Origin of the sequence: Sphingosinicella sp. CPCC 101087 (assembly GCF_004151485.1) — a bacterium.
Taxonomy (GTDB): Bacteria; Pseudomonadota; Alphaproteobacteria; order Sphingomonadales; family Sphingomonadaceae; genus Allosphingosinicella.
In genome coordinates, this window is the sequence record NZ_SBFF01000011.1 from 123,379 (window position 1) to 181,049 (window position 57,671).

Here is a 57,671-nt window from a genome sequence, read left to right on the forward strand (position 1 = left end):
CCGCTGCCGCTCGACCGGCTCGAGCTGGTCGCCGATGTAGAGGGCACGCAGATATTCATCGCGGGCGAAGGCGCGCGATTCGTCCAGGAGCTGTTCGAGGGTGCGGCCCGCCCGGTCCACCTTTCCATGGTGCCAGGCGAGTGCCGAAAGGGTCGGCATCGACACGGCGAAGCTGACGATGTTTCCCGGCCGCTGGGAGAATTCGATGATGTTGAGCGCCTGGCCGAAAAGCACCATGCCTTCCAGCTCGACGGGGTCCGGGCCTTCGAGAAGCGTCCGCGCAACCTGCGCCGCGCGCATCGTCCCGTAGCTCTCTCCGAACAGATATTGGGGCGATTCCAGCCGGCCATTGTCGCGCAGCCACCGCCTGATGAAGGCCGCGACCTGCTGCCCGTCACCGACCACGGAACGATAGATATGCGGGTCGACGCCCGGCATCACGCGGCTGAAGCCGGTGCCCGCAGGGTCGACGAAGACCAGGTCGGCGACATCGAGGATCGTGTGCGGATTGTCGACGACCGGGAGTTGCGTCGTGTCGGCGTCGAGATCGTCCGGAAAGGCGATGCGCTTCGGGCCGAACGCGCCCATGTGGAGATAGACCGAGGCGGAGATCGGGCCGCCGTTCCAGATGAACATGACCGGTCGCTCGGCGGGATTGCCGGCATCCTGCGCCAGATAAGCCGTCGAGACGATGCGCGCGCCAGGCCGCCCGTCCGGGTCGGGAACGACCGTCTCGGCGACGACGGAGCGGTAGCGCACCTGCTTGCCATTGAAGGTGCCGACCTGCTCGACGATCACCGGCGCCCGGACTTCCGGAGCCGCCGCCTGCGCGAGGGCCGCAGGTGCGAGGAGAAGAATGAGCATGGCTGCGACGCCGAGCAGGCCCGGCGAGACGGCCCCCTGCCCGAATAATGGCCTTCTCGATTGCACCTTGCGCTCCCTCTCCCCGCTTCGAGACTCAAAGCCCCAGGCTCCCGAGCCTAGAGCCATCACCGCGAAACTTTCTTGCGTATTGCGGGGCTCATCTGGTTCGAACGACATGATCGTTCCGGCCGCGGGGGCCGTCGCCGCATTCGCAATGCGTCAGCGGCCGAGGAAGCCGCGAAGCGGCAGCGCGGTAGTATTCTTCAGTTCCGACAAGGTCACCGACGACTGGATGTCGAGCACGCCCGGCAGCTTCAGGATCGTGTTGAAGATGAACTTCTGATACCATTCGAGGGACGGCGCGAGCACCTTGATCAATATGTCCATCTCGCCGAACATCGTATGACATTCCAGGATCTCGGGCGTATCCTCGACCCGACGCATGAACTCGGCCCGCTTCTCGTCGCTGAGCGTGCCCATCTTGAGGGTAGCGAAGATCAGGAGGGTCGAACCGAGCTTGGACCGTTCGACCAGGGCAACTTCGCTCTTGATATAGCCTTCATCCTTGAGCCGCTGCAGCCGCCGCCAGCAAGGGGATTGGGAAAGCCCCACGCGGTCGGCGAGTTCGCTCGTCGAAAGCGATGCATCCTTCTGGATCTGTTCGAGGATGCGAATATCTACCGGAGAGAGTTCTTCGCGCACGCCTTGCCCGCTATCGTTTGATTCTAGCCCAGTCCTATTCAATCTTCCAGGCAGGGCAACATAATTATCACTGCCGATCGACCGCAGTCACGAACGCCCGCACGGCTTCGGCGAAACGGGCGCGGTTGGGGGGCTCCTCGAACGGGGAATGTCCGGCCGGCAGGACGAGGAAGCGCACGCGCTCCGGCGGGATGCCCGAATGACGGATGGCATGATGGGCGGCAGCGACCGGAGTCGCCAGATCGTAGAGCCCGCCCGCAACCATCAACCTTAGCGCGGGTCGCTCGGCCATGGCCGCAGCGATATTTCGAAGCGGATTGTGGTAAAGAGTGCGGTCGTCCGTCGCCTCGAACCAGTTCCAGCGGAAATTCACATCGAGCGTCAGCGACACATAGTCGCGGTCGACCGGGACGCCGAGTTCCTCGCGCATGTAGCGGGTGATGGCCGCCGAGTGGATGACATTGGTCGCACCCAGCCCGAGCGAAGGGTCGTTCGCCGCCGCCGGCCGGCCGTCGCGCGCCGGCGGCCGCACCGGAGCGGCAACCCTCGTGTCGAGCCGCCCGACCAGCTGGTTGCGGTCGGCCAGCAGCGCTTCGACGAACAGATCGTTGCTCACGCGAAGGTCGGCACCGGCGATCGTCTCGGCAGGAAGGCCGATCAAGGCGGCCATGCGCGCGGCGATCCGCCCTTTCTCCTCCGGCGGCAGCGCCGAACCCTGGTGGAGCGCCGCCAGATAGTCGCGCTCGGCAAAGGCGCGCGCCTCGGCGACGAACTGATCGACCGTGAGGCCGCGCCGGTCGACCCTTTCATGATGCCAGGCCGCCGCGGCCATGGTGGGCAGGCTGAAGATGCGGTCCTCGTCCGACCTGCCCGCGCCCGCCATTCCGGCCGTATCGGTCGCTGGAGAGATGAGCAAAAGACCATGCACGTTCAGGTCGCCGGCATCGCCCATCATCGTCGCGAGCCGATAGGCGCCGTAGCTTTCGCCGGCGATGAAGATGGGCGATCTCTCGCGGCCATGATCCCGGACCCAGGTGCGGATGAGCTGCAGCACTGCGCCCGCATCCCCCTTCGGGGCCCAGAAATGCGATCCGTCCCCGCCCGGAAGCACGCGGCTGAACCCGGTGCCGACGGGATCGACGAACACAAGATCGGCGACGTCGAGAAGGCTGTCGGCATTGTCGGTGAACGGCGCGACCGCGTCGCGTCCGGGGGGACGAAGTCGAGGGCCGAAGGCAGAGAAATGGAGCGGCGAGGAGGAGGCGCCCGGCCCGCCGTTGAACAGGAAGAAGACGGGCCGTTCGACCTCCACATCCCGGCGCAGATAGGTTGTCGCCGAAATGGTCGCGCTCGGCCGCCCGCTTTGGTCGTTCAGAGCATATTCGCGAAAGACCGCGCGATAGCGCAGCGGGGCCCCGGCGATCATCGCCTCATGGTCGGTCTCCACCGGCCCCACGATGAGTCCGGCGACGGTGGGCACCGGATCCATGCGCTGCACGCCGGCCGCAGGCACCGCCGCCAGGATCAAGGCTGCTGCCGCTGTCCGGAGCGCTTTGCTCATCCCCGCTCTCCCTTCGCTTTCCCGGTCGAGTCTAGCAGTCGGACAAGGAGAATCCTGCCCGACTTCCCGCGCGATGGGGCTGGCGGCGCATGAATAATGCGATCCCCCGTAAGCTCGCGCATCATCCATGCGCCGGAACACGGCACAGCCCGCGGGGTTCGCCCCCTCGAACGGGCATAATCATTCCACTCGGCGGGCCTGCACCACGGCGAGCAGGCGCCGCGGTGCGCAGGCGATCCTGATCGGAATAAATTTGCCGCGCCGCGCACGCTAGTATCGGCCGCAACGAAAGGAGCCGAGATGCATCTGACCCGTCGTGCCTGCCTGGCCGGATTGGGCGCCCTCCCGATCGCGACTCCGGTGGCCGCGACGGCGGTCCCGGCGCAGCCGCTCGCCCTGCCCGACCGGTCCTCGTTCCGGATCGGCTCGCAGGCCTATCTGGACTCCGGGTCCATCCACCCGGTGAGCCAAAGCGCGAAGGCGGCCGTGGAAGCCTACGTCGCCGCGCGCGCAACTCCGGGCTCCGGCAGCAGCTCGGTGGACCAGGAGCGTATCCTCTCCCGCTTTGCACGCCTCATCAATGCCGATCCGGCCGATGTCGCGTTCGTGAAGAGCACGACGACCGCCGAACATATGATCGTCGACGGCCTCGGCCTGTTCGACTCGAACGCCCATATCGTGACGGACACGCTGCATTTCTTCGGCTCCTTTCCCCTTTATGAGGGGCTGGCCCGGCGCGGCGCACAGGTGACGTGGGTCCGCCCCCGCGACGGCCGGATCCTGATCGAGGACATGGAGCGCGCGATCACGGCGCAGACGAAGCTGGTCGCTCTGTCGCTGGTCTCGACCTATAACGGCTTTCAGCACGACCTCGCCCGCATATGCGAGATCGCGCACGCCAAGGGCGCGCTCGTCTATGCCGACGTGGTTCATGCCGCCGGCTGCGTTCCGTTCGACGCGCGGGCCAGCGGCGTCGATTCCGCCGCCTGCGCCAGCTACAAATGGCTGATGGGCGATTTCGGACTGGGCTTCGTCTATGCCCGGCGAGAGGCCTGCGAGCGCCTGCGACGGGAGCGCTACGGCTATTATGGGGTGGCGAGCTTCCAGACCCACGTCTATCCGTTCGATCCGCCGGGCGAGACGGTCGCCGACTTCGAGATGCAGGACAATGCCAGCGGCTGGTTCGCGACCGGAACCTATCCGCACGCGACCGCCGTCCACCTCGACCATTCGCTGCAATATATCCTGGATCTCGGGGTCGACCGCATCAACGCACATGCGCGCACGCTGACCGACCGACTGAAGCGCGAGTTGCCGGCCCTCGGCTATGATGTCGTCACGCCGCTCGAATCGCCTGCGCCGATCGTCACCTGCGTGTTCGAAAATGCGCGGGAGCTGGCGCCGCGGCTCGAGGCGGCGGGCGTGCGGATCACCGTCAGCCGCCACCGCTTCCGGGTGACTCCCTCCGTGTTCAACGGCATGGAAGACGTGGACCGCCTGCTGGCAGCGCTGGGTCCTCGCCGCACATAATGAGCGGCGGGAACGTTTATCTTAGGTCGCTGCCGCGTCCTGCATAAACGTTCCGCACCGGCCTACCGGCACGCCCCGCTTCGACAAGAAAAACCTTCAGGCCGTCGTAAGATGTTTCGGAATCGGGAGTGCCGGACGTCGCTCGCGTGACGATTCGACGAGGCGGGGAGAGAAAGAATGAAGACGAGCATCAGCATCAGGCCCTCCATGCTGCTGTCGACCGCGATGGCCGCCGCCCTGGCCTCCCCCCTTGCGCCCGTTCATGCCCAAAATGCGATCCAGGCGGAGCAGGAGCCGGCCATCGGTCCGCTCGAGGCCACTGCCGAAGAGCCGGTCGAGGAGACCGTCGTCATTACCGGGTCGCGCATTCGCCGGACGGACACCGAGACGGTCGCACCGGTCACCGTCGTCGATACCCAGTCGTTGACCGACCGCGGCTTCGTCAGCGCTTCGGATGCACTGAACCAGGTCACCTCGATCGCCCCCGCACTGGCCATCTCGCCCGCCAACGGCGCATCGAGCGGGACCGGACAGCAATTTCCCAACCTGTTCGGACTTGGGCCGGGGCGCACTCTCACGCTGGTCAACGGCCGCCGGATGGTGACCTCTTCGAGCGGCCTCGGTGATGCGCAGGTCGATGCGAACATCATCCCCACCGGGCTGATCGAGCGGGTCGAGGTCGTCCAGGCCGGCGGGGCGGTCGTCTACGGCTCGGACGCCATTGCGGGCGTCGTCAATTATATCCTGCGCGACGATTTCGACGGAATCGAGCTGGACGGCCAGGCCGGTATCTCGTCGCGCGGCGACTATCCGCTCTTCAGTCTGCGGGGCACGGCCGGCACCAATTTCGCGGGCGGCCGCGGCAACATCGCGGCCAATGTGGAGTGGGCGCGCAGCGACGAACTCTTCTTCTCGGCCCGGCCACTCAGCAACCTGTCCCGCATCACCGCGTCCAACCCGCTCGATACGGGGCCGGATGACGGCATACCCTCGGTCCGCGAGGTACTCGACGCCCGCTTCACCAGCTTCAACACCAGCGGCGTGGTCTTCGCCATACCGGCGCCCGTGCCGCTGCCCCCCTGCGGCAATCAGATCTGCTTCGCTCGCGACGCGCTCGGACGGCCGCTGCAATTCTCCTCGTCGGGCGGGCTCATTCCCTATGACCCCGGAACGCCCAACGGCGTTCCCTTCTCCTCGGGCGGCGAAGGGTTCCGCTTCGCGGACCTCGCCAGCCTGCGTACGGGGATCGAGCGGCTGTCGGCGAACATGCTGGCGCATTACGACCTGACCGATTCGATCACCGTCCGCACCGAATTGCTCTACGCCCGCACCGAGGGCACGCAGACGCCGCAATATCCCTCCCGCACCGTTCTCAACTCGCAGGAATCCAATGCCGGCTATATCGCCTTCACGCGCAGCAACGGCTTCCTGACCCCGGAGGCGATCGCACAGCTTTCGGCAGCGAGCCCGGGTTTTGCCTTCGGCGCCCCCCTCTTCCTGTCGAAGACGTTCCAGGACCTGCGCCTCAGCAATGAGCAGACCAACCTGACCCAGACCTATCGCGGCCTCATCGCGGTCGAGGGTGAGTTTCAGCTGGCCGATCGCGACTTCTACTGGTCGGTGTCGGGCAGCTACGGCCGCGTCGAGGGCGAGGAGCGGCTGTGGGGAATCCACAACGAACGCTTCAACAACGCCATCAACGCGGTTCGCGACGGCTCGGGCAATGTCGTGTGCGCCATCAACGCCGATGCCGACCCGACCAACGACGATGCCGCCTGCGCGCCCATCAATCCCTTCGGCATAGGCAATGTCAGCCAGGCCGGCCGCGACTATGTGAACGTCCAAACCGGCGAGGATTTCACCAACGAGCAGGTCGACCTGCTCGCGACCCTGGGCGGCACCCTGTTCACGCTCCCCGGCGGAGACGTCGGCTTCAATTTCGCGTACGAACATCGCGACGAGAGCGCGAACTTCGTGCCGCTCGAGGCCAACCAGCTGGGCCTGGTCGGCAGCGGATCGCAGGAGATCCCGCAGTCCGGAAGCTATGATACGGACGAGCTCTCCGCCGAGATCCTGGTGCCGCTCGTCGGGGGCGACTTCACCCTGCCGCTCGTTCGGTCGCTCGAGTTCACCGGCGCCTTCCGCTACGTGGACAACTCGCTCGCCGGGTCGGAGAATCTCTGGGCAGTCGGTGGCCGCTGGGGCGTGACGGAAGGGGTGACTCTGCGCTCCTCGTTCAGCCGGAACTTCCGTGCGCCGACCCTCACCCAGCTCGTGGCGCCCCAGTCCACCGAGTTGAGCAACAGTGGCTTCGATCCGTGCGACGCCGACCGGATCAACAGCGGTCCCAATCCGAACGTGCGCCGCGCCAACTGCCTTGCCCTGTTCGAAGCCAATGCCGGCTATGGCGTGCTTGCCGATGGCAGCAATGCCGGCGCCAGCGCGGCGGAGCGCCTTGCTGGCTTCCAGAACCCGTCCGAGAATTTCAACCGCACCCTCGTCACCACGGGCGGCAATCCGAACCTTCGCAACGAGGTCTCGGAGACTTTCACCTACGGCATCGTGCTGCAGCCGCGCTTCCTCCCCGGCCTCACCTTCGTGGCCGACCGGATCGAGGTGGACCTGGAAGATGGCCTGTCCGCCTTCACGACCGAGGACTTCGCCGCAGCCTGCTTCGACAATGTGGAAGCCCCCCCCGGCGTTTGCGAGGCCTTCACCCGCCTCGCCGCGCCCGACGGCGTCAGCCCGGGCGGAACGATCGTCACCGGAACGACCACGACATTCAATGCCGGCGTCGTTCGGTTCCGCGGCGAAGTCTACAACCTCAACTACAATTTCGCTCTTTCGTCGCTTTTCGGCGGGGACGAGAATCTCGGGCGGATGGAGCTCGGGCTGGAGGCGACCCATACGTCGCTGCTCACGACGTCGGTCACCGGCGCCACCTTCGTGCGGTCCGACAATACCGTCGCGACGCCGGATTGGGTCGGCCGTTTCGACATGCGCTACGTGCGCGGGCCCCTCCGCGCAACCTGGCAGATCGTGTATCGCGACAAGGTCAAGGCCGACCCGGACGCGACGATCGAAACCACGTCTCACCCGTTCATCGACAGCAACACGGTGCACAATGCCTCGGTGCAATATGATTTCGGCCAGCTCGTGCTGCGCGCCGGCGTGCTGAACCTGTTCGACAAGGACCCGTCCTATCCCAGCATCGCCCATGGAGACATTCTCGGCCGGCAATTCTATGTCGGTGCCCGCGTCCGCTTCTGATCTCCCGGCGGGGGGCTCTCGCCGCCGCGGGTCGGGCGCATTGCGCCCGATCCGCGGACGCCTGCTCGGCGCGATGCTTGCCGGCGCCGGGACCGCCACCGCGGCCTTCGCCCAATCCGGCGAGGCACCGCGCCTCGCCGTCGAGCTCAAGCCGCTGCCCGAAACGGGCTCCCGCGAGATCGGCCAGCTCGACGTCACCCTCACCTTCGACGCGCCGGTCGACGAGGTGCGCCTTCCGCTCGTCGTCAACAACGTCGAAACGGTGGCGACGCGCCTCACCGGCCTGGACGCCACCGACGCCGACGGGGCGCTGCCACTGAACGCGCACCGCGACGGGTCGGCGGACGACGAGATCCTGCGCTGGACACCGGGCCGGCCAATTCGGGGGCCGCTGACGATCCGTTATCGAATCCCGATCGAGAATAGGCCTGCCACGCGCGGCGCCGCGCCACCGATCGACCTGCGACGGGACGACGGAGCCGTTTCGGGCAGCGGCGCGACCTTCCTGCTCCTGCCGGAGAACGAGACCCCTTATCGTCTCTTGGTCCGCTGGGACCTCTCCGCCTTCCCGTCCGGTGCAGTCGGGGTCAGCAGTTTCGGCGTCGGCGATGCCGCAACGCAGGCGGCGCAGCCGGCAGGCCGGCTGCAGCGCAGCTTCTTCATGGCCGGCAATCTCGGCCATTATCCGGCCGAGGGACGCGACGGCGCCTTCCTCGGCGCCTGGCAGGGCCGCCCGCCCTTTGACACCCGGGCGCTGATGGCCTGGACGTCACGTCTTCACGGTCATTTCGTCCGCTTCTTCCGCGAGACGGACCCGGCACCCTATACGGTCTTCCTGCGACCCAATCCCGTCAATCCGGGCGGGGGCGTCGGCCTCGCAGACTCCTTCGTCGCCACCTTCGACGAGAAGACCGATCCAGACGATCTCCGCCTCACCCTGTCGCACGAGATGTTCCACACCTTCTCGCCGCGGCTGAGCCAGGCCGCGGGACTGGAATCCTCCTGGTTCAGCGAGGGGCTCGCAGTCTTCTACCAGCGCGAGCTTCCGTTCCGCTTCGGCGAGATCGATGCCGACCAATTCCTAGCCGACCTCAACAGCACTGCCGCCCGTTACTATACGAGCATCATGGCGGAGGTGCCGAACTCCGAGGTGGCCGCGCGCTTCTGGGAAGACACCCGAATCCGCACCCTCCCCTACGATCGCGGCGCCCTCTATTTCGCCGACCTGGACCACCGTGTCCGGCAGGCTTCCGGCGGCCGCCGCTCGCTCGACGATCTCATGCTCGCCATGATCGAGCGCCAGCGCCAGGGCCGCGCGCTCGCCAATGCCGATTGGGAGGAACTGCTGGAGCGCGAGCTCGGCGAAGCCGGCGTGGAGCATTTCCGCGCCTTCCTCGCCGGGACGGTGCCGCTGCCCGCGTCGGACGCCTTCGGCCCCTGCTTCCGCCGCACGACCCGGCCGCTGCGCCGCTACGAGCTGGGCTTCGAGCCGCGCGTGCTGGTCGAGCCGCGGCGGATCGTGCGCGGTCTGGTCCCGGGTTCTGCCGCCGAACAAGCGGGGCTGCGCAATGGCGACGAGATCCTCCAGCCGGTCGGGCAGGATAGCCTGCAGGGCGACCAGGCCGGGCTGCTCACCCTCCAGATCCGCCGTGGCGAGACGACGCTCGCGCTGACCTACCTTCCGCGCGGCGAGACCGTCGACGCCCATCAATGGGAGCGGGTCGAAGGCGTCCCCGATTCGGCTTGCGCGTCCTACCGTCAGGGCTCACGATGAATCCGTTGCGCCGCCTCGCCATCTTATTCCTCCTCCTCGTCGCGGCGCCCGCCGCGGCACAACCCGCGCTCCCCGCGCTCGACGTGGAGCTGGCGCCGGTCGTCACCGGAGGCGCGGTGACGAGGGTCGACGTGCAGATGCGGATCGAGGCGCCGGCGCTGGCAGCCGGGGGCGCATTGCTGCGCCTGCCGCTGACCATCGTCTCGATCCCGACCTCCGCCTATGAAGCGAGCGCGATCAGCGCCCGCGACGATGCCGGGCCGCTGGCGCTGACCCAGGAAGAGGAGGCGCCCCGGCCGGAGGGCGTGTACCGGCGCTTTCTCGTCTCACGCGCGACCCGAGGCGATGTCGTCGTCGAATATTCGGCGGCGCCCCGGCAGGTTTCGGAGACGACAAACAATGGCCCCCTGTTCGACATGCGGGCCGAGAATGGCGGTTTCACCAGCGCCGGCATCAGCTTCCTCGCCTTGCCCGTGCGCGAGGCGCCCTTCCGGGTCTCGCTGAAATGGAACCTTTCCCGGATGGCGCCCGGGTCGATCGGGGTCTGGTCGTTGGGAGAAGGCGACGTCGAGACGGTCGCGCCGGCCCAGCAGCTCGCCTTCACCTTCTACGCCGCCGGGCCGATGCGCCGCTACCGGCCCGAGGGTGGCGGGCGCCTGACCCTCTACGCGCTGAGTGAAGCGCCGTTCGACCTCCAGGCGCTCGCGAACCGTATCGGCGGGCTCTACGAGCATATGGCCGGCTTCTTCGGAGAAGGCGCCGACGCCTATCGAGTCTTCGCCCGTCAGCATCCCTATCGCGGCCGCGGCGGCACCGCTTTGCCCCGCTCCTTCACCTTCGGCTATCACGCCCCGAGCAATCCGACGATCGACGAGCTCCAGGGAATGCTCTCGCACGAAATCGCCCATGGCTGGCCGAGCATGCAGGGCGAGCATGGGGAGACGGCCTGGTACAGCGAAGGCACGGCCGAATATTATTCGATCCTGCTCGCTCGGCGGGCCGGCCTGCTCGACGATGGCCGGTTCCTCGAGGAGATCAACGAGCGCGCCGGGGGATATTATGCCCACAGCTTCCGCAGCCTCTCGAACGCCGAGGCGGCGCAGCGCTTCTGGAGCGACCCCTTCGTGCAGCAGGTGCCCTATGGGCGCGGCTTCCTTTATCTCGCCCGCACCGACGGCGCGATCCGGACCGCTTCGGACGGGCGGCGCAGCCTCGACGATGTCGTGCTCGCCTTGCGCGAACGACAGGCGGCCGGTCAGTCCTATGGGATCGCCGACTGGCTCGATCTGGTCGGCCGCGAAATCGGCCGCGATCGCGCCGAGCAGGACTATCGGAGCATGGCGGCGGGCGAGGTCGTCCGGCCCGGGTCGGCCTTCGCCGACTGCTTCCTCGCCGTGCCGGCGCCCGCCCGGCGGCTGGAGCTCGGCTTCGCCCGCCGCTCGTTCAACGACGGCGCGGTCGTGCAGGGGCTGATCGAGGGCTCCTATGCCGAGCGCGCGGGGGTACGCGACGGCGACGCGATCCTCGACTATACGGACCTCGACGAGATCTCGGCGGACGCCGCGAAGGAAATGCGCCTGACGATCCGGCGCGATGGGCGGGAGCAGGTGATCAGCTACCTGCCGCGCGCCCAGGAAGTCGAAGCCTGGCGCTGGGTGCCAAACCCACAGGCTGCAGAAAAGGCCTGCAACTTCTGAGTTTTACGGGCCACCGTGGCCTCCGCTTCACCCCAGCCGAGGCCGGGTCCAGCTCAGAGGTTGCAGGCGGACTCAGGCACATCGGTGCGTACCCATTGCAACCCCGGTACCGGCGAGCTCCAGGGCGAGTAGCCGATCGTAAGCCTTTCCCCGCCGCGGTCGATATCGAGCCGAAGCATTGTACCCTGGCCGGCCTCTTCCGCGACCTCGAGCGCATCCGGGTTGAGGATCGCGTCGCCTTCACGCAGGCCGGCTGCCGCGGCGGCCGAATCGGCGGCCAGGCGCGTGGCCCGCATCACGCCGCCGGCATCGCGGTGGGGCCGGAAACCGGACATGAAGCGCGACAGCAGGCGCCTCTCGCTCCGGAAGCACGGACCGAGCAGATCCGACGGCAGGTCGAGCGGCCTTCCCGCCATCATCGCGTCGAACTCCGCCATGCCGGCCTCGCCCAACGCTTCCCCGACGAGGCTGCGCCAATGGCCGACCAAGTCGGCATCGGCGGGCCGGGCGATGAAGCGCCGGATCAGATCGTCGAGGCGCCGCTGCCCGCCGGAGGCGGCGCGAAGTCGGGCATCGACCAAGGCGAAGTAAAGGGGGCCTCGCTGGTAGGGCACGACCTGGGCGTCCGAATCGGAGAAGAAGAGCCGCGTGACCTCGTCGTTGGGAAGGTGGCTGCGCGGATTGGTGTAATAAGCTCGCGCGAGGTCATTGAACTCCTCCTCCACGCTGTCGAGAGAAGCGAGTCCTGCGCGATGGGGCAGGATGGCGGTATAATAAGTGTTCGCTCCTTCCGAATACCATTGCGATCCGGTGCCTGAGCCGCCGACGAAGCTGTGCAGCGCCTCGTGCGCCAGCAGCCCGCGCAGCCCCTCGGGATCCCGCGCCTCGCCCGCGACGGTGCCGAACATGAAGCTGTGATGGCCTCCCGATCCGCCGCCCTGGAACCGCTCGGTCGTGCGCATGAAGATCCGGAACGGCGCCTCTCGGCCGAAGAAGCGGGCGCCATAGAGATAGGCCTGCTCGGTCCAGGCCAGCGCAGCGGCGAGATCGAAGGGGGGCGGCGTGATCCAGTAAGCGACGAAATTGCCCGATCCGTCGGCCGGCAGGCTGTGCAGCGGCCCGGCCATGAAGAAGGTGCTGCCGAGCTCGCGCTGGTCGAGCAGGGCCTCGACCCTACCCTCGCCCAGACTCGTCGCCGCGCGCGAGCCCGTGGGCATCTCCGACAGGTCCCAATCGATCCGCACGGGCCGGGGCCATCCGTCGACCGGCAAAGCGAGCATCACGCGCCCCGAGCCGTGGAAGCCGGCGCCTTCGGTACGCATGTCGTAGAGCGGGCCGGGCCGGGTTTCGGGCGTGACGGCGCGCGGCGTGGCGGCGTAGCGCACGACGACCTCGCCGACGGTGGCGCGCCGCGGCAGCCAGCGGCGGTTCTGCTCGAACTGGCTCGGATCGATCGGATCCTCCTCGGTCTCCATCGGCAGCGGCCCCGCTTCGTCGGCAGCGACGAGACCGGCCGGATCGAGCAATGCGCCCGGCGCCATCACCGCGACGATGGGCAAGGTCAGGAGCGGCTCGCCCGCACGGGCCTCGGGCGCCGGGATGGTGAGCCTGACGTCGACGCGCCGCACCACGCCGTTGCTCATGCGCGGCGTCAGCGTGACGACAAGCGGCGTTCCCGACGGCGCCGCACGCGCGGGGGCAAGGAGGCTCGCCAAGGCGAGCAAGCCGAGGGTGAAGACGGAGATCGGGCGGCGCGGCACGTTCCCACCGTAACCTGCCCTGCGGGGATTTCTTCTCTTTCCCAACAAGTGCGGGTCTTATGCGGTCAAAATCTATGCTTCACGCGCTTCCCAGCCGCAGTCCCTATGCGTCGCTGCTCTCCGCAAGAGGGAAGATTGCCGGGCTCCGCGCCTCCCGGTCGGGAGCGGTCGCGCCGGCTGCCGCCTGGATCTTGACGAGCAGCCGCTTGAGCTCGGCCACCTCGTCAGCCGTAAAGGAAGCGAGCAATTCGTCCTGGAGCTCAAGAGCGAGCGGCGCAACTTCTTCGTACAGACTCCAGCCGGAGTCGGTGAGCTGGAGGAAATGCGATCGTCGGTCGGTCGGATGGGCGAGCGCCCGGACCAGGCCGCGCGCGATCAGGCCCTTGGCCGCACGGCTGACGCTGATCTTGTCCATCTCGGCAAGGCGGGCCACGACGAGCGGAGTCGCCCTCTCCGCTTCGGCGAGTATCGCGACCAGCCGCCATTCGGGAACCGAAAGGCGGAAGCGCTCTTCATAGATTCCGGCGATGCGCCGACTGACCGAATTCGAGGCGACGGACAGCCTGTAGGGGAGGAAATCGGCCAGCCGGATCATGGGTGAGCGCGCCATGGACTGCCTCTAAGGCAATTGACGCGCCGTGGCCAATGGATGTAGTTGCAAGTGAAACTATCTCGGGAGATGCACATGCCGCACGACAATCCGCTCGGCCTCGACGGCTTCGAGTTCGTCGAGTTCACCAGCCCCGATCCCGAGGCCATGGCCGACTTGTTGACGCGGATGGGCTTCACCCATCTCGGCAACCATGTGTCGAAGAATGTGCGCCATTACGCCCAGGGCGACATCAATTTCATCCTCAACATGGAGCCGGCCGGTCAGGCCGCCGATTTCCGGAAGGCGCATGGCCCTTCGGCGAACGGCATGGCGTTCCGGGTTGCCGATGCGAAGAAGGCGTTCGCGGTGGCGGTCGAGCGCGGTGCCAAGGCCGTCGAGACGCCGCGCGGGCCGGGCGAGATCGACATCCCGGCGATCGAAGGGATTGGCGGTTCCTACCTCTACCTGGTCGATCGTTATGGCGCGGAGCAGATCTACGACGTGGACTTCAGGCCGGTACCGGGCGCGAAGCGTGACGCCAATTCGGTGGGCCTGCACACGCTCGACCACCTCACCCACAACGTGAACCGCGGCCGGATGGACCATTGGGCCCAGTTCTACGAGCGCCTCTTCAACTTCCGCGAGATTCGCTATTTCGACATCGAAGGAAAGCAGACCGCGCTGGTTTCGCGCGCCATGACCGCGCCCGACGACAAGATCCGCATCCCGCTCAACGAGAGCCAGGACGAGCACAGCCAGATCGAGGAGTTCCTCAAGGAATATGGTGGCGAAGGCATCCAGCACCTGGCGCTGGCCACCGACGACATCTTCGCGACCGTAGACGCGCTTCGCGCCAACGGCATTCGCTTCCAGGATACGCCGGACACCTATTACGACCTCATCGACCAGCGCCTTCCCGGCCATGACCACGACATCCAGGCGATGCGCGAGCGGAAGATCCTGATCGATGGATCGCCCGAGACCGGCGAAGGGCTGCTCCTGCAGATCTTTACCGAGAACATGATCGGGCCGATCTTCTTCGAGATCATCCAGCGCAAGGGCAACGAAGGCTTCGGCGAGGGCAATTTCAAGGCCCTTTTCGAATCGATCGAACTCGATCAGATTCGCCGCGGCGTCATCCCGGCCAAAGCGGATGCCTGAGCCGGACTACCTCTCCGGTTTCGGCAGCCATTTCGCCACGGAAGCGGTCGAGGGCGCCCTGCCGCACGGCCGCAACTCACCGCAGCGGCCGCCCTTCGGGCTCTATGCCGAGCAATTGTCCGGCACGGCGTTCACAGCCCCGCGCGCCGACAACCGGCGATCCTGGCTCTACCGGATGCGGCCCAGTGCCGAGCATCCGGCCTACCGTCCCTATCGAGGTGCGAACTTGTTCGCACCCGGCACATCGGACGCTCCGCTGCCCCCCAACCGGCTGCGCTGGAACCCGTTGGCAATGCCGGAAACACCCGCCGACTTCGTCGATGGGCTGGTCACGATGGTCGCCAACCGGGATCCAGCAAGCCTCGAAGGGGTCGCCGTCCACGTCTATCGCGCCAACAAGGATATGGCGGATCGCTATTTCTTCGACGCCGACGGCGAGCTCCTGATCATCCCTCAACAGGGCCGGCTGGACATCGCGACGGAGATGGGCCGGATGGCGCTCGGGCCCGGCGAAGTCGCGCTGGTCCCCCGGGGCGTGCGCTTTCGCGTCCTCCTGCCCGATGGCGAAGCGCGGGGCTATGTCGCCGAAAATCACGGCGCCTTGTTCCGGCTGCCGGAGCTGGGACCGATCGGATCGAACGGCCTTGCCAATCCACGCGACTTCCTTTCGCCGAAAGCCGCCTATGAGGATCGCGACGGTTCCTGCGAGCTCATCCAGAAGCATCTGGGGTCGCTCTGGATCACCGAACTCGACCATTCGCCGCTCGACGTCGTCGCCTGGCACGGCAATCTGGCGCCCTTCAAATACGATCTTCGCCTTTTCAACGCGATCGGCACGATCAGCTTCGACCACCCCGATCCGAGCATCTTCACCGTCCTCACCAGCCCGTCCGAGACGCCTGGCCGCGCCAATGCGGACTTCGTCATCTTCCCGCCGCGCTGGATGGTCGCGGAGGACACCTTTCGCCCACCCTGGTTCCACCGCAACGTGATGAGCGAGTGCATGGGCCTCATCTACGGCGACTATGACGCCAAGGCCGAAGGCTTCGCGCCCGGCGGCATGAGCCTGCACAACCTGATGGCGGGGCACGGGCCGGACGTGGCGAGCTGGAAGGCGGCGAGCGAGGCCGATCTCGAGCCGCGCAAGATCGAGGGCACGATGGCCTTCATGGTCGAAAGCTGCTGGCCCTACCGGCCGACCCGCTTCGCGCTCGACCATGCCCAGCTCGATTATGACACGGCCTGGGAAGGTTTTCCGAAGGCGAAGCTGCCGGAATAGGGCGGCGGCATAGCCTATTCCGGATTGCCGCCGGCGCAGCATAATGGGCGCCCTTCTCCGTTCTCACGCTTCAGGAAAGGCACGAATTCGCCCGAGCGCCCGGGTTAGGCTGGCCTAAGCGCCGAAACTGGAGCGAGGCCCGACATGATCCGATTGGCTGCGATGCTCTGCAGTCTCGTCCTGCTGGCGCTTGTCCCTGCCGCGCCCGTAGCCGCCGCCGTGCCACCGCCCTTGCTCATCCCCGGGGACGAGCCGACCGTGGTCACCGAGCATGAGATCCGCACGGCGGACGGCCGGCTGCGCTACCAGGCGCGCGCGGGTCGGTTGCCGATCCGGCACGACGAGACTGGCGAGGTGCGCGGGCGCATCTACTTCACCGCTTACGTCGTCCCTTCGGCCGACGGTCGGCCGCGCCCGCTCACCTTCCTCTGGAACGGCGGACCCACCGTCGCGTCGCTGCTGCTCCACACCGAAATGTTCGGGCCGCGCCGACTGGAGGGCGACCGGTTCGTCGACAATGCCGAGACGTTGCTGACGGTCAGCGATCTCGTCTTCTACGATCCGGTGGGGACCGGCTTCAGCCGGCCGGAGCAAGCCGAGACGGCCGCGGAATTTTACGGCACGCTCGGCGACTTCGCCGCGACCGCCGAGTTCATCCGCGCCTATCGTGCGAGGTTCGGCGCCGAAGCGCAACCTTTGTTCATCGGCGGTGAAAGCTACGGCACCTGGCGCGTCGGCGGAGTCGCCGAGCTGCTGGCGGGGGCCGGGATCGACCTCGAAGGCGCCTTGCTCATTTCCGGCGGGATTCCCGGATCGCAGATGCCGGACGCCTTCTCCGATGCCCTCTACGTGCCGGCGCGGACGGCGGCCGCCTTCCACCACGGCAAGCTCGTGCCGGAGTTGATGCGCGATCGCGACGCGACCCTCCGGCAAGCCGTCAAATGGGTACGCGACGTCTATCGGCCGGCCCTGGAGCGGCTCGAGGGCCTCGACGCCCAGGAGCGCGAGGCGATCGCGCAGGACCTGGCCCGCTTCACCGGCGTGCGCCCGGAGCTGATCGACCGATCGACCCTGGTCATGCCGAACCGAACCTATCTGCGGACCCTGTTCGAGGGCGACGAGACCCGGGTCCTCAACACGTTCGACATGCGCCTGTTCGGTGCAGAGCCGAACCCTCCGGGCCGCGCGCGGGCAATCGCCGCTTATCTGCGGGGCGACCTCGGCTACGCCACCGACCTGGCCTATACCGGCCTGGAAGATGGTTACATGCCGCGTCCCGGGCCGGACCGGCGCAGCACCGGAAGCCGCTGGGACTACAACCATGTCGAAATCACGCCGGAGATGATGGCGCGCGCGATGGGTGGCGGCGGGCCGCCGGGCTCGCAGCCCTGGCTCCAGCGCGCGATGCGGGCGGATGGCGACCTGCGGGTTTTCGTCGCCGCCGGCCGCTACGATTCGCTCAACATGTGCGAGGGCAATCACGACATGGTCGCGCGGCTGGAGCCGGAACTGGCCGGCCGCTTCACCAACCGCTGCTACGAAGGGGGGCATATGATGTATCGCGACGAGGCCGAACGGCACCGGCTCGCGGCGGACGTCCGCCAATTCATCACCGCCGCCGCGGAGGAGGCGCGATGATGCAATCGCTGGCGACTGCGCTCGCCGCAGCCTGCCTCGCTTTCGGCACCGCCGCCCGGGCATCGGAAACGGCCTCGCAGACCGAGTCCCCACCCGCGTCAGGCCCGCCGATCGTGGCTCCGGAAGTGTTCACCCGCGTCTCCGAGGATCCGGCGAGCTTCGCCGACCTGCCGGCGCCGCGCCGGTTCGTCACGCGCCACGAGACCGTCATCCGCGGACAGAAACTGAGCTACACCGCCACCGCCGGCGAGACCTACATCACCAATCTTGCCGGCGAGCCGATAGCGCGTTTCTTCGCTTTCTCTTACGTCAAGGACGGTCGGACCGACCCGTCGCGCCCGGTGATGTTCGTCTTCAACGGCGGCCCTGGATCTGCCTCGCTTTGGCTGCACATGGGCGTAGTCGGTCCGCGCCGCCTCCTCCTCGACCAGGAGGTCAATCCGAGCAGCACGCCCCCTTTCGGCCTCGTCGACAATCCCCATAGCCCGCTCGACGTCGCGGACCTGGTGTTCATCGATCCGGTCGGCACCGGCTTCAGCCAGGCGGTGGGCAATGCGCGCAACGCGGACTTCTTCTCCGTCGACGCGGACGCCGAATCCGTCGCCCGTTTCATCGAGCTGTGGCTGTCCGAGAACGGCCGCTGGAACTCGCCCAAATATCTGGTCGGTGAAAGCTATGGCAGCGCCCGTGCCGCCGTCCTCACCCGCACCCTCATGGGCGGGCCTCTCTATACCGGAGTGATGCGCGGCATCACCGTCGACGGCGTCGTCCTTCTCGGCGTCGTGCTGGGCCGGCCGGGCGGGGAGCAATCCGGTTCCGACGCGAGCGCGCCCGATCCCCGCGCCGGGCTCGACCTGCCCGGCCTGGCGGCGACCGCCTGGTATCACGGGCGGATCGACCGCGCCGGCCGGACCGTCGACCAGCTCCACGAGGAGGTGAGCCGCTTCGCCGCAACCGACTATGCCGAAGCGCTGTTCCGGCAGCGCCAGGAAGGCCTGAGCGAAGAGGAGAAAGCGGGGATCGCCGCCCGTCTGGCAGCTTATACCGGAATCCCCGCCGCGACCTGGATCGAGAACGACCTCCGTATCTCGACCCAGACTTTCCTCAAGACCCTCCTGGCCGACCAGGGGATGGAAGCCGGCGCCTATGACAGCCGCTACACGCTTCCACTCGCCGGTAGTGGCGGAGATCCGGTCGCCGACGATCCGGCAATGGGTCGCTATGTTCCAGGCTTCGTCGCCGCCTTCCACGAAATGCTGCGCAACGATCTCGAGGTCAGCATGCCGGTTCCCTATAATGCGATCACATGGGCGGACCTCAACTTCGCGTGGCGCTGGGATCGCGTCGGCGTGCCGCAAGTCGGCAGTTTCGGCGAGGAGCTCGCCATCGCGATGCGGCGCAATCCCAGCCTGCGCGTGCTCGTCGCCTCGGGCTATTACGACATGGTGACGACCGCCGCTTCCGCCGAGGAGGCGGTCCGTCGCTTCCGCTTGCCAGCCGACCGGGTAACCGTCCGAAACTATGAATCGGGGCACATGCTCTACCTGGGGGACACCGCCGAGGGCTTCGCCGACGACATTCGCGCGCTGATCGAAGGAGGCCGCTAATTCCTCGCATCGAGGATCACCGTCAGGCGATCCCCGTCGATGCCTCCACCTGCCGGCCCTGCGTTCGGCCTGCCAATATCGACCCGATCTCCGGTTCCGCATAGCCGAGCCAGCGCAATATCTCCTCACTATGTTCGGCGAGCCCCGGCGGCGATTCGGAGGTGCCGGTCTGCGCATCGGTCAGGCTGAAGCCGACGTTGAGGATTTCGCAGGATGCTCGGTCCGGAAGCCCCGCCACCTCGATCGGAAGCTTCATGCCGCGGTCCCGCAAATGCGCAAGCTCGGCCGCCTCGTCGACCTGGCGTACCATTCCGCAGGGGATCCCCGCCCCGCTCATCTCGGCTTCCCATTCCGCAGCGCTCTTGCGCTTGAGCTCCCGCGACAGTTCGACCCGCATGGCTTCGGCATTCGCGCGGCGAACCTCCGGGTCGGCAAAGCGGGAATCGGCCAGCCAATCCTCTCGGTCGAGGGCTCGGGCCAACGCCGCGAACTGCCCCTGCTGCACCACGCCAAGCGATACGAGGCGGCCGTCGCCGGCCTCGAACATCGCCGACGTGGGCTGCCCGCTATAACCGACATTGCCGGTGCGCTGAGGCGCCGTCCCGGTGACGAGATAGGGAACGATCGCCGACGTCATGAAGGCCAGGCTGGCGTCGAGCATCGCCACGTCGATATATTCGCCGCCGCGCTGCCGCTCGCGGCGAAGCAGCGCGGCGAGAATGGCGAAGGCCGCGGTCTGGCCGGTCAGCGTGTCGACGACCGGAAATCCGACCCGCATCGGCGGATCGCCGGGATTCCCGCCCAGGCTCATCATGCCGCTGGTCGCCTGGACGATGTTGTCGATCGCCGGCCAATCGCGCAGCGGTCCGGACTGGCCGTAACCAGAGATCGAGCAATAGACGATGTCGGGATTGATCTGCCGAACCTCGTCATAGCCGAGGCCAAGCCGTTCCATGACTCCTGGACGAAAGTTCTCGAGCAGTACGTCGGATCGCTCGACGATCCGGCGCGCCACGTCCCGTTGCTCGGCCGACTTGAGATCGAGGACGATCGACTTCTTGCCCGCATTCACGGCGATGAAGGCGGGCGCCATCCCGTCATAGCGGCGGTCTGTCCCGTAATAGCGCATTGCGTCACCGCCTCCCGGTGACTCGACCTTGATCACCTCGGCGCCGAGAAGGCGAAGCAGGTGCGACGCATAAGGCCCCGCCATTACGTGACTGAAATCGGCAACGCGGATGCCGTCAAGCGGCTGGGGCATTCGGAACACTCCTGCAATTGATCTGACCATCTTCGGCGACACTCGCCCGGGCTGCGCGAAAGACGCCGGTGCCATCGATGCCGTAGCGGGCTAGCGCCGCCGCATTGGCCGCGGCGTCACGAAGATAGAGGGCGTCGAAGCGACTTTGCTCCGTCTGGGGAAGGTCGTGGGTCGCGACGCCCCCGGCGGCGGCCGCCTCCAGCCCCTGATCGGTCGCTGCACGGATCTCGCGCGCGAGCGCCGCTTCCCATATGGCGATGCCTTCCTCGAGCACGCGCTGATGCTCGGGCGAGAGCCGGTCCCAGCGCTCGAGGCTCATGGCCCGGGCCGGATAGGCGCCGCGCGGGACCTTCAGGCTCGTAAAATGCTTCGCCACCTCGGCGAAGTGCAGCGCCTGGAACGTGTCGGGCGGCGCGACCACCCCGTCGAGGACGCCCTTGGCGAGCTGCGAGTAGACCTCGCCCATCGGCATGTTGACGGGATCGGCACCGAGGTGGCGGAACACGCTCGTCAGCTCGGTCGGCACCCGGATCCGCATGCCGCGCAAATCGGCAAGCCGCCTCACCGGCCGATCGCGAGTGATGATTCCCGGCAGGCCGCCGCCCTGCACCGCGAGCACCTTCAGGCCATGAAGCTCCTGGCGGATCTGCGGGCTGCCGGCGGCCAGGCAGCGGTAGAGCGCCACCTGATGCTCGATCTCCTCGACCCCGCTGTAGAAGCCGGATTGGACGCGGACCAGATGGGCGCCGCCGCGGACGTAGATGGGCGTGATCAACCCGACGTCGGCAACGCCGTGGCGAAGCTCGATCATCGACTGGTCCGCCGACAGCAACGCCCCCGACCAGACCGGCCGCACGTCGAGCGAACCGCCCGAGCGCTGGCGGACGAAATCCATCCAGGCCTGGTCGGCGCGACTGAACGGATGGCCTGGGCCGTAAGGAGTCGCATAGACCAATTGCGTGGTGCCGGGCGGAATCGGGCGGACGCAAGCGGCGCAGAACAGAAGCAACAGGAGCGCTATCGGCCTCATGCCAGTCCAGCACCCTTCAGGAACTGCTCCATCGTCGCGACCATTGTGTCGCGGTTCCAGTCGGCCGCATTGACCATGTCGGCATCGAGCGAGAGTACCGGCACGCCCGCCTGCTCCAGGGCGAGCCGGGTCAGGTTCGTCCCCGACTGCGAAAGGCGGTTGTTGGGCGGCGTCAGCATGACCGCGGCGTCGATCCCGCATCGTTCCGCCTCGCTGACCATCCAGCCGTTCATCCACGGCGGCAGGTGCAGGACCTCGTTCATCGAGCAGATCCGGCTCGCCAGCGCCTCCATGGGCCGTCCCTTGATCTCGCGAATATATTGAGGTCCGGCAAACGGCATGTACATCGACCAGACGAAGACGGCCCCCAGACGTGCCTCGAGCGCCTGGTAGAAGCTGGGATCGTGCCACAGGCCGGCACCGATCCACATCAGCCGAAGCCGCTCGTTCGCGGCTACGCCCAGGCCCGCGGCCACGCGCTCGGCCACTTCGTCACGGAAGCGGCGTGCATGCGCGACCGCCCAGTCGGAACCCCGATGCCATTGCGGGATCATCGTGTTCGGCATCTGGTCGGTGATCGCCACCGGGCAGGGGCGCGCGTCACCGATCATCCGGGCCGCCTCGTCGATATAGGATTCCTGCTCGTTGATCCGCTCCATCAGCGTCTGGAGTCGGTCCTCTTCGAAACGGCGGCCGGTCCGCTCCTCGAGCAAGGCGATGAGGTCGCGCATCTCCCGGACCAGCAAATCGATCCGCTCAGGCTGGTAGACCTGCTCCCAGCATTGGCGCGACTTGTCGAACCAGGCGGGATCCTTGTCGGTCCAGGCCGGCGCTTCCATCGGGAAGAAGACGGTGCCGAGCGCGTCCGCCCATTGCGCGAAGACGTGCTGGATACAGTCGCATGTCAGGCGGGCGACCAGCACCGTCGGACGAGGAAGCCCGCCCCAAGGTGCGCTGGCGGGGTCGTCGGCAAGTGTGCAGGCCAGGCCGAGGGAGCAATAGCGGCAGCTGTTCGAGGGATAGCCTCGCTCCGTCATCGCGTCGAAATAGCGGGTCGAGAGCTGTTTGGCGGAGATGTAGGCCGACCACCACTGGTTGGTCACCAGCGGGATGTCCATCGCGTGGAAGATCTCGTGCGGCGTATCCGCCTGGGCGATCGCGAACGGCTCGCCTTCGTCAACGACGCGGCGCTTCAGCTCCGCGCCGAAAGCCTTCTGAAAAGCGGTGGCATCGGTCGTGCAGGCGAGGTCCTTGCGGGTTCGGCTCGCATCGCTCATCGGAATACTCCCAAAGTGGAGAGCTCCGCGAAACGCTCGGACGACAGGCCGGCAATCGCAGTCGCAACCTCCTCGTCATGTTCGCCGATCGCGGGCGCCCTGAAAGGTGCCGGCCGCTCCGCGGAGAAACTGATCGGCGTGCGGACGTGACCGAACCGGCCGAGATGCGGATGGTCGAGTTCGACGAGTGCGCCGCGCGCGGCCAGCCCGGGGTCGCCTTCCATCAGATCCTCGATGTCCTGTACGGCGCCGGCGGCGATGCCCGCCTCCTGGAGGATGGCGGCAGCCTCGCGATCGGTACGGCGCGAGGTCCACCCGGCAATTTCGTCGCCGCCGACGATTGCGCGAAGGCGCTCATACTCACCCTCGTCGGCGGCGCTGATCGCCACCCACCGATCCTCGCCGGTGCAGGGATAGACGCCTTGGTGGAAGACTTCGGGATCGGCATTGCCGGCGCGCCGCGGCGCCGGGCCCGTCTGGGCCTCGGCCAGCGCCCGCCGCATCTGCTGAACGCACAATTCGTACATCGAGGCATCGATATGCGCGCCCCGGCCAGTGCGCCGGCGCTGCTCGAGCGCCGCCGCGGCCATGGCCGCCATGGCAAAGGGCACGATCACGTCCCCATAGGGCACCGACCCCGGGATAACCGGATCGCGGTCCGGCCAGCCGGTGAGAAACGTACGGCCCGAAAGCGCGCCGCCGGTACCGTCCACACCCCATTCCTGCGCGAGCGGCCCGGTCTGGCCGAAGACGCTGCCCGAGACCATGACGATGCCCGGATTGCGGGCCGCGAGCGAATCATAGTCGAGGCCGAGCTTCGCCATCGTGCCCGGGGAGAAATTCTCGACCACCACGTCCGCCCATTCGATCAGCGGCTTCAGCACGTCCCACGCCTCCGGCTTCTTCATGTCCAGGGCGAGACTTTTCTTGGAACTGTTGAGATGGGCGAACCAGGGCTTGTCGTCGAAATTTCCGGCTTGCGAGGCGGACACCTGGACGTCGAGCCGCGACAGGCAGGGCCGGGTACGACTCTCCACCTTGATCACCTCCGCGCCGAGGTCTCCGAGCGCCTTGGTGGTGATCGATCCGACCAGCGCCCAGGAGAAATCGAGCACCCGTACCCCGCCAAGCGGCCCGGGTCGCGTACGCTCTCGGTCGACGGGCGGCGCCGTCTCCGGCCCCGGCCGCCATGAAGCGAAGCGGGACGGCGAGCGAATCCCGTCGGCCTCTTGCCAGAAGCCGCGCGCCTCGAGATGGGGGTCGGCGAGGACGTCGGCAGGGTCCGCGACCACGCACGCATTGATGCCGCGTCGGCGCCCTTCCCTGCCCATCTCGGCCCGGCTGCGCGTCGCAAAGAAGGCGGCGATCGCGGCTTCCCACTCGGCGCGAACCGCCGGATCGAGCGTGGACCGGTTGTAGCTCAGCCAATCGACTCCGCGCAGCGGGTTTGGGACGCCGGCCTCGTCCATCCAGTCCGACAGGGCCTGATTGGCCGGGGCGCCGAAGCGGCCGGTCATCAGCGAGTGGAAGCACCAGCCGTCGGCGAGGCGCCAGATGCAACGCACCACAGCCCGGCCGTAGCCCAGCGCGCCGCCGATCCGGCGCAGCTTGCGGCGGTCGAACTGCCAGGCGAGGATGCTGCTGACGTTGCGGTTGAACGCCACTTCCTGGACGGACACGTCGACATGCTGTCCGCGACCGGTCCTGGCGCGGGCAAGGTGCGCCGCCATGGCGCCGGCGGCGGCGACCATGTCGGCGTGGAAGGTACAAGCATCGAGCGCCTCCTTCACCGGAGCGCGGTCGGGATCGCCGGTCAGGCGCAACGTTCCGCCCATCGCCGAAGCCACGAGCTCGCTTCCGCGCCAGGAGGCGCGCGGTCCGTGGCTTCCGAACGATGTCACCGAGACATGGATGAGCTCGGGCCTTTCCCGCTCGATCCGGGCGCGGTCGAGACCCAACTCCCCCAGGCGCGGGAGACCGAGATCGTCGATCAGGAAATCGGCCTCGGGAACGGCGTCCGGGGACACTGAGCGGACCTCGGCCCCGAGTGAGGCGAGGAAGCGAGCGAGCGGACGTTCCTCCATCCCGCCCAACGCGGCCACCTGGCTGCCTTCGAGTGGACTCATCGCGCCATTCTCCCGATGAATTCGGCAATCTCTTCGGCGGCGCCGTCCGATGCGTCCCAGCGGCGATCCGCGAGGACGAGGACGGGAATGCCCGCTTCCTCGAGCAGCCGGCGCTGGCGCGGGACGTGCCAGACGAGCGCCTCCTCCTCGCTCGCGAGCCAAAGAATTACGGCGTCGGCGCGGCAGCGTCGCGCCTTGTCGAGAAGCCATTGCGCACGATCGACGAAGCTCCGCGCGCCGAGCGGGCTGGCATGGGCGCGGCCGGCCACGGCCAGGACGGGATCCCCCCCGACCACGAGCTCGGGGCCTAACCGGTCGAGCGCGCGCTCGTGCAGCTCGGCCGCGACGGTCCAGCCCTGCCGCTCGACGGCCACGTGCAGCCGGTCGTCGGGCGGCGCCGAGCCGGCGAGCAGCATTTGTCCCCTGAACGTCTGCGCCGGCAGATCGTCGGGCACGACCGAGAAGACCTCGGGCGAGAACAGGCTTGCCCGGCCGATCCGCTCGTAAAGGCTGCCGCCGGCGCGACGGTCGGAGTCTAGCCTGGCGAGAGCGCGCCGCCGCAGGTTGGCCGTCTCGATACCCTGCTCCAGCCGCGCGGCGTCCACGCCCAGGCTGTCGCACAGCCTGCGGGTCGCGGCGACGCTGTGCTCGAGGCTGGTCGGCCGGCCTATTTTCGCGAGGTCGAAGATGAGCGGCGTAGGTCCGCCAATCTCTCCTCGCCGCTGAAGCTCGCAAACATAATAATAAAGGCGCTGCGAAACGTCGTCGCCGCGAGTGAAGAGGACGCGTTCGAGGAAATCGAAGCGGCCGTCCGCCCAGTCCTCGAGCACGGAGCGCGCGCTGCCCGGAAAGCTCGGCTCGAGCCAGGCGTCGGCGCGCGGCGTCGGACGGTCCGGCACCCAGGGCAGGTGCGCCGCCGTGCCGAAGGCGGCGAGCAGGTCCTCGGGAAGTTCGAGGCCGAAGTAGCCGATCGCCGCCGGCGCCGCTCTGGCATGGCCGAGCGGATCGGCGAGGATGGAGTCGATCTTCGCGAGTGCGGTCATTGTCCCAGCCATAGCGGAAGCGCCAGCACCATCGCGGGAAACAGGATGATGGCCAGCAGGTGGAGGAAATCGGCGGCGAGGAAGGGCAGCACACCGCGGAAGATCCGTGAAATCGGTACGTCCCCCGCTATCCGCTGAATGACATAGAGGTTCATGCCGATCGGGGGATGGACGAAGCCGATTTCCATCGCCCGGACGATGAAGATACCGAACCAGATCGGCGACAGGCCGAGTTCCACGATGATCGGAAGCAGAATCGGCGTGGTCAGCAGCATCAGCGCCAGGCCGTCGAGCACCGAGCCGAGGAGGAGCAGGAACAAGGCGATGAGCAGCACGGTCGTGATCGGCCCTGTACCGATCGAGGAGATGGCTTCTCCGATCGCGTCGGCGAGGCCGGTGACGCCGACGAAGACCGAGAATATCACCGCGCCGACCACCACCACGTAGATCAAGCCGCTGGTGCGCAACGTCTCCTCTAGCGCGGTCTGGAGGCTCGACCAGCTCAGGCGGCGCCGGACCGCCGAAATGGCGAGCGCACCGACCGCGCCGACCGCCGCGGCCTCGGTGGGCGTGAACCAGCCCAGAGCGATTCCGCCGATCACGAGGAGGATGAGCAGGAAGATGTCGACGATCTTCCTGAGCGCTGCCCAACGCTCCGGCCAGCCCAGACGGGGCGTCGCCGGCGCCACCTGCGGCCTGAACCGGACGAGCAGCCAGATGGCGGCGAAATAGAAGAGCATCTGCGTGATGCCCGGGATGATCGCCGCGGTGAACAGCGTCCCGATCGACTGTTCGGCGATGATTCCGAAGACGATCAGGGCGCCCGAAGGCGGGATCATCTGGCCGAGCGTCCCGCCGGCGGCGATCGATCCCGTGGCGAGCTCGTCCGAATATCCGCGCCGCCGCATCTCCGGCAACGCGACCATGCCGATCGTCGCCGCCGTCGCCAGGCTCGACCCGTTTATGGCGCCGAAAGCGGCACAGCCGCCGACGCCGGCAAAGGCCAGTCCGCCGCGGCGATGGCCCACAAGCCCCGCTGCGGCGTCGAATATGTCGCGGCTGGCATTGGCGGAGAAGCAGAGGTGAGCCATCAGCAGGAACAGCGGCAAGGTGCCGAGTTCGTAGCGAGAGATCGTCTCGAACAGGACGACGCCGCCCTTGATGATTGCCGGCTCGAGCCCGATCACGATGGTCAGTCCACCTATGCCGACCAGGCCCAGCGCCACGCCGACGGGCGTGCCCAGGGTAAGCAGGACGAGCAGGACGAGGATTCCGACCAGGCCGGTTTCAGGGGTTGCCGTCATGTTCGCTCCCTGCGCACGGCCTGGACAAGGAAAATCACGACGAGAGCGGCGCAGCCGGACAGCACGAGCAGACGAAGCGGGCGATAGGGAATGCCGATCACCTCGCTCTCCTCATGCGCGTTCCAGAGATCGGCGGCGATCCATCCGCTCCCGATGAGCAGCCCGACGAAGAGCAGCGCTCCCAGCGCCTGGCCAATTCCGACCAGCCAGCGTCTCAGCCGCGGCGACGCCCGATCAGTGACGAGATGGACGGTCGCGTGGGTACGAGCGACGCTGGCGACGACCATTGCCGCGATCGCGGCGATCACGACCGACGCCTGGACGATCTCTATCGAACCGAGCAAGGGAAAGCCGCTGTGCCGGCCAAGCACCGCAATCGCGTCCGTCGCCATGGCGAGAAGAAGCGCGCCGCCGCCGACGACCACCAAGATACGCATCGCCCGGCCCGACCCGGTCTCCCGCTTCATGGCAGCAAGCCCACGCGGCCCTCCCGCCGCAGTTGCAACGGCGGCAACCCGGCGGTGCGCGTGATCGCCTCGACATAATCGAGCACGGCGCCTGAACGCTCTCCTTGGGCCGGCACCGGCCGTCCCGGCGGTTCGACATGGACCGGGATGACACCCGCCTCGATCCGCCCGTCGCGGTGCCAGGTCAGGCTGGCGACCATCGCGTTGACCGCCTCCGGATGAAAGGGCGCATATTCGTAAGCCGGATCCGGTTCGAAACCGAACAGCCGCTTGCGCCGCTCAGCCCATTCGCGCCGCGCCGCATGGTCCTGGTTCGGGCTGAGCGCCCGGGTGACGACGCACCCATTGCCGAGACCATGATAGATCGGCCGTCCTCGATAGACCTCGATGCCGCGCAGGATGTGGGCATGGTGGCCCGCGACGACGTCGGCACCGGCATCGATCGCTGCCTGGGCGATCGCCCGCTCGTAGGCCGCGAGAATGGCGGGCCGGTGGACGATGCCCTTGTGCAGCGCGACTAGGACGAGCTGCGCGCGATCCCGCACCGAAGCGATATCGCTCGAGAGGATGGCGAATGCCTCGTCAGTCGCGCGGACGAGATCGGCGATGGGCGACACCGGAGCCCCGTCGGCTGTCGCGATCGGAAGGAAGGCGCAGCCCGCACGATCCTCCGAGGCCCAGGCGGCCTCCGGGCCGACGCAATTGTAGCTGAGCAGGGCGATGGTACGGCCGCCCACGTCGATCAGGGCCGGCGCCCTCGCCGACGCCAGATCGGCCCCTGCCCCGGCATGTGCGATCCCGAGGCGGTCGAGGCCCGCAATCGTGTCGGCAATCCCTTCCGCGCCGCAATCGGCAATATGATTGCCGGCCAGCGTGACGGCCGTGAAACCGGCGCGCGCGAGTGCCTCCAAGTTCGCAGGATCGGCTCCCGGAGCCGGCACATCTCCGGCCAGCTCCGCCGCGGAGCGGGTATGCGGCACTTCGAGGTGACCGATGGCGACATCCGCCGCGCGAATGATCGGCGCTATTCCGGACAGCCAGTGATCGGCATCCGGAAGGTCAAGAACCAGGTCGCCGGTCAGCAGAATCCGACTCGGGGCGGATTCGTGCCCATCAGTCGGTCCGATCATGCGCACCGGCCTTTCCTGCACGGCGACCACGCTCGACGGGCGGCGCCGAAGCGGTCGCTCGGCTGAAGGGAAGACAATGTCGGCACCTGGATTTCTTTATCTGCCACTCTCCTGACCCTTCACCTACGTAGCGTCTGCGATCTGGTCAACGATATTGTTGACAATCCAATTGGGCCGATGCACGAGAGGTGCAGGCGAGTTCAACAGGACCGCCGCGACCGATCGGGGAGGACGACTTGAAGGACGCCGCAGCGTATACCTTGCTCATCCTGGCAACGACCGCGCTTGCTGCCTGCTCGAGCCTGCCCGCTGCTCCGCCTGTCGCGACCGCCGCCACGCCGACCGGCGAAGGCTCCGTCCCGCGCTATGACGAGGTCGTCCGGCAGTCGCTCTACGTTCCGGTTCGCGACGGCACGCGCTTGGCGATGAACATCTACCGCCCGGCGGAGAGGGGCCGCGCGGTAGAGACGCCGCTGCCGGTCATCTTCGCTTTCACGCCTTACCGGGCACGCTACCGCGAAGAGAATGGCGAGACGGTCGAGGCGGGCCTGTCCGAACGCCTCGGGCTCAAGGGCATGACGGATCACGGCTATGTCGTGGCGGTCGCCGACATCAGGGGCAAGGGCGCTTCGTTCGGCACCCGGCGCGGCTTCCAGGACCGGACCGAAGCCCAGGATGGCCACGATCTGGTCGAATGGCTCGCAGCCCAGCCCTGGTCGGACGGCAATGTCGGGATGGTCGGCTGCTCCTATCTCGGCGGCACGACCATCCAGACCGCCTCCACGGCACCGCCTCACCTGCGCGCGGTCTTCACCGGCGCGACCGATTTCGACAAATATACCTTCGTCCGTCGCGGGGGGATCACCGCCCAGTTCAATACCCGCCCGGACGAACCGCTGTCCTGGGACCTGGCAAGCCTGCCGGTGGACGCGGATCGCGACGGCACGCTGCTTCGCCAGGCCGTCGAACAGCATTCCGGCAACACGCCGATGGCCGATCTGTGGTATTCCATGCCCTATCGCGACAGCATCTCGCCGCACACCGGGACCCGCTTCTGGGAGGAAGTCGGCCCCTATACCTATGCCGACACGCTGCGGAACAACGGTGTACAATATTATCTTTGGGTTACCTGGAAGGACGAGCCCGCCGAGCAGATCCTGACCGCCGCGGCGAACCTGCCCGCGCGCGTGATGATCGGGCCGGGCAGTCATTGCGAAGCGCCGCCGGGAGTGGATCTCGGTGCCGAGCAGCGGCGCTTCTTCGATCGACATCTCAAGGGAATCCGTAACGGGATCGACGAGGAGCCCCGCTACCGGTGGTGGACGCTCGACGCTCCGGCCGGCGAGGAATGGACCCGAAGCGACCGCCTGCCCGGCGATGGCGTGGATCGGCACATTCTTTTCCTGGATGACGGGCCGAGCGGCACGGTGCGCTCGCTGAACGACGGCGCGCTCGTTGCGCAGCGCCCGGACGACGGCGCGGATAGCTATCGTGTCGACTATGACGTCGAAGGGCAGGACTATTTTCCCTTCTGGCCCGCCGTGCTCGACGAGCGGGGCCTGACCTACACGTCGCCGCCGCTCGCACGCGATGTCGTGCTGACGGGATCGCCCGTCGTGCACCTGCGGGTTTCCGCCGACCAGGACGACACGAACCTGTTCGTCTTCCTCGAGGAAGTGGACGGCCAGGGCCGGGCCGAGAACATCTCGTTCGGCCGGCTGGCACTGTCCCACCGCGCGATGGCCGAGCCGCCCTACGACAATCGCGGCCTGCCCTGGCACTCCGGGCGCAGCGCGGATGTCGAGCCTGCCGTCCCTGGCACCGCTTATTCGGTTTCGTTCGCGCTCACCCCGAACTCGAAGCGGTTCCGGGCCGGCAGCCGGATCAGGGTCTCGGTCCGCGGCGCCGATCCGCGCCAGCGCAACCTTCGCGAGATACGGCGCGATCCGCCCGAGACGGTCACCGTGCACCACGGGGCCGGCGCTTCGCGGGTCGAAATTCCGTTCCTGGAAGCCCCGGTGTTCGCCGCAAGCGAATGAGGAATCGACCGGCGGGCGAGGTGCCCGACCGGCCCTGCGGATTCGATGATGGAGATGGGATGATGTCGACGAGGTACGTTTTCCGGCACGAAAGCCGCGGCTCGCTCCGCGCCCGGTGGATCTGCGGCACGGCGCTGCTCGCCTTGATCGGCCACGGGCCGGCGCTCGCCCAGGACGAGCCGGCGACAACCGAATCCCCCGCTTTGGCGCCGGCCCAGCCGGACGACGTCGCCCAGGACCAGAGCCCGGCGGATATCGTCATCACGGGCAGCCGCATCCGGGGTATCGCGCCAGTCGGGTCGCCGCTCATCGACCTCGGCCGCGACGACATCGAAGCCTCCACCGCCGTCACCACCGACCGCATGATCCGGGAACTTCCGCAGGTCTTCGACCTCGGCATTTCCGAAAATTCCCGCGGCCAGTCCGGCGGCAACAGCAACATCACTTACGGCAACAGCGTCAACCTGCGCGGCATCGGTCCGTTCGCTACCCTCGTCCTGGTCGATGGTCACCGCGTGGTCGGCAACAGCCGTTCCGTGGACCCGTCGATCATCCCTACCCTCGGCCTCCAGCGAGTCGAGGTCGTGGCCGACGGCGCCTCGGCCATCTACGGATCCGACGCCGTGGCCGGCGTGGTGAACCTGATCCCGCGGCGAAACCTCAGCGGGATCGAGGCGATAGCGCGCTATGGCGTCGCGGATGATTATGACGAGCGGCTGATCGGGATCGCCGGCGGCCACACCTGGAGCACAGGCCAGGTCATGGTAGCGTTCGAGCACGCCTATCGAAGCAATTTGAGGGGCGACGACCGCGCCTTCTTCACCAATGATCAGAGGCCGTTCGGCGGACGCGACTACCGGATCACGGAATGCGACCCCGGGAACATCGTCGTCGGCGGCGTGAGCTACGCCATCCCGCCGGGCGGCGTGACCCCAGGGACCGCCGGTGCGCTGCAACCGGGAACCCAGAACCTGTGCGACAGCCATGACGGCCAGGACCTGTTCCCCGAAACCAGCTACAATAGCGTCGTCGCCACCTTCACCCAGGATATAACGGACTGGCTGACCTTCTTCGCCGACGGCTATTTCTCGAAGCGCGAGTTCGAACGCAATCCGGCCTTCGCCGCGGCGGTTCTGAACGTGCCGAGCACCAATGCCTTCTTCGTCGCACCGCCAGGGACCGATCCCGCATCCGTATCGGTCCGGTACAATTTCGCACGCGATCTCCCGCCCAACACGTCGACGGGATTCACGCGTACTTGGCAGGGCAATGCGGGGCTGCGCTTCAGCCTGCCGCATGAATGGCAGCTCGAAACCAGCTTCAGCTACGGCCGCACCCGCGACGTCTCGAACAGCTTTGGCGGCCTGAACACGCCGGCACTCAACGCGGCCCTTGCGAGCAGCGACCCGCAGACCGCTTTCGATCCGTTCGGCCTGCACCGGACCAGTCCCGAGGTGCTCGCGCTGATCGGCAACCAGATCTTCCTGGCGCCGACGCTCAACCGCCTCACTCTCTACCAGGCCAGCGCGGACGGCCCGCTGTTCAGCATCGGTGGAAATCAGGTCAGGCTCGCCTTCGGCTACGAGCGCCAGGAGATCGAAACCGATCTGGGCGTTGCGCGCGGCAATCCCGGCACGCCGACCACCTTCCGCAGCTTCGGCCGGTCGGTCGATTCCGGCTATGCCGAGCTTTTCGTGCCCATCTTCGGCGATGGCAACGCGATGCCGGGCCTCGAGCGCCTCGAGCTGAGCGCCGCCATCCGGCACGACCGCTACAGCGACGTCGGATCGACAACCAATCCCAAGATCGGGATCGTCTGGGGTCCGTTGCGCAATCTCAGATTCCGCGGCAGCTACGGCACCTCGTTTCGGGCGCCGATCTTCTCGCAGATCTACGGCAATTCGAACAATCTGTTCGTCCAGCGATACACCGATCCGACGCAGGGAGGTGCGCTGGTCACCGGGGTGGCCCTCTCGGGCGCGAACACCGAACTGAGACCCGAGGAGGCGAAAACCTGGACGGCGGGCGTCGACTTCGAGCCGGTGCGCAATGCGCGGATCAGCCTCACTTATTTCGACGTCGACTATAAGGGCCAAGTCGAGACCTATCTCTCGGACCTCGGCATTCTCGGTCGGGAGGAGACGTTCGCCGGCACGGGCATCATCCTGCGCGGCGAGGAAGCGGCAGCACGAGTCGCCGAGCTGATCGCGAGCGGTATCGGCGTGCTCGGAGTCCTTCCCAATCCAGTGACCGTGTTCGTCGACGGCCGCAACTTCAACCTCGGCCGCTCCATCACTCGCGGCATCGACGTCGAAGGCTCGTACCGCTTCGATACGGGATCGCTCGGCGCGCTGACCCTGAGCGTGAACGGAACCTATCTCACCGACTATCTGCTGGCGCAGACGCCGACTGCCACGCCACAGGACCGGCTCGACACCATCTTCAACCCGCTGCGGTTCAAGGCGCGCGCCGTTGCGGCGTGGGAATATGGCAACGCGTTGACCCGGCTCCAGGTCAATCATGTCGGCGGCTACACCAACGACATCATCACGCCTTCCGAGAAGGTGGAAGGCTATACGACGCTCGATATCGGCGTCGCCTTCAACGTGGGCGATCCCGACAGCCGCGACTTCTTCGACAGCGGAATGACGTTCGGAATCGACGTGAGGAACGTCTTCGACACCAATCCGCCTTACGTGAACCTGGCGCCTTCCGGGAACGGGAGCGGCGGCTATGACGCCACGGTCGCCAATCCGATAGGCCGGCTCTTCTCCTTCTACGTGCGCAAGAGGTGGTAGGCGCCGCGCATCCGGACGGCCGGGGCGGCCGTCCGGAGAGCCGGTCAGGCGTAATAATCCGGGTCGATGTCCGCCAGGGCCGAAAGGCCGCCCGCCACATGCTCGCGCATGCACCGTTCCGCATCCTCGACACGCCCTTCCACGATCGCCGCCGTGATCTTCTTATGGTCGGCATTCGCCGCGTCGATGCGGGCAGCGCTGTAGAAGGTCGAGAAGAGCAATCGATAGATCGGGACCCGCAGTCGCGCGAGGAAGGCCTCCACATAGAGGTTGTTGGCGCCACGGATGATCAACGTGTGCCACTCATCGTTGAGCCGCGCGAACAGCTCATGATTGCCCGTGGATTCGAGCGCATCGAGCTGATCTTGAAGTGCCTTCAGCCGCTGCTTCGACTCCATGTCCTCCGATGCGGCGAACTCGGCGGCCGCGAGCCCCTCCAGCGCCATGCGGGTGCGATAGATCTGACGCAGCTCGTCGAGGCTGAAGCGCCGCACCGACGCGCCGCGGAATTCCTCGATCTCGATCAGCCCATCGGCTTCGAGCCGGCGCAGCGCCTCGCGCACGCGGCTGCGGCTCGCGCCGGTCTGCTTGATTATCTCGGCTTCGATCAGCCTCTGACCCGGCACGAAAACCCGCCGTTTGATGCGTTCCCGCAGCCAGTCGACGACCACCTGGACCGTGCCCCCGGCGGGCTCCGCCGCTCCCTTGTCCTGTGCAGGCACCGAGATCGCCACCTCCGATACTCCGTTTCGCATACCGTTCGGACTATCTTTCGTGAACGATCCTGTCGACAATTCAAGTGGGAGCGAACCGATGCGACCAATATTGTGGCTGAGCTTCCTTGCCGCCCTGAGCCTCGCCGGCGGCTGCGCGGCACCGTCCACCTCCGGACGCGAGCCCGCGATCCAGACGACATCGGAAGACGAGGCTCGCCGCCCGCTTCTCCTTCAGCGGCACGCGCTGCCGGATACGCCCGGCACGGGCCCCTTTCACGCGATCAAGCTGGAGGAAGATGGCCTGGCAAATCATGTCGTCTATCGTCCCGCTGACTTGGCGCGGCTCGGATCCGTACGAATGCCGCTCTACATCTTCGGCAACGGCGCTTGCTCCGACGACGGAGCTAGCGCGCGGCTGCACCTCCTGGAAATCGCCTCCCACGGCTATCTGGCCATTGCGTCGGGACGGATACGCAGCGGTCCTGGCGTTAGCTCCCCTGCCCGCATCTCCGACACGCAGAACCGGACGAGCGCCGAGCAGCTTGGTGAGGCGATCGCCTGGGCGGTGCGCGAGAATGCACGCCCGGGCAGCCCCTATTTCGGACGCCTCGACACGTCAAAGATCGCCGTGTCCGGCCATAGCTGCGGCGGACTCCAGGCGCTCCAGCTCGCCGGCGATCCGAGGGTTTCGACCTTCGTCATCATGAACAGCGGCATCTACAATGACGGCGGTCCCGGTCGCAGCAACATCCGGCTCGACAAGAGCCAGCTCGAACGGCTGCGCGTTCCGATCCTCTATGTGCTCGGCGGCCCCGGCGACATCGCCTTTCCCAACGGAATGGACGACTTCGCCCGTATCCGGCACGTCCCCGTCGCCGTCGCCAATGCCGACGTCGAACATGGCGGGACCTTCTGGGAGCCGAACGGCGGCAAGGCGGCGCAACTCGTCGTGGCATGGCTTCAATGGCAGCTGCGAGGCGACGCCGCCGCCGCCCGCTGGTTCGAAGGTTCCGACTGCCGGCTCTGCGCCGACAGCTTCTGGAACTATGATCGCCGCAACATCGCCGGCGCAGGCGGATGATGACGGCGGGGCCTAGCGAGCCCTTATCCTGCCCAGCAGGTCGAGCAGGGTGCGACGCTCGTTCTCGCTCAACGGCGAAAGCATCCTCTCTTCATGCGGGCGCACACGGCGCACGACCTCGCGGAGCATCGCCTGCCCCTCGTCTGTGAGGTGGAGGGCGAAAGCACGCCGATCGTGCGGCGCCGGCCGCCGATCGACCAGCCCACGCGCCAACAGCTCGCCGATCAGCGGAACGAGGTTCGCCCGCTGGATCCCGAGCGAGCGGCCCAGCGCCGTCTGATTGATGCCGGGATTCTCGCCGGTCATGGCAAGCATGGCGAACAAGGCGGGACGCATGCCCAGATCCTCCATCTCCGCCATGAAATCGGCCATGAAGACGGCGGTCGTCCGGCGCATCGCATAGCCGACGAGGCTCTCCAGCAGCGCGCTGCCCGCCTCGCTCGCTATCTCGTCCGAACCGTTCACGCGTGCCATCTCCCCCGCTTGATTGTTATGTTTCATAGCATTATGATCCCTGTCTGGGAACTGGACAATGGAGAGACGAGTGGCCGAGGGCGTCAACATCCTACTTTCGATCGGCGGGCGCGAAAAGCAGGCCGCGGGCGGTCGAACCTTCACCCGCAACAACCCGATGACCGGAGAACCCGCGACGATCGCGGCAGCTGCAGGCATCGAGGATGCGAAGGCGGCTGCCGACGCGGCCGGCGCCGCGGCGCCGGGCTGGGCGGCGACCGGCCCCAACGCACGCCGCGCCTTGCTGAACAAGGCGGCAGCGGCGCTCGAAGCACGAGCCAATGATTTCGTCGCCGCGATGATGACCGAGACGGGCTCGACGGAAGGTTGGGCCCGATTCAATCTGATGCTGGCCGCCGGGATGATCCGGGAAGCGGCTTCGATCACCACGCAGATCGGCGGCGAGGTGATCCCGTCCGACCATCCCGGCAAACTTGCCATGGCGTTGCGCGAGCCGGTCGGGCCGATTCTCGGAATCGCTCCCTGGAACGCGCCGATCATCCTTGGCGTGCGCGCGATCGCCGTCCCCCTCGCCTGCGGCAACCCGGTCATCCTCAAGGGTTCGGAGATGTGCCCGCGCACCCACGGCCTGATCATCGAATCCTTCGCCGAAGCGGGTTTCCCCGAAGGCGTGGTCAACTTCGTCACCAACGCGCCCGAAGATGCTGGCGAAATCGTCGGCGCGCTGATCGACCATCCCGCGGTCAAGCGGATCAACTTCACCGGATCGACGGCGGTCGGCAAGATCATCGCCAGGCGTGCGGCCGAGCATCTGAAACCAGTGCTGCTTGAGTTGGGCGGCAAGGCGCCCTTCGTCGTGCTCGAGGATGCCGACCTGGACGAGGCGGTGAAGGCGGCGGCGTTCGGCGCCTTCATGAACCAGGGTCAGATCTGCATGTCCACCGAGCGGATCATCGTGGTGGACGCCGTCGCCGAGGCGTTCGCCGAAAAGTTCGCCGCCAAGGCCGCATCCATGCCCTGCGGCGATCCGCGTGAAGGAAAGGCTCCGCTCGGAGCCGTCGTCGACGAGCGCACGGTCCACCACGTCAACGCGCTGATCGACGATTCCCTGTCGAAGGGCGCCGTCGCTTTGGCCGGCGGTCGGAGCGAAGGCGTGCTGATGTGCGCCACCGTCATCGACCAGGTCACGTCGGACATGAACCTCTATCGCGACGAAAGCTTCGGGCCGATCACGGCGGTGATCCGCGCAAGGGACGAAGCGGATGCGATCCGGCTTGCCAATGACAGCGAATATGGCCTGTCTGCGGCGGTATTCACCCGCGATGCGGCGCGCGGCCTCAAGGTCGCGCGGCAGATCCGTTCGGGAATCTGCCACGTCAACGGGCCGACCGTGGCGGACGAGCCGCAAATGCCGTTCGGCGGCGTCGGCGCCTCCGGATATGGTCGGTTCGGCGGGAAGGCCGGGATAGACGCGTTCACCGAGCTCAGGTGGGTGACCATCGCCACTGAGCCCGGCCACTACCCCATCTGAAAAGGACAAGAATGTGAGCGAGCAGGACGTCGTCAGCTACCGCGTCGAGAATCGAATCGCCTGGGTGAGCTTCAATCGCCCGGAAAAGCGCAACTGCATGAGCCCGACGCTCAATCGCCGGATGATGGAGGTGCTCGACGCGCTCGAGTATAGCGACGATGTCGGTGTCCTCGTCCTCACCGGCGAAGGCTCGGCCTGGTCGGCGGGCATGGATCTCAAGGAATATTTCCGCGAGACGGAGGCGAAGGGCCTTGGCGCCGTTCGCCAGTCGCAGCGCGAAGCCTATGGCTGGTGGCGGCGCCTGCGCTGGTACCAGAAGCCGACGATCGCGATGGTCAACGGTTGGTGCTTCGGCGGCGGGTACGGCCCGCTCTTCGCCTGCGACCTCGCCATCGCGGCCGACGAGGCCGAGTTCGGCCTGTCCGAGATCAACTGGGGCATCCTGCCCGGCGGCGGCGCCACCAAGGTGGTCGTCGACCTGCTGAGCATGCGCGATGCCATGTACCACGCCCTCACCGGCGAGCGCATCGACGGCAAGACCGCCGCGGCCTGGAAGCTGGTCAATGAGAGCGTTCCCCGCGCACGCCTCGAGGAACGGGTGACCGAGCTCGCGAACGTCCTGCTCGGGAAGAATCCGGTGGCGATCAAGGCCGCAAAGGACGCCGTGCGCCGGGTCAAGGAAATGACCTACGACAATGCGGAGGATTATCTGGTCCGGGCGCAGGAAGCCGCAAACTTCCACGACAAGACGGACGGCCGCAAGGAAGGGATCCGCCAGTTCATCGACGAGAAGAGCTACAAGCCGGGCCTCGCCAGCTACGACCTGTCGCGGGCGGCGAGCGCTCCGGGCCATGACTGACGCGGCGCCCGCCATGGACGATCGCGCGACCGCCCAGGCCTGATGTCCGGACTGGCGCCGGCGACGGACTTCGTGCGGCTGCACGCCCGCGGCCGCCCGGAACATCCCGCCCTCGTCGAGGCAAACGGCCGGCGGGCGATCTCCTATCGCGAACTCGACCGCCGGGTGGACCAGGCCGTCGGCCTGCTGTGCGGCGAATTCCAGATGGAGCGGGGCGACCGGATCGCCGCCCTCGCCCGCAACCATGTCGACCTCGTCGTCCTCCAACTCGCCTGCGCCCGCAGCGGCGCGATCTTCGTGCCGTTGAACTGGCGGCTGAGTGCCGTCGAACTCGCGGTGCTGCTCGAGGATTGCGCACCACGTCTGCTCGTCGGCGACTCGCTGCTCGACGGCGTGGAGACCGACCTGCCCCGCCTCGTCCTGGATGCGCTCAGCGCCGGCATCGATCGCGCCATACCCGCCCCGCCCGGGGCGATCGATCCCGATGCGCCCTCGCTGATGCTCTACACGTCCGGAACTTCCGGCCGTGCCAAGGGCGTGCTGCTCACCGAGGCCAACCTGCTCGCGACCGCGGTAAACTTCACCGTCCTCGGCCAGGTCACGCCCGCAAGCGTATTCCTGGTCGATTCGCCCTTGTTCCACGTCATCGGCATGGTGACCTGCTTCCGCCCCACCTTCATGATGGGCGCGACTTCGATCCTCTCCCCCGGCTTCGATCCTGCGACGACGCTCGGCCGCATGGCCGACCCGTCACTCCGAGTGAGCCACTATTTCTGCGTGCCGCAAATGGCGGAGATGCTTCGCGCCTGCCCCGGCTTCGACCCGGAGTCGCTGCGTGGCCTCACCGCCTTGTTCACCGGCGGGGCGCCCCACCCCGCCGCGCGGATCCGCGAATGGCTAAGTGACGGGATCGCCGTCGTCGACGGCTATGGCATGACCGAATGCGGGACCGTGCTTGGAATGCCGGTGGATGTGGAGGTGATCGACGCCAAGGCGGGATCGGCCGGGCTGCTGCCGCCCACGATGGAAGCGCGGATCGTCGGCGAGGACGGTCGCGACCTTCCGGACGGCGTGGGCGAGCTGCTGCTGCGCGGCGCGAACGTCTTCCCCGGCTATTGGCGCCGCCCGGAGGAGACGGCGCAAGCCTTTACGGAGGACGGATTCTTCCGAACCGGCGATCTCGCCCGGCGCGACGCCGACGGATTTCATTTCATCGTCGATCGGCGGAAGGACATGTTCATCTCCGGCGGAGAGAATGTCTATCCGGCCGAGATCGAAGCGGTACTGATCGCTCATCCCGACGTCGAGGAGGTGGCGGTGGTGGGCATGCCGGACCCGAAATGGGGCGAGGTCGGCCATGCCGCGATCGTGCTCCGCGCCGGCGCCTCGCCCGACGAGACCGCCCTGCTGTCCTACTGCGATGGTCGTCTCGCCCGCTACAAGCTGCCCAAGGCGATCCGATTCCTTGATGCGCTGCCTCGCACCGGCTCCGGCAAGGTGGTGAAGGCCGAGCTTCGCCGGCAGCTGCAGGACCGTCGGTGAAAGTCCGCCCGGCCGGCTGCATCCGGCCGGCTCCGGGTCTTCTCCGCGGCCGGATCACGCGGAAGCGGCGCGGCGGCGAATGACCCGCTCGGTCATGCTGCTGCTCGCGGCGCTGTCCGCGCTCGGTTCGCTCGGAATCCATGCGTTCCTGCCGGCCCTGCCCGACATTGGTCGCGACCTTTCGGCCGCGCCGGGCTTGGTCCAGCTCGGAATCACGCTCTACCTGGTCGGCCTCGCGCTCGGGCAGCTCGGCGGCGGCTGGATTTCGGATCATGTCGGACGAAGACCGGTCCTCCTGATCGGCAGCGCGCTGTTCGTGGCGGGCTCGATCGCCTGCGCCGCCGCACCCGACATTCTCGCTTTCCTCGCCGGCCGCACCGTGCAGGGCATCGGGGGCGCCTGCTCGCTCGTCGTCTCGCGTGCGGTGGTCGCCGACAGCACGAGCGGGGACGAGACGGTAAAGCTGTTCGCCAAGCTCGCATTGATCGTTCTGATCTCCCCGGGCCTCGCGCCCTTGCTTGGCGGATTCATCGTCTCGGTGGGCGGTTGGCGCCTCGTCTTCGTCATCCTGGCCGCGATAGGCATCGTCGCGCTGGCCGCCGCGGCGTTGTGGCTGGAGGAGACGTTCGCGAAAGCCGATCGCCCGGTGCGGGACTCGCGCGCCGGCCTGTTGCTGCTGGTCACCCGTTGGCGCTTCATCCGCTTCGCCCTCGCGACCGCTGCGACGACCGTCGGACTATTCGGCTTCCTTTCCGTGTCTTCCTTCCTCCTCGTCGAGCGCTACGGGATGGACGCGGCGGGAACCGGCGCCGCCTTTCTGCTCGTTGCCGCCAGCGCGATGGCCGGAACCCTGGCAAGCGGCCGGGTCGAAGCCGCGATGCCCGGGCGGGCGCTCGTCTTTGGCACGATGCTCCATCTCTGCGGCGGGCTCATCCTGCTGGCGGCGGCCCTGATCGCCGACCACCCGGCAGCCTTGATCGGCCCGATGCTCCTGGTCGGCTCCGGCACCGGCCTGATCATGCCGGCGGCAATGGCCGGGGCACTGAGCGCCGACCCTCTCCACCGCGGCACCGCCTCCAGCCTGATCGGCGCCCTGCAGATGACGGCCGGCGCGGCGACGACGGCACTTATAGCCGCGCTCTCCCACCCGAACGTCCTCGCCGCCGCAATCCCGGTCGTGCTCGCCGGGATCCTGCTGCTCGCGGCCACGTTCGTCGGCAGCCGTCCGAATGATTGTTATGAGAAATAGCAATCTTGTCGCTCGGCCAGCGCGCGACTAGGGTCGCTGAAACGGCAGAGCCCGGAATCGAGGAATCCGCTTATGGCCATCCAGCGTACACAAGTCGCCATCGTCGGCGCCGGGCCTGCCGGGCTGCTGCTCGGCCACCTGCTGCGAACCGAGGGGATCGAGGTCGTCGTCGTCGAGCGGCGGTCCGCCGACTATGTGCTGTCGCGGATCCGCGCTGGCGTGCTGGAAACCATCACGACGGACCTCATGGAGCGGCTCGGGCTCGCGTCGCGCCTGAAGGCCGAAGGCCTGCCGCACGATGGTTTCAATCTCGCCGATGGCGAGCGGCTCATCCGCATCGACATGGCGGAGCTCACCGGCAAGCGCGTGACGGTATATGGCCAGACCGAGCTCACCCGCGACCTCATGGATGCGGCGCCCGAGCGTGACCTCGAGATCGTCCATGAAGCGATCGACGTAACCCTCCACGACGTGAACGCAGACACCCCTTCCCTCACCTACCGCAAGGATGGGGCGGAGCATCGGATCGAAGCCGAGTTCATCGCCGGCTGCGACGGCTCTCACGGACCGTCCCGGCAGGCGATCCCTTCCGGCATCGGCCGCGGCTTCGAGCGGGTCTATCCGTTCGGATGGCTCGGGATCCTCGCGGAAGTCCCGCCGTGCTCGGAAGAGCTGATCTACGCCAATCACGAGCGCGGCTTCGCTCTGGCTTCGATGCGCTCGCCGACCCGAAGCCGCTATTATATCCAGGTCCCGCTCGACGAGCGATTGGAAGACTGGCCGGACGATCGCCTCTGGGACGAGCTCGCAATCCGCCTCGGTCCGGAGGCGGCCGCCAGCCTCGTCCGCGGCCCGTCGATCGAGAAATCGATCGCGCCGTTGCGCTCCTTCGTGTTCGAACCGATGCGGCACGGCCGTCTGTTCCTAGCCGGCGACGCCGCTCACATCGTGCCGCCGACCGGCGCGAAGGGCCTCAACCTCGCGGCCTCGGACGTGGCCTATCTGTCCGACGCGCTGATCGCCTGGTTCAAGCGCGCCGACGGCGCGGGCCTCGAAGCCTATTCGGCCAAGGCGCTCGCGAGGGTCTGGAAGGCCGAGAGGTTCAGCTGGTATCTCACCAACCTCATGCACCGTTTCCCCGACACCGACGCCTTCGCGCGGCGGATGCAGGTGGCGGAGCTGGACTATATCGCCGGGTCGACCGCGATGAAGACCGCGATTGCGGAGAATTATGTCGGCCTGAGCCTGTAAGAACTCCGGATCACACGATCAACCTGTCCCACCGGCCATAGCGGCCACGAACTGTGCCGCGCCGGAAAGCGAGCACGATCAGCAACGCCCCGCAGGCAAGGCTCGCCAGCATTGCGGACTGACCGGTATCGTAGATGAACGGAGTCGCCAACAGGACGAGCCCGAGGGGGATCAGCAGGAACCGCACCGGCCGCGCCACCTCGGCGGCCGCAACCGAAATGACGGTAAGGACCAGGGAGCCGATCAGATGGTCGGCATTGGCCATCGCGCCGTCGGCACCGAGCGTCACTCGGGTGAAGAGCAGCCACAGGCCGACCAGCACGCCCAGGCCCAGGTTCCACGGCAGGTTGACCCCGCCCGCAACCATCTCGCGCAACACGTCTCGGGCCGGCGCGTCGAATTCGTCGGCGCCATCTTCGTCGCCGGCGCTGCGCCGGTCGGTATCGCCGGTGAACAGGACGCGCAGCCCGTTCTGCCCCGCCTGCACCCTTCGGCGGATGAACTGGAGGGAGGCGAGCAGCTCGTCGAGCGAATAGGGTATCTGGATGAGGATCGCCGCCGCCCCGATCAGCGCAATCAGGCTCCAGGTGCCGATCACGATCGGCTGGATGATAATGAACAGGATTGAGACGATGCCGAGAGGCGCGATGAGGATACCGAACAGGATCACCAGCCAGGGCATGGTCCGCCAGCGTCGGGTGGATCCGATCGCGCCGGTGACGATCTCGAGCGCGTAGACATAGCCGCCAAGCGCGGCGTCGGAAACCGGAAAGGCCTCGGAGACATGCGAGGTGATGATCTCCTCGGTGCCATTCTGGGGATCGACCGGGTCGCCGGCGAACGCCGGGTCCCAAACGCCGCCGACATAGTCCAGCTGATAGGCGGCGAGGTAGCGGGAGACATAAAGGCCAACGAGGGCCAGCGCGATGATCGGCAGGCGCTGCGACCAGCTCGAAGGATTATAGCTCCAGCCCGGCGGACGCTCCGGTCCCGATAATGCGGCGATCGGTGACACACCGGGATCCGGCTTGCCGGCAAAGGCGAAGGCGAAAACGAGCATGCCGACGAGGGTGGAAGAGAGATAGTCGGCGGCGCTTTCGCTCCAGAAGACGAATGGCAGCCCCATGACCAGGATTCCGATGCCGGCGCAGATCCAGCGCGCCCAGAGCAAGCGCCACGACAGCGACAGGCCCGCGAAGACCATCAGCGCCGCACCAAGCAGCACCTCGGTACGCGCGAGCCACGCATTCTCGATACCGACGAGGGGCGGCTGGGTGAGCAGCCAGGTGCCGAAGGCGATGTTGAGGAAATGCGCCCAGCGCCAGTCCCGATGCTCGGCGCGCTGCCGCCGCTCGTGCCGCTCCCTCAATTCTCCCGGGTGAAAGCCAAGCTCGGCCGCCTCCTCCAGCCATTCGGGAGGCGTGACTCCATTGCGCTTGTACCAGCCGACCGGATCGCGCTTCAAGCTCTCGACCAAGCCCGGCAGGCTGGTCTCGAGCCGATGGCCCGGCACCCAATCGAGCAGTTGGCGAGCCCTCGAGACGTCGAGCGCATAATGATCGTCCGCCATGCGCACCATGAACGGCTTGACGAAGGGCGGCTCGCCCTTGTCGATAGCGTCGGGAACGACCGGCTCCAGCTTCTCCTGCGCCCAGGCCCCCGCCGCGGCGATTGACTTGGGCAGGCGGATGGTGGGCCAGTCCTCGCGGCCATGGATCAGGGCGCCGATCTCGTCCTGAAGGGCATCATAGCCGACCGCCTCCGGCTCGCCGATCAGAAGGTCGGTGCGGGCGGGAAGCTCGGCGCGGCGGTCGACCGTGCGGCGAAAGGCGTCGAGCATGTCCTCGCGGTGCAGCATGGACTGGCCGACGTCGGTCGAGCCGGAATAGAAATAGCTCTCGAAATCGCGCTCGTAGATGCGGGCGATCTGCTGGCTCAGCGTGGGCACCGCGCCGGCTTCGTCATAGACGCCGGCGAGACGCAGGATGACGTAAGGGATGCCGGCGGCTTCTTCGCGGATCGCGCCTTCGGCTTCCGCTTTGGACCTGGGATAGGCCCAGCGCGGATCGATCGGCCAGTCCTCGTCGATCCGCTCGCCCGGTCGGCCTGGGGCGTGGACGAGCATCGTGCTGGCATGGACGAACTGCTCCACCTCAAAGTCCCGCAGCGCCTGGATCAGCTGGCGTGTCCCCTCCACATTGAGCTTGCGGTAGAGGGGGTGATCTTCGCCGGTGAAGTCGAAATAGGCGGCGAGGTGAATGACGCTGGCGATCCGCCATCCGAACCGCTCGCTTATCTTCGCCAGAGCTTCGCGGATCGAGTCCCCGGAGGTGAGGTCCACCTCGTACAGGGGAAAATCCGTCTCGCCCTTGATGTCGAGCCCGACAATCTCATAGCTGTCGGCGAGCACGCCGGCGATGGAGCGGCCGAGATTCCCGGCCGCCCCCGTGATGAGGACGAGCGGTTTTCCGCCGCTTACCACGATGCCCGCGCGCCCGCGATGCCGAGCTTGCCTTCGTTGACGAGCCTGGGTCTCACGCGCTCGCTCCGTGGTTGATCCAGGGGAAAAGCGGCCTGCGCTTTCCCAACCAACGGCTCCGGCTGGCGACTGTTCCGATGCTCCCGGTGGCGCAGCCCGCCAGGCCTATTCGCTGCTCGACTCCGCTTGTGGTGGCGATGCGCCCTCGATCATGAACCAGGGCGTCGGCCCGGCTTCGTAAGGCGGAGCCGGATACAGCCACCTCAAGGCCTCCTCCGCGGCGCTGTGATAGACGGTACTGTGAGTGAATCCGCCGCTCTTGTCCGAATAGTTCAACGCCAGCTTGTCGCGCGGCAGTCGGGCCAAAGCGGAGCGGAGAAGGTCGACGCCGTCCTGCATCGTGCCGCCTTCGTTAGCCACGGCTAGGTACAGGCGGCGATCCGTCGTATCGAGTGGGTCCGCACGCGAAGCGGCTTCGCGCATCGGTCTTCGATCGTCCCACCAGAGGCTGGGACTGATCGCCACATAATCGTGGAAGAGTTCCGGCTCGCTCAGTAGCGTATCGACGACGAACAGTCCGGCCAGTGACTCGCCCATGAGCGCGCGACGGGCCCCTACCCGATAGCGGCCCTCGACGAAGGGGATGACCTCCTCCCGAAGAAAGCGCCGGAACCGGTCGGCGCCTCCGCTGTCCGGAAAGGCGCTCAAGTAGCGGGGATCAGTCGCAACCGGCGTCAGCTCGGCCTGTCGCTGCCTCGTCTGCACGCCTACCACGATCAGCGGCCCGAAGGTCCAGCTGAGCGAGGCGAGCTGGGCGAGCCCGGCAATATGATGGAAATCCTGGTCCAGCGCCCCGTCGAGCAGGTAGAGAATTGTATATCGCTCCTCCGACGTCTCATAGCCCGGCGGTACCCAGATGTTCAGCTCCCGCACGTCGCCCATCACCGCGGACTCCAGCTCGAAGCTCAGGCCGGTCTGAATCGGACGGCCGGCAACCTGGGTCGCGGCGGTTGCCGGCTGAGCCGCTGCCGATCCCGGCGCCATCAGCGCCACGGCCAATGACGCCATCGCGGGCCACATGCTGGATCTCACGTCTGACATGGCCGGATACTCTCCTTCCGAAGGCCGTGTGCCGGACTCGCACGCACTTCGCACATCCGCAATGGACTGCTCGGTGAAAGGCCCGGCCGACGCGCCGCTGATATTTTTTTTCGGGTACGTGTCGGTTCTGGGATAGCTGCGACGTCCTAGCCTCGATCGTCACGGGCGTTCGCCCGGAGGCGTGAAGCAGGCCTCGACCGAGGCCCCGGCATGGACAACATGAGGAGAAACGACATGCGTGTCATGGTTTTCGTGAAGGCGGACGAGCACAGCGAAGCAGGCGAGATGCCCTCCGAGGAGTTGCTCGCGGCGATGATGAACTACAATGAAGAGCTGGTGAAAGCCGGGATCATGCGCGGCGGCGACGGGCTTCAACCCTCCTCGAAGGGCGTACGGATTCGTTTCAAGGGCGATGAGCGCACCGTGATCGACGGTCCGTTCGCCGAGACCAAGGAGCTGGTCGCCGGCTATTGGATCTGGGAGGTCAAGTCGATGGAAGAGGCGATCGAATGGGCGAAACGCTGCCCCAATCCGATGCTCGGCGAGTCCGACCTCGAGCTCCGGCCGTTCTTCGAGGCGGAAGATTTCGGAGAGGCGCTGACTCCGGAGATCCGCGAGCAGGAAGAGCGGCTCCGCCAGCAGATCGGCGAGGCCTGAAGCCGAGGCATTAGGCTCCCTCTCCCGATCCGGGAGAGGGAGCCTCATTGCGGGACCGACCAATGACGATCGACTCACGATCAATCGACGCCGCTCTGTCGGGCGCGCGGCCCCAGGCGGTGGCCGCCCTGCTGCGCCAGTTCCGCGACTTGGACACCGCCGAGGAAGCGTTCCAGAATGCCTGTCTCAAGGCGCTCCGCGCCTGGCCCGAAAAGGGGTTGCCGCGCGATCCCATCGCCTGGCTCATTTTCGTCGGCCGTAATTCGGGCATAGACGGCATGCGGCGGCGGTCGCGCGAGGACGCGCTGCCGGACGAGATCGCCGCTCCTGATGCCTGGGATACCGAGAATGCGCTGGCCGATCGAATCGACGAGACCGACTATGCCGACGATCTGCTGCGTCTGCTGTTCATCTGCTGCCACCGCGACCTCCAGCCGACCCAGCAGATCGCGCTGGCGCTTCGCATCGTCTCGGGACTGACGGTCGCGCAGATCGCACGCGCCTTTCTGGTGAGCGAAAGCGCCATGGAACAGAGAATCACTCGCGCCAAGCGCGTGGTCGCCAGGGCCGACGTGCCCTTCGAGGCCCCGGCGCCGATCGCCCGCGCCGAGCGCCTCGCTTCCGTCGCGGCGATGATCTACCTGATCTTCAACGAAGGCTATACGGCCAGCGAAGATGTCGCGGCCCGCGAGCCCTTGTGCGAAGAAGGCATCAGGCTGGCTCGGCTGCTGCTCGCCATGTTCCCGGACGAGCCCGAGCTGATCGGCCTCACCGCCCTGATGCTGCTGCAGCATGCCCGGCGGGGCGCCCGGTTCGACGCGCAGGGCGCCGTCGTGCTGCTCGAGCGGCAGGATCGCTCCCGCTGGGACAAGGACATGATCGCCGAGGGGCTCGTCCTCGTCGCTCGCGCCTTTCGCCAGCGGCAGCCCGGACGCTACCAGATCGAAGCGGCGATCGCCGCGTTGCACAGCCGGGCTGCGCGGTTCGAAGATACCGATTGGGCGCAGATCGCGAAGCTTTACGAGGCGCTCGAACATCATGCGCCCTCTCCGATCGTCGCACTCAACCAGGCGGCTGCATTATCGATGGTCGAAGGACCAGAACGAGCGCTCCACCGGCTCGGACCTCTGGAGCCGGCGCTTTCCTCTTACTTCTATTATCACGGGCTCAAGGGGCATCTGCTGCAACGCCTGGGCCGCGACGGCGAGGCGCGCGAGGCGTTCGGCCGTGCCGTCGGCCTCGCCAACACCGCGGCCGAAGCGGCGCAGATCAGGCTCTATCTCGACCAGCTCGACAGAAAGGAGCACTGATCGTCGAAGGTCCGGTTGGATCCGCCCGCGCAACCCCTTGGGAGCTTTCCATCCTCGCCGTGGGGTACCTTGTCGCCGAAGTCCAAGCGCTCGGGTGGGCAAACCCGCTGCAGAGCAAAGACCCTGCGCGGGCGAAAAACGGCGGCGCAATCCTTCCGTCTCAGGCGCCGCGCGCGCGACTGAGCCGCAGCGCCAGAACGACAAGCGCGACTCCCCGCAGCGCCAGGCTGATCCCGACCGCGACCGCAAGGAAGAACAAAGCGGAAAATGGATCCATGATCATCAGCAGCACGCCGATGAGGATGTCGACGATTCCGAACAGGATCAGCCACCCGCGGCCGCGGCGCGAGCCGACGCCGCCGACCAGCTCGAGGACTCCACCAACGATCAGCCAGGCACCGAGCGCCCAGACGAGCGAAAGCGCACCGGCGAAGGGGTTCAGAAGGACGATCACGCCGGCGAGGACCGCGAGCAGCCCGAGCAGCGCGTAGATCCAGCCGCCACTGGCGCGAAGGTCGGTCATGCCGGCGAGCACGGCGAAGACGCCGCCGGCGATCAGGATCCAGCCGAGCAGCAGCCCGGTGGCGAGGCCGGTGGCTACCGGGTGGAAGATGGCGGCGATGCCGCCGACGACGAGGACGATCCCGGCCGCGATTGTCCAGCCCCACGCGGCCCGTACCGGCCGCTCGCGCTCCACGGAGTCCGTCATCGCGCTTGCCCTTTCGTGACGGCATGAGAACGGTCAAGCCGCGCCGGGGGTTCCTGGCGGCGCAATGAGAGGAGGCATCCGACCTTAATGTTCCGCGGCCGACTCCACCCAGGCGCGAAAGTGCATGTGATTGTCGATGCAGCGATATTCCTGAATCACGCCGTCGGATCCGTGGCCGAAACGGCGATAGCCGACCATCTCGATCGATGAAAGGCGGACCGGATCTGCGGCAGAATCGCCCGAGCCGGCGTCGACGAACAGCGCCAGCTTGCGGCGGCACACGTCATGGCTGCCATAGGTCACCTGGTGCCCGGCGAAAGCGGCCGTGCGCTCGCCTTCCGATGCATGATGTTCTTGATAAGGGCGATAGAGGCCGAGCGGGTCGCCGGCCGTGCACCCCGCAACCAGGAGCAGGGCCGCCACGGATGGGATCCTCAGTCTTGTCTTCTCGTCGCGCATGGCATCCCCGAGCCGTGCATCCATATTCTCGTTGTCCGGAACGATCTGTACGTCAAGCGCGATTTGGCGGGCGCCAAACCAGTGGTCGTGCGTTGGCGGTACGATGACTGATGAAGGGAGGATCCGCATGTCCGATGATCGCGAGCAACGCGTGAAGCAGCGCGCCTATGAAATCTGGGAGCAATCGGGCCGCCCGTCGGGCCGGCACGACGATCATTGGGACCAGGCGCAGCGCGAGCTCGAGGAGGAGGATCAGGGCCGGAGTGCCAAGACACAGGCTCCCACCATAGAGAGCGCGGCGAAGCGAGGCGCGACGAAGCGGGCGCCCGGAGCGAGCGCTCGCAAGGGCGCCGGCGGAACAAGCCCGGCCCGAACCCGAGCACGAAGCAAGTCCGAAGGCTAAGTCGGCCGCCGGGAGCCTACCGAGCGTGCCGACGTGGCACGAATCCGCCTGCGCGCGGCAAATGCGAGGGCTGGATCATCCTGAAAACAAGCGTCATTCTGAACGCGTGACGGCGTAGGATTTCCGGATCAGCCGGCCGGAGGACCGCATGCCGGACCTCCGCCCGACGCGCCCCATAAAGGGCGTCCCGGACTCCGGCGCCCGATCGACACGCTCGCGCCAGGAGATCGCGCCGGCGGGGAGATGGATATTGGCGGTCGACGAAGGCGGCGTAAGAACGGTTGCCGAGCAGTTCCAGCTTGCCGGCCTGGGCAGCCTTCCCTGGGAAGTTGCAGTCCAGGCCGCCGCGGACCTTACCGGGTCGAGGACCGGAGAGCTGATCGGGCTGGGCGCCGATGCGGCGGTGCCGTTCAATCTCATTACCGGGTTCGGGCCTGAGGTGGCGGCCGAGTTCGTCGCCATCGGCGGCGGCGATCCCCGAATCAATTCACGGGTCCGGGTGGGATCGTCGATCCGGGAGCTGGAAGTCCGCGACGAAGCCGACTTCACGACCGAGCACGACATGCGCGCCAGCCCGGAGCTCGCCGAATGGATCCTGCGCTATGATTTCGCTCACACCTGCCTCACGCCCCTGGTGAAGGACGAAGGCCTTCTGGTCGGCCTGGCCGTCATACGCACAAGCGCCCAGGGCAATATCGAAACGGATGAGCGCAAGGCGTTCGCCCATGTCGCCGCGCACGCCCGTGCGGCAGTGCGCACGCAGCTCATGCTGCAGCGCCAGAGCCTGGTCCTGGTCTCCGGCGTGCTCGATGCGCTCGGCGTCTGCGCATTCTTGTGCGACGCGGCGGGACGGGTGGTGGCCATGTCCACCTTGGCCGATCGGCAGCTGTCGGACGGGACACGGTTGCGACTTGCGAGCGGCCGTATTGCCGCCGTGGCGGACACGTCCCAGGCGGCGCTTCAGGCGGCGATCGGCGAAGCCGTGCTCGCCGGCATCGCTCCTGAAATCGCAGCGTTCCGGCCACGGCCGATCGCCTTGTTCGATCGCCACGGAATGGATCCGCTGCTGGCGGAAGCGACGCCCGTGCCGCGCAGCCATCCCCTCGGCCTCGGCGTTGCCGTCCTGCTGATCATTCGCCTGCCGAGCGAAGACGAGGAGCGAATTGCGGAGGCTGCGCGAGCCCTGTTTGGCCTCACTCCGGCGGAAGCCCGTGTGTCGGCGGCTCTGGCGCTCGGGCGCACGGTCACCGGAATTGCCGGCGAACAGCGGGTGTCGGTCGGAACGGTGCGGACCCACGTGAAAAGGATCTTCGACAAGGCCGGCGTGACGAGCCAGGTCGAGCTGGTTTCGCTGCTGGGCGGGCTGGGATGATGCGGGCCTGCCGAAGCCGGGACGAGCCGCGATCGATCAATCGGCCGCGCGGAGGAGGCGGTCGGCAGTCCGGATCCGGCGAGACGGCTTCAGCGGCAAGGCTGTTCCCGACCGTGCGCTAGTCTGCTTGCGCTCGGCCGAGACTAGCCGCCCGGCTTCCAAATGCATTAGGATGGCACGGCCGGCCGCTGCCGGCGGGGGGGAAGCCGCACCATGTCCGCCAAGCCGCCTTTCGGCCCGGTCAGTACCGAGACGGCGCCGAATATCCACCCGGCGGCATTCGCCGAGGCGCACCGGAAGCTGACGGAAGACGGGGCGATCCAGTTCAGCCTGCCGATGTACGAGCCGCCGCGGCCGACGCCGCCCCCGGCTTGGTTGGAATGGCTGGCGAACTTCCTTTCGGCCGAGCATCCAGTGCTGCGCACGCTGCTATGGGGAATGGTTGCTGCCGCCGCCTTGCTCATCCTGTGGCTGGTCATACGCCGGCTGAACGGGTCCGGGTGGCCGTGGCGCCGTCGCGCCCGGGACGATCGGGCCGGGGAAAGCTGGCGCCCGGCGGAGGCGCCGGCGCGGGCGCTGCTTGGCGAGGCCGATGCGCTGGCCGGTCGCGGCCTCTTCTCCGATGCGATCCGCCTGCTGCTGTTTCGAAGCATCGCCGACCTGGAGGAGCGAAGGCCTGGCCTGGTCACGCCGGCGCTCACCAGCCGCGACATTGCCGGCCTGCCCGATATTCCCAGCGGCCCGCGCGGCGCTTTCGCGCGAATCGCCATGCTGGTCGAGCGCGGCCTGTTCGCGCGTCGGCCGCTCGCCGAAAGCGACTGGCGCGACTGCCGCGCGGCTTATGAGGAATTCGCCTTCGCGGACGAGTGGCGCGGGTGAGCGGCTGGCGTCCTGGTCGATGAGCGTGCAGCATCCCTTCAATCCCCGCCTGGTGGGCGGCATGATCGTGGCGGGAATCCTCGCTTTCGCTGCCCTGATGCTGCTCCTCGCTTATGGCGGCGGCATCGGCGGCGGCCGCGAAGGGCGAGCTACCCCACTTTCCGTCTCCGCCATCGGCTACAAGGGCTTGGTCGACCTGGTCGGCGAGTTCCATGAGACACGGATGGTCGAGAGCGCCGACGATCATGCCAGCGCAAATCTGCTGGTGGTGACGCTCGAGGCGCAGAGCCGGGCCGCCGACATCGACCGACTGATCCTCCGGCGCCAGGGCCTTCCGACGCTCTTCGTCCTTCCCAAATGGGCAACCGTGCCCGATCCGGGCCGGCGGGGTTGGGTGCAGGCAATCCACCCCGGGGCCGGCGGACCGGCGGCGGCCATGCTCGGCCAGGGCCTCCGGGTGAGTTTGCAGGAAGGCTCCGGACTGCCGCGCCTGGTCCAAGGCGAAGGCCTGAACCGGCTGCGGCTGCCGGTACCGAACCCGGTGCAGACCATCGAAGGCGCCGGTCTGCAGCCCCTCGTGGGACTCGGCCCCGATACCGTCGCGGCGGGGCGGGACGAGGCGAGCGGCTCAGGCGACGCGGAGGGGGGCGGCGGTCCGGCCCTGATCGCGCGGATCGGCAAGCAGCCGCATTACATCCTCGCCGACCCTGATCTCGTGAACAATCAGGGACTGGACGATCCCGCAACGGCGCGGGCAGCGCTCGGCTTGATCGACGAACTCAACTCGCCGGGAGCCGAAGCGGTCGCATTCGATCTGGTGGTGAACGGGCTCGGCTCGGCAGGATCGATGGGGCTTCTGCGGCTCGCCTTCGAGCCTCCCTTCCTGGCGATGACGCTGGCGCTGGTCGCTGCGGCCCTGCTTGCCGGCCTGCACGGCGCCTTTCGATTCGGACCGGTGCGCCGGCCGGACCGGGCCATTGCATTCGGCAAGGCCGCACTGGTCGAGAACAGCGCCGGGCTGGTCCGCATGGCCGAGCGCGAGGCGCGGCTCGGCGGCGCATATGCCGACGTCGTGCGGCAGGATGTGGCGCGCGCCGTGCACGCACCATCGTCGCTCGAGACCGGCGAGCTGGACCGGCATCTCGACCGGCTCGGACCGAAGGACGCGCTATCGTTCAGCGAGCTCGCCGCCGGCCTCGCGGCCGCACGGGACCGGCACGCCTTGACCGTGGCAGCCCGCGCGCTGTTCCGCTGGAAAAAGGACGTGGCTCGGTGAGCCTTCGGCGAGGCAGGGTCAGGGAACAAGGGAAGGGAAAGCAGCGGTGGACATAGCGGACGTCAAGGACCTTGCCGAGGAGATCAGGCAGGAGGTTCGGCGTGCCATCGTCGGCCAGGACGACGCGGTCGAGCTGATGCTGATCGCGCTCTTCTGCTCGGGCCACATCCTGCTGGAAGGGCCGCCGGGAACGGCCAAGACCTTTCTCGCCCAATGCTTCGCGCGCACGCTTGGCCTGGACTTCGGGCGAATCCAGTTCACGCCGGACCTGATGCCCGGCGACATCGTCGGGTCCAACCTGTTCAACTTCCAGACCAGCCAGTTCACGCTGACGCGCGGGCCGGTCTTCTGTGAGCTGCTGCTCGCCGACGAGATCAACCGGACCCCGCCCAAGACGCAGGCGGCGCTGCTCGAGGCGATGCAGGAGCGCAAGGTGACGATCGACGGCGAGACCCATGCGCTCCCGCCGCGCTTCATGGTGATCGCCACCCAGAATCCGATCGAGCAGCAGGGCGTCTATCCGCTGCCGGAGGCGCAGCTCGACCGTTTCCTGTTCAAGCACCGCATGGGTTATCCTTCCGCCGAGGAGGAGAAGAGGATCGTCGCTGCGCACGGCGGGCGGTTCGGCGCGCCGACGCCGGAAAGCTGGGGGATCGAGCGCCGCGTCGAGTCGCGCGACCTCGACGACGCGGTCCGCGCCGTAGAAGCGATACCGATGGTCGACGAGGTGACCGACTATGTCGTCGCTTTGGTCCGCGCGACGCGCGAAGCGCCCGATCTGGAAGGCGGCGCTTCCCCACGCGCCGCGGCCATGCTGGCCGGCGCCGCACGGGCCCACGCTGCGCTCGGCGGCCGCGACTATGTCATTCCCGACGACGTCAAGGCGCTGGCTCCGGCGGTGCTGCGCCACCGGGTCCTGCTCTCCGCCGCAGCCGAGATCGAAGGACGGCCGGTCGAGAGCGTGATCGCCCGGTTGATCGAGGCCGTGGAAGCGCCGCGATGAAAAGCCGGTGAGCCTGTCCTTCTATCCCACCCGGCTGGCCATCCTGCTCTCGGCAGCGGTGGCGCCAGCCTCGTTGGTGATCGGCCTATTCCTGCCGGCTTATTGGACCGCCGGGCTGGCGCTGCTCGTTCTGCTGCTCGCCCTCGCCGCCATCGACCTGCTGAACGCCCCCCGCCTGCATCCCGGCGAGGCGATTTGCGAGGGGCCGGCAGCGGTCGGCGTCGGCGAAGCCTTCTCCGTGACGGCGCGCCAGCGCTTCGGCGGGGCACCGCCCGCCGGCGTCGAGCTGGCGCTCGGGGTCGACGGTCCCGTTGCGGCGCCGCTCGGCTGGCGGACGGCCGCCGAAATGCACGGTGAAACGGGCTCGGCCGCCTTCGTGCTTCGGGCGGAGCGGCGCGGCACGGCCCGCGCGGAGACCCTCTGGGTGCGCTGGACCGGGCCGCTCGGCCTCGCCTGGAAGCAATGTCGCCTGACCCTGGACCAGCAAATCCTCATCACGCCGGATATCCGGCCGGTCCGGGAGCAGGGCGCCCAGCTTTTCAATCGTGACTCGGTGCAAGGCCAGATCGCGCAACGCCAGTTCGGCGAGGGAGCTGAGTTCGAATCGCTGGCCGATTTCCGCCAGGGCATGGACCGGCGCGCAATCGACTGGAAACAGTCGGCACGGCACACGAAGCTGATCGCGAAGGAATATCGCACCGAACGCAACAACCAGATCGTCATCGCGCTCGATGCCGGTCGGGCGATGTGCGAGCCGCTGGCGGCCCGCGCGGCCGCCGGGGCCGGCGGCGAGGCCGCGGGACCCGGCCTTCCCCGTATCGACCGTGCGGTGTCGGCGGCGCTGCTGACCGCTTTCGTGGCTCTGCGCGACGGCGACCGGGTGGGGCTGTTCGCCTTCGACTCACGTCCGCGTGCGTCGAGCAAACCGATTTCGGGCCCCCGCGCCTTCCCGATGCTGCAGCGCATCGCTGCGGGCATCGATTATTCCACCCAGGAAACCAATTACACGCTGGCCATGGCCACCCTGGCCGAGGGACTCGCGCGGCGATCCTTGATCGTCGTCTTCACCGAATTTCCGGACACAATCAGTGCGGAGCTGATGCTGAACGCGGTCGGCACCCTGCTCAATCGCCATCTCGTCCTGTTCGTCGTCTTCCGCGACGAGGAGCTGGAAGCCTTCACCGCCGCCGAGCCGGCGGAGCCGGAAGATGTCAGTCGGGCGGTGATGGCGGCCGGGCTGCTGCGCGAACGCCGGCTCGTGCTTGCCCGGCTGCGCCACATGGGCGTGCAGGTGATCGAGGCCTCGGCCGACGAGGCCGGACCGGCCCTGGTCAACGCCTATGTCGCGATGAAGAAGCGCGGAGCATTGTGATGGAGCGGCGCCGCATCGACGCTGCACCTGAGCATCCCGAGCTTGGTTCGGGACCGACGAAGGATGGTGGTGCAGAAGCGGCATTCGTCGAACCGATGCGGTCTGGTTCGAGGACGACCGCATGAACGCCCTCCCCTCCGACACCCGCCGGTTCCGTGCAGAGCGCGAGGCCGAATGGCGGCGGCTGGAGCATATCGTCGCCGTCGCCGAAAAGGGATCGGTAAAGGCCCTGTCGGACGAGGATCTGCTCGCGCTTCCGGTCCTATATCGCGGCGCCCTTTCCTCGCTGTCGGTGGCACGCGAGACCTCGCTGGACCTGGAGCTGATTACCTATCTCGAGGGCCTGTGTACTCGCGCCTACTTCTTCGTCTACGGAGTTCGCACGACCGCGGGACGAAGGATCAGGACCTTCCTCGCGCGCGACTGGCCGGACGCGGTGCGCGGCCTTTGGCGCGAGACGCTTGCGGCCTTGCTGCTGACCCTGACCGGTGTGCTGGCCGGCTATGCGCTCGTGACGAGCGATCCCGCCTGGTATGACGCGCTCATGCCCGAAGGCATGGCGCAGGGCCGGGACTTTCGAGCCTCTCGGGAGGCGCTGCTAAGCACCCTCTATGGCGGCACTGGCCAGGAGGGGCTGAGCTTCTTCGCAACCTATCTGTTCACCCATAACAGCCAGTTGTCGATGCTGTGCTTTGCGCTCGGCTTCGCTTTCGGCGTGCCCACGGCGATGCTGCTCGTCTATAACGGCACGACGCTCGGCGCGATCCTCGCCCTGTTCGCGGCGCGCGGGCTCGGGCTGGAAATGGGCGGCTGGCTGTTCATCCACGGCACGACCGAGTTCTTCGCGATCATCCTGTCGGGGGCGGCCGGAATACGGATCGGCTGGAGCGTCGTCTTCCCCGATGACGGCGAAAGCCGCCTCGACAGTGCGGCCCGCGCGGGGCGAAGCGCCGCACTGGTGATGGGCGGCGTCGTGGCGATGCTTCTTACGGCCGGCCTGCTCGAGGGCTTCGGCCGTCAGCTCGTGACCAGCGACCTCGCCCGCTACGCGATCGGCGCCGCAATGCTGGCTCTATGGCTCACATATTTCTACCGGCCGCGGCCGGCGCGGTGAGAAGGATGCACGCCGGCCTTGAGGACGAGAGGCCGCATGGCTGAGCAGGCGGCGGCCGCACGCCGTTTCATCCATGGACGCCACCGTACGCTGGTGACGCCGGAAGGCGTCGACCTGCAATTGAACCTCGCCGATGCGGGGCAAAGGCTCGGCGCCTTTCTGCTCGACCTGATGATCATGGCGGGCGCCCTTGTCCTGGTGACGATAGCGGCCCTGCTGCTGATCGCCGCGATCGGCGCGCAGGGAATGGAGATTGGCGGCATCGTCTGGCTGCTCGGCTTCTTCCTGCTGCGCAATTTCTATTTCATCGTCATGGAAATGAGCCCGCGTGCGGCGACCTTCGGCAAGCGGGCCGTGGGGTTGAGGGTGGTGGCACGCAGCGGCGACCGATTGACCGCCGACCGTGTGATCGCGCGAAACCTGATGCGCGAGATAGAATTCTACCTGCCGCTCTCTTTCCTCGCCTTCAACGCGGCAGAAGATACCGGCGGCGCCTGGACCGCGCTTGCCGGCTTCCTCTGGACCCTGATCTTCCTGCTTTTCCCCCTCTTCAACAAGGACCGGCTGCGGATCGGCGACCTGCTCGCGGGGACTTGGGTCGTGCAGGTGCCGAGGCGAAGGCTCAGCGTCGATTCCCTGAATGCAGCCGGGCCGGGTCCGCATCATGCCTTCACCGAGGCCCAGCTCGACGTCTACGGCATCTACGAGCTGCAGACGCTCGAACAGGTGCTGCGCGACGACAATCCCGAAGCGATCGCTTCCGTCGCCGCGACGATCCGCAACAAGATCGGGGCGCCGGACGAAGGCTGGGACCGCGACTTCCTGGTCGCCTATTACGATGCGATGCGGGCGCGGATGGAGCGCGGCCTGTTGTTCGGCAAGCGACGCGAGGACAAGTTCGACCGGGGCTGAGCGAAGTCTGGT

At 67.3% G+C, this 57,671-nt stretch carries 45 protein-coding genes (1 of these 45 running past the window's edge); 26 read left to right on the forward strand and 19 right to left on the reverse strand.

Features of this window, described 5'->3' with window-relative positions; all coding sequences use genetic code 11:
- From EKM57_RS17470 to EKM57_RS17480, 3 genes are all read right to left on the reverse strand, one after another.
- Positions 1-930 carry the 5' portion of a S10 family peptidase gene (locus EKM57_RS17470; protein WP_243451116.1) on the reverse strand. It extends 582 nt beyond the left edge of the window, so only the first 930 of its 1,512 coding nucleotides appear in the window; the start codon lies at positions 928-930; its stop codon lies beyond the left edge, outside the window.
- Positions 931-1,083: 153 nt separating this feature from the next.
- A complete protein-coding gene (locus EKM57_RS17475) occupies positions 1,084-1,566 on the reverse strand; it encodes an Lrp/AsnC family transcriptional regulator (RefSeq protein ID WP_129793807.1) in 483 nt (160 codons plus the stop codon).
- Between the two features lie 67 nt (positions 1,567-1,633).
- A complete protein-coding gene (locus EKM57_RS17480; RefSeq protein ID WP_165357523.1) occupies positions 1,634-3,127 on the reverse strand; it encodes a S10 family peptidase in 1,494 nt (497 codons plus the stop codon).
- A gap of 300 nt (positions 3,128-3,427) precedes the next feature.
- Between EKM57_RS17480 and EKM57_RS17485 the strand changes: the two genes are divergently transcribed.
- The 4 genes from EKM57_RS17485 (at position 3,428) to EKM57_RS17500 (ending at position 11,398) form a co-directional block, all read left to right on the forward strand.
- Positions 3,428-4,657, forward strand: coding sequence for an aminotransferase class V-fold PLP-dependent enzyme (locus EKM57_RS17485; RefSeq protein ID WP_129793809.1), 1,230 nt, complete (start codon positions 3,428-3,430; stop codon positions 4,655-4,657).
- Positions 4,658-4,834: 177 nt separating this feature from the next.
- The gene (locus tag EKM57_RS17490; protein ID WP_129793810.1) at positions 4,835-7,927 is read left to right on the forward strand and encodes a TonB-dependent receptor domain-containing protein; all 3,093 of its coding nucleotides are present in this window, start codon (positions 4,835-4,837) and stop codon (positions 7,925-7,927) included.
- Positions 7,928-7,967: 40 nt separating this feature from the next.
- Positions 7,968-9,701, forward strand: coding sequence for a peptidase M61 (locus tag EKM57_RS17495; RefSeq protein WP_243451117.1), 1,734 nt, complete (start codon positions 7,968-7,970; stop codon positions 9,699-9,701).
- Complete coding sequence (locus EKM57_RS17500) at positions 9,698-11,398, forward strand: hypothetical protein (protein ID WP_129793811.1); 1,701 nt, start codon at positions 9,698-9,700, stop codon at positions 11,396-11,398. Before EKM57_RS17495 ends, EKM57_RS17500 begins: the two co-directional genes overlap by 4 nt.
- Positions 11,399-11,451: 53 nt before the next feature.
- On the opposite strand, the gene EKM57_RS17505 is transcribed toward EKM57_RS17500, so the two are convergent.
- Positions 11,452-13,158 (reverse strand): hypothetical protein, encoded by a 1,707-nt coding sequence (locus tag EKM57_RS17505; protein WP_129793812.1) that lies wholly within the window; start codon positions 13,156-13,158, stop codon positions 11,452-11,454.
- Between the two features lie 103 nt (positions 13,159-13,261).
- Positions 13,262-13,768, reverse strand: coding sequence for a MarR family winged helix-turn-helix transcriptional regulator (locus tag EKM57_RS17510; protein WP_243451118.1), 507 nt, complete (start codon positions 13,766-13,768; stop codon positions 13,262-13,264).
- A 69-nt stretch (positions 13,769-13,837) separates the two neighbouring features.
- On the opposite strand from EKM57_RS17510, the gene hppD reads away from it, so the two are divergent.
- The 4 genes from hppD (at position 13,838) to EKM57_RS17530 (ending at position 19,435) form a co-directional block, all read left to right on the forward strand.
- Positions 13,838-14,911: a 4-hydroxyphenylpyruvate dioxygenase gene (hppD, locus tag EKM57_RS17515; protein WP_129793863.1), complete on the forward strand. Its 1,074-nt coding sequence runs from the start codon at positions 13,838-13,840 to the stop codon at positions 14,909-14,911.
- Positions 14,904-16,190 (forward strand): homogentisate 1,2-dioxygenase, encoded by a 1,287-nt coding sequence (gene hmgA / locus EKM57_RS17520; RefSeq protein ID WP_129793813.1) that lies wholly within the window; start codon positions 14,904-14,906, stop codon positions 16,188-16,190. Before hppD ends, hmgA begins: the two co-directional genes overlap by 8 nt.
- Positions 16,191-16,334: 144 nt before the next feature.
- Positions 16,335-17,828 (forward strand): peptidase S10, encoded by a 1,494-nt coding sequence (locus tag EKM57_RS17525; RefSeq protein WP_129793814.1) that lies wholly within the window; start codon positions 16,335-16,337, stop codon positions 17,826-17,828.
- Positions 17,825-19,435 (forward strand): S10 family peptidase, encoded by a 1,611-nt coding sequence (locus EKM57_RS17530; protein WP_165357524.1) that lies wholly within the window; start codon positions 17,825-17,827, stop codon positions 19,433-19,435. The genes EKM57_RS17525 and EKM57_RS17530 overlap by 4 nt, the downstream gene beginning before the upstream one ends.
- Before the next feature lie 22 nt (positions 19,436-19,457).
- Here EKM57_RS17530 and EKM57_RS17535 read toward each other — a convergent pair whose 3' ends face one another.
- From EKM57_RS17535 to EKM57_RS17565, 8 genes are read right to left on the reverse strand one after another with little or no spacing between them, the layout of a single operon-like run.
- Positions 19,458-20,696, reverse strand: a complete 1,239-nt coding sequence (locus tag EKM57_RS17535) for a CaiB/BaiF CoA-transferase family protein (protein ID WP_129793816.1) — start codon at positions 20,694-20,696, stop codon at positions 19,458-19,460.
- Positions 20,680-21,726: a TRAP transporter substrate-binding protein DctP gene (dctP, locus tag EKM57_RS17540; protein WP_165357525.1), complete on the reverse strand. Its 1,047-nt coding sequence runs from the start codon at positions 21,724-21,726 to the stop codon at positions 20,680-20,682. The genes EKM57_RS17535 and dctP overlap by 17 nt, the downstream gene beginning before the upstream one ends.
- Positions 21,723-23,003 (reverse strand): 2-hydroxyacyl-CoA dehydratase subunit D, encoded by a 1,281-nt coding sequence (locus EKM57_RS17545; protein WP_129793817.1) that lies wholly within the window; start codon positions 23,001-23,003, stop codon positions 21,723-21,725. Before EKM57_RS17545 ends, dctP begins: the two co-directional genes overlap by 4 nt.
- Positions 23,000-25,129 (reverse strand): CoA transferase, encoded by a 2,130-nt coding sequence (locus tag EKM57_RS17550; RefSeq protein ID WP_165357526.1) that lies wholly within the window; start codon positions 25,127-25,129, stop codon positions 23,000-23,002. Before EKM57_RS17550 ends, EKM57_RS17545 begins: the two co-directional genes overlap by 4 nt.
- Positions 25,126-26,172, reverse strand: a complete 1,047-nt coding sequence (locus EKM57_RS21980) for a 2-hydroxyacyl-CoA dehydratase family protein (protein ID WP_165357527.1) — start codon at positions 26,170-26,172, stop codon at positions 25,126-25,128. The genes EKM57_RS17550 and EKM57_RS21980 overlap by 4 nt, the downstream gene beginning before the upstream one ends.
- Entirely contained in the window at positions 26,169-27,476 is a 1,308-nt protein-coding gene (locus tag EKM57_RS17555) for a TRAP transporter large permease (RefSeq protein ID WP_243451119.1), read from the reverse strand. Before EKM57_RS17555 ends, EKM57_RS21980 begins: the two co-directional genes overlap by 4 nt.
- Positions 27,473-27,943: a TRAP transporter small permease gene (locus EKM57_RS17560; protein ID WP_129793819.1), complete on the reverse strand. Its 471-nt coding sequence runs from the start codon at positions 27,941-27,943 to the stop codon at positions 27,473-27,475. Before EKM57_RS17560 ends, EKM57_RS17555 begins: the two co-directional genes overlap by 4 nt.
- The gene (locus EKM57_RS17565) at positions 27,940-29,073 is read right to left on the reverse strand and encodes a CapA family protein (RefSeq protein ID WP_129793820.1); all 1,134 of its coding nucleotides are present in this window, start codon (positions 29,071-29,073) and stop codon (positions 27,940-27,942) included. Before EKM57_RS17565 ends, EKM57_RS17560 begins: the two co-directional genes overlap by 4 nt.
- Before the next feature lie 236 nt (positions 29,074-29,309).
- On the opposite strand from EKM57_RS17565, the gene EKM57_RS17570 reads away from it, so the two are divergent.
- Positions 29,310-31,112 carry a CocE/NonD family hydrolase gene (locus tag EKM57_RS17570; RefSeq protein WP_129793821.1) on the forward strand — a complete coding sequence of 601 codons (1,803 nt, stop codon included), beginning with the start codon at positions 29,310-29,312 and terminating at the stop codon, positions 31,110-31,112.
- 59 nt (positions 31,113-31,171) lie between these two features.
- Positions 31,172-33,910 carry a TonB-dependent siderophore receptor gene (locus tag EKM57_RS17575; protein WP_165357528.1) on the forward strand — a complete coding sequence of 913 codons (2,739 nt, stop codon included), beginning with the start codon at positions 31,172-31,174 and terminating at the stop codon, positions 33,908-33,910.
- A gap of 44 nt (positions 33,911-33,954) precedes the next feature.
- Here the strand turns inward: EKM57_RS17575 and EKM57_RS17580 are convergent, their stop codons facing one another.
- Entirely contained in the window at positions 33,955-34,644 is a 690-nt protein-coding gene (locus EKM57_RS17580) for a GntR family transcriptional regulator (RefSeq protein ID WP_165357529.1), read from the reverse strand.
- A gap of 79 nt (positions 34,645-34,723) precedes the next feature.
- Between EKM57_RS17580 and EKM57_RS17585 the strand changes: the two genes are divergently transcribed.
- Positions 34,724-35,707, forward strand: a complete 984-nt coding sequence (locus tag EKM57_RS17585) for a hypothetical protein (protein ID WP_243451120.1) — start codon at positions 34,724-34,726, stop codon at positions 35,705-35,707.
- Between the two features lie 12 nt (positions 35,708-35,719).
- Here EKM57_RS17585 and EKM57_RS17590 read toward each other — a convergent pair whose 3' ends face one another.
- Positions 35,720-36,208: a MarR family winged helix-turn-helix transcriptional regulator gene (locus EKM57_RS17590; RefSeq protein ID WP_165357530.1), complete on the reverse strand. Its 489-nt coding sequence runs from the start codon at positions 36,206-36,208 to the stop codon at positions 35,720-35,722.
- A gap of 31 nt (positions 36,209-36,239) precedes the next feature.
- Between EKM57_RS17590 and EKM57_RS17595 the strand changes: the two genes are divergently transcribed.
- The 5 genes from EKM57_RS17595 (at position 36,240) to pobA (ending at position 42,613) form a co-directional block, all read left to right on the forward strand.
- Positions 36,240-37,712, forward strand: a complete 1,473-nt coding sequence (locus EKM57_RS17595) for an aldehyde dehydrogenase (RefSeq protein ID WP_129793825.1) — start codon at positions 36,240-36,242, stop codon at positions 37,710-37,712.
- A 13-nt stretch (positions 37,713-37,725) separates the two neighbouring features.
- Complete coding sequence (locus tag EKM57_RS17600; protein ID WP_129793826.1) at positions 37,726-38,571, forward strand: p-hydroxycinnamoyl CoA hydratase/lyase; 846 nt, start codon at positions 37,726-37,728, stop codon at positions 38,569-38,571.
- A 42-nt stretch (positions 38,572-38,613) separates the two neighbouring features.
- The gene (locus EKM57_RS17605; RefSeq protein ID WP_129793827.1) at positions 38,614-40,113 is read left to right on the forward strand and encodes an AMP-binding protein; all 1,500 of its coding nucleotides are present in this window, start codon (positions 38,614-38,616) and stop codon (positions 40,111-40,113) included.
- A gap of 79 nt (positions 40,114-40,192) precedes the next feature.
- Entirely contained in the window at positions 40,193-41,362 is a 1,170-nt protein-coding gene (locus tag EKM57_RS17610; protein WP_129793828.1) for a Bcr/CflA family efflux MFS transporter, read from the forward strand.
- 72 nt (positions 41,363-41,434) lie between these two features.
- Positions 41,435-42,613, forward strand: a complete 1,179-nt coding sequence (pobA, locus tag EKM57_RS17615; protein ID WP_129793829.1) for a 4-hydroxybenzoate 3-monooxygenase — start codon at positions 41,435-41,437, stop codon at positions 42,611-42,613.
- A 10-nt stretch (positions 42,614-42,623) separates the two neighbouring features.
- Here the strand turns inward: pobA and EKM57_RS17620 are convergent, their stop codons facing one another.
- Positions 42,624-45,095 (reverse strand): NAD-dependent epimerase/dehydratase family protein, encoded by a 2,472-nt coding sequence (locus EKM57_RS17620; RefSeq protein ID WP_206185486.1) that lies wholly within the window; start codon positions 45,093-45,095, stop codon positions 42,624-42,626.
- 162 nt (positions 45,096-45,257) lie between these two features.
- Positions 45,258-46,193, reverse strand: coding sequence for an alpha/beta hydrolase (locus tag EKM57_RS17625; RefSeq protein WP_129793831.1), 936 nt, complete (start codon positions 46,191-46,193; stop codon positions 45,258-45,260).
- Positions 46,194-46,427: 234 nt separating this feature from the next.
- On the opposite strand from EKM57_RS17625, the gene EKM57_RS17630 reads away from it, so the two are divergent.
- The gene (locus tag EKM57_RS17630) at positions 46,428-46,850 is read left to right on the forward strand and encodes a YciI family protein (protein WP_129793832.1); all 423 of its coding nucleotides are present in this window, start codon (positions 46,428-46,430) and stop codon (positions 46,848-46,850) included.
- 62 nt (positions 46,851-46,912) lie between these two features.
- The gene (locus EKM57_RS17635) at positions 46,913-48,160 is read left to right on the forward strand and encodes an RNA polymerase sigma factor (protein WP_129793833.1); all 1,248 of its coding nucleotides are present in this window, start codon (positions 46,913-46,915) and stop codon (positions 48,158-48,160) included.
- A gap of 160 nt (positions 48,161-48,320) precedes the next feature.
- Here the strand turns inward: EKM57_RS17635 and EKM57_RS17640 are convergent, their stop codons facing one another.
- Together EKM57_RS17640 and EKM57_RS17645 are read right to left on the reverse strand one after the other, a co-directional pair.
- The gene (locus EKM57_RS17640; protein WP_129793834.1) at positions 48,321-48,869 is read right to left on the reverse strand and encodes an HdeD family acid-resistance protein; all 549 of its coding nucleotides are present in this window, start codon (positions 48,867-48,869) and stop codon (positions 48,321-48,323) included.
- 84 nt (positions 48,870-48,953) lie between these two features.
- The gene (locus EKM57_RS17645; RefSeq protein ID WP_165357531.1) at positions 48,954-49,292 is read right to left on the reverse strand and encodes a hypothetical protein; all 339 of its coding nucleotides are present in this window, start codon (positions 49,290-49,292) and stop codon (positions 48,954-48,956) included.
- Positions 49,293-49,455: 163 nt separating this feature from the next.
- Here EKM57_RS17645 and EKM57_RS17650 point away from each other — a divergent pair, with 163 nt between their 5' ends.
- From EKM57_RS17650 to EKM57_RS17685, 8 genes are all read left to right on the forward strand, one after another.
- Entirely contained in the window at positions 49,456-49,731 is a 276-nt protein-coding gene (locus EKM57_RS17650; protein WP_129793836.1) for a DUF2934 domain-containing protein, read from the forward strand.
- 148 nt (positions 49,732-49,879) lie between these two features.
- The gene (locus EKM57_RS17655) at positions 49,880-51,103 is read left to right on the forward strand and encodes a helix-turn-helix transcriptional regulator (protein WP_129793837.1); all 1,224 of its coding nucleotides are present in this window, start codon (positions 49,880-49,882) and stop codon (positions 51,101-51,103) included.
- A 213-nt stretch (positions 51,104-51,316) separates the two neighbouring features.
- Complete coding sequence (locus tag EKM57_RS17660) at positions 51,317-51,982, forward strand: hypothetical protein (protein WP_129793838.1); 666 nt, start codon at positions 51,317-51,319, stop codon at positions 51,980-51,982.
- 19 nt (positions 51,983-52,001) lie between these two features.
- A complete protein-coding gene (locus EKM57_RS17665; protein WP_129793839.1) occupies positions 52,002-53,258 on the forward strand; it encodes a hypothetical protein in 1,257 nt (418 codons plus the stop codon).
- A 46-nt stretch (positions 53,259-53,304) separates the two neighbouring features.
- Complete coding sequence (locus EKM57_RS17670; protein WP_129793840.1) at positions 53,305-54,261, forward strand: MoxR family ATPase; 957 nt, start codon at positions 53,305-53,307, stop codon at positions 54,259-54,261.
- A gap of 7 nt (positions 54,262-54,268) precedes the next feature.
- Positions 54,269-55,633 carry a DUF58 domain-containing protein gene (locus EKM57_RS17675; protein WP_243451121.1) on the forward strand — a complete coding sequence of 455 codons (1,365 nt, stop codon included), beginning with the start codon at positions 54,269-54,271 and terminating at the stop codon, positions 55,631-55,633.
- Positions 55,634-55,754: 121 nt separating this feature from the next.
- On the forward strand, positions 55,755-56,747 hold the full coding sequence (locus tag EKM57_RS17680) for a stage II sporulation protein M (RefSeq protein WP_129793841.1): 993 nt from the start codon (positions 55,755-55,757) through the stop codon (positions 56,745-56,747).
- A gap of 36 nt (positions 56,748-56,783) precedes the next feature.
- Positions 56,784-57,659, forward strand: coding sequence for an RDD family protein (locus EKM57_RS17685; RefSeq protein ID WP_129793842.1), 876 nt, complete (start codon positions 56,784-56,786; stop codon positions 57,657-57,659).
- The last annotated feature ends 12 nt before the right edge of the window (positions 57,660-57,671 follow it).

Coding starts and splice junctions, on each gene's coding strand:
- EKM57_RS17480 (WP_165357523.1), bottom strand. CDS start 3,127: ATGAGCAAAGCGCTCCGGACAGCGGCAGCAGCCTTGATCCTGGCGGCG.
- EKM57_RS17485 (WP_129793809.1), top strand. CDS start 3,428: ATGCATCTGACCCGTCGTGCCTGCCTGGCCGGATTGGGCGCCCTCCCG.
- EKM57_RS17490 (WP_129793810.1), top strand. CDS start 4,835: ATGAAGACGAGCATCAGCATCAGGCCCTCCATGCTGCTGTCGACCGCG.
- EKM57_RS17500 (WP_129793811.1), top strand. CDS start 9,698: ATGAATCCGTTGCGCCGCCTCGCCATCTTATTCCTCCTCCTCGTCGCG.
- EKM57_RS17510 (WP_243451118.1), bottom strand. CDS start 13,768: ATGGCGCGCTCACCCATGATCCGGCTGGCCGATTTCCTCCCCTACAGG.
- hppD (WP_129793863.1), top strand. CDS start 13,838: ATGCACATGCCGCACGACAATCCGCTCGGCCTCGACGGCTTCGAGTTC.
- hmgA (WP_129793813.1), top strand. CDS start 14,904: ATGCCTGAGCCGGACTACCTCTCCGGTTTCGGCAGCCATTTCGCCACG.
- EKM57_RS17525 (WP_129793814.1), top strand. CDS start 16,335: ATGATCCGATTGGCTGCGATGCTCTGCAGTCTCGTCCTGCTGGCGCTT.
- EKM57_RS17530 (WP_165357524.1), top strand. CDS start 17,825: ATGATGCAATCGCTGGCGACTGCGCTCGCCGCAGCCTGCCTCGCTTTC.
- EKM57_RS17535 (WP_129793816.1), bottom strand. CDS start 20,696: ATGCCCCAGCCGCTTGACGGCATCCGCGTTGCCGATTTCAGTCACGTA.
- dctP (WP_165357525.1), bottom strand. CDS start 21,726: ATGAGGCCGATAGCGCTCCTGTTGCTTCTGTTCTGCGCCGCTTGCGTC.
- EKM57_RS17545 (WP_129793817.1), bottom strand. CDS start 23,003: ATGAGCGATGCGAGCCGAACCCGCAAGGACCTCGCCTGCACGACCGAT.
- EKM57_RS17550 (WP_165357526.1), bottom strand. CDS start 25,129: ATGAGTCCACTCGAAGGCAGCCAGGTGGCCGCGTTGGGCGGGATGGAG.
- EKM57_RS21980 (WP_165357527.1), bottom strand. CDS start 26,172: ATGACCGCACTCGCGAAGATCGACTCCATCCTCGCCGATCCGCTCGGC.
- EKM57_RS17555 (WP_243451119.1), bottom strand. CDS start 27,476: ATGACGGCAACCCCTGAAACCGGCCTGGTCGGAATCCTCGTCCTGCTC.
- EKM57_RS17560 (WP_129793819.1), bottom strand. CDS start 27,943: ATGAAGCGGGAGACCGGGTCGGGCCGGGCGATGCGTATCTTGGTGGTC.
- EKM57_RS17565 (WP_129793820.1), bottom strand. CDS start 29,073: ATGATCGGACCGACTGATGGGCACGAATCCGCCCCGAGTCGGATTCTG.
- EKM57_RS17575 (WP_165357528.1), top strand. CDS start 31,172: ATGATGTCGACGAGGTACGTTTTCCGGCACGAAAGCCGCGGCTCGCTC.
- EKM57_RS17585 (WP_243451120.1), top strand. CDS start 34,724: ATGCGACCAATATTGTGGCTGAGCTTCCTTGCCGCCCTGAGCCTCGCC.
- EKM57_RS17590 (WP_165357530.1), bottom strand. CDS start 36,208: ATGAAACATAACAATCAAGCGGGGGAGATGGCACGCGTGAACGGTTCG.
- EKM57_RS17595 (WP_129793825.1), top strand. CDS start 36,240: ATGGAGAGACGAGTGGCCGAGGGCGTCAACATCCTACTTTCGATCGGC.
- EKM57_RS17605 (WP_129793827.1), top strand. CDS start 38,614: ATGTCCGGACTGGCGCCGGCGACGGACTTCGTGCGGCTGCACGCCCGC.
- EKM57_RS17610 (WP_129793828.1), top strand. CDS start 40,193: ATGACCCGCTCGGTCATGCTGCTGCTCGCGGCGCTGTCCGCGCTCGGT.
- pobA (WP_129793829.1), top strand. CDS start 41,435: ATGGCCATCCAGCGTACACAAGTCGCCATCGTCGGCGCCGGGCCTGCC.
- EKM57_RS17625 (WP_129793831.1), bottom strand. CDS start 46,193: ATGTCAGACGTGAGATCCAGCATGTGGCCCGCGATGGCGTCATTGGCC.
- EKM57_RS17630 (WP_129793832.1), top strand. CDS start 46,428: ATGCGTGTCATGGTTTTCGTGAAGGCGGACGAGCACAGCGAAGCAGGC.
- EKM57_RS17635 (WP_129793833.1), top strand. CDS start 46,913: ATGACGATCGACTCACGATCAATCGACGCCGCTCTGTCGGGCGCGCGG.
- EKM57_RS17640 (WP_129793834.1), bottom strand. CDS start 48,869: ATGACGGACTCCGTGGAGCGCGAGCGGCCGGTACGGGCCGCGTGGGGC.
- EKM57_RS17650 (WP_129793836.1), top strand. CDS start 49,456: ATGTCCGATGATCGCGAGCAACGCGTGAAGCAGCGCGCCTATGAAATC.
- EKM57_RS17655 (WP_129793837.1), top strand. CDS start 49,880: ATGCCGGACCTCCGCCCGACGCGCCCCATAAAGGGCGTCCCGGACTCC.
- EKM57_RS17660 (WP_129793838.1), top strand. CDS start 51,317: ATGTCCGCCAAGCCGCCTTTCGGCCCGGTCAGTACCGAGACGGCGCCG.
- EKM57_RS17665 (WP_129793839.1), top strand. CDS start 52,002: ATGAGCGTGCAGCATCCCTTCAATCCCCGCCTGGTGGGCGGCATGATC.
- EKM57_RS17680 (WP_129793841.1), top strand. CDS start 55,755: ATGAACGCCCTCCCCTCCGACACCCGCCGGTTCCGTGCAGAGCGCGAG.
- EKM57_RS17685 (WP_129793842.1), top strand. CDS start 56,784: ATGGCTGAGCAGGCGGCGGCCGCACGCCGTTTCATCCATGGACGCCAC.